This window comes from Billgrantia saliphila (assembly GCF_002930105.1).
Taxonomy (GTDB): domain Bacteria; phylum Pseudomonadota; class Gammaproteobacteria; order Pseudomonadales; family Halomonadaceae; genus Halomonas; species Halomonas saliphila.
In genome coordinates this window covers 1-50563 of record NZ_PJRN01000022.1, presented here as the reverse complement: position 1 = coordinate 50563, position 50563 = coordinate 1, and the positions used below count along the sequence as shown (strand labels likewise).

Genomic DNA, 50563 nt, shown 5'->3' with positions numbered 1-50563 from the left:
ATACTGGCCATCTACGTGCTGCTGGGCTGCGTGTTCGAGAGCATGTCGATGCTGCTGCTCACCGTGCCGGTATTCTTCCCGGTGGTGGCGGGGCTGGGCTACGACCTGGTGTGGTTCGGTATTCTGGTGGTGATCGTGATCGAGATCAGCCTGATCACCCCACCGGTGGGGATGAACGTGTTCGTGCTGCGTGCGGTACTGCCGGACGTTTCCACGGGCACGATCTTTCGCGGCGTGACGCCGTTCTGGGTGGCGGGCATGGTGCGCGCGTTGCTGGTGCTGCTGCTGCCGAGTATTGTGCTGTTCCTGCCACAACTGCTCTATTGAGCTAAGTGCAGGGCGGCTCGCACCGAAAGTCGTTCGCATAAATGATACGTAAATCAGAAAAATTATATTTTTCCTGTGTCTTGAATAGCCCCAATTTGATCACGGTCATATTGGGTTTTTATTGCTTCCGTTATCCTGAATGTAGGCATCTGTTTACTAATCGGGAGAGACATGATGGAAAGGCTATCGGATTACATCCAGGGTGAGCGTGTGGTGCGAGAACTTCGCCGCCACGCCCCCGAGGCGCTCGAAGAATTGGCATGTAACCTTCAGCAGCCGCTGAGTCCGCCGCTGGAGCGTGCCATAGCGCGCAGCCTCAAGGATCGCCGGGTGCCCGACTTCAGTGCCTCTGAGGTATTGATGCCGGTGATGATGAAGGCTTTTGAAGTGAGCCCGGCCGTGATGACACAGGAGGAACTGGCCGAGCTGGAGGCAAACTGCAATTGCTGCGAGGTGGTTGGCCGCTGCTGGCAGGCGATGCGCAGCCACACCGATGTCGAGGCGTGCTGTGACTTTTGCCCCAACGCTGAGGCTTTTATGGGCCATCGCGGCGAGTAGGCCCAGCAGGGGGGGATGCGCCCCCTCCCATCGCTACGGTGACGGATTACTTTTGCTTCGCCACCAGGGTCAAGATGTCATAGCTGGCCACCAGCTCGTCATCCTGGTTGGTCACGGCAACGTCCCACATCACGACGCCCTGCGGGTGCCCCTCCGGTGATGTTCGGCCTTGGTCGATCTTGCGCTTGCACGTCAGGCGGGCACGGATGGTGTCGCCGGGCGCGACCGGGGCGATAAAGCGTAGGGTGTCCAGGCCGTAATTGGCCAGAACTGGACCCTCGCCCGGGTAGACGAACAGGCCGGCAGCAGCCGACAGCACAAAGTAGCCGTGGGCGATGCGTTTCCCGAACTGGGTCTTGCGCGCGGCGATGTCGTCGAAGTGCATATAGAAGTGATCGCCGGAGAGGCAGCCGAAGTTGGTGATGTCGGCTTCAGTGACGGTACGGCGGTGAGTCAACAGGGATTCGCCTACTTGCAGATCGTCGAAGTGGCGACGGAACGGGTGAACATCGGTTTCGACCACCTTGGCGCCTCGGACATACTCCCTGGTAACAGCTGCCAACATGGTTGGAGAGCCCTGAATGGCCGTCCGTTGCAGATAATGGTGCACCGCACGGATCCCGCCGAGCTCCTCGCCCCCACCGGCACGTCCGGGGCCGCCATGCTTGAGCATGGGCAGCGGGGAACCGTGGCCGGTGGATTCCTTCGAGGCTTCCGCATCCAGGATTTGAAGGCGACCATGCTGGGCCGCCAGCACCGGAATCATTTCAGCAGCGATGGAAGGATCCTTGGTCGTCAGGGTGGTCACCAGGCTGCCCTTGCCCTTGGCGGCAATGGTCAAGGCATCGTTCATGCTATTGTAGGGCATCAACGTTGCGACCGGGCCGAAGGCTTCAATATCGTGGGGGCCTCCATCGTTCAACGGAGTGTGGTTGACCAGCAGGTGGGGAGCCATGAAGGCGCCGCTATCCACGTTCTTGCCCACAGGCCGAAGGCCTTCGTTCTTTCCGTACACACACTCGCTAGATTCCTGCAGGCGCCCGATGGCCTCTGTCACGTCCCGTAACTGATCATGCGAGGACAGTGCGCCCATGCGGACGCCTTCTTCTGTCGGATCACCGAAGGTGATCTTGCCCAGGCGTTCGATGATGCGTTCGGCCAGTGCGTCGAGGTGTTCGGCGGGCACCAGCACCCGGCGAATGGCGGTACACTTCTGGCCGGCCTTGGCGGTCATTTCCTTGACCACTTCCTTGGCGAAGATGTCGAATTCTTCATCATCAGGGGTGACGTCTGGTGCCAGGATGGCGCTGTTGAGGGAATCGGCTTCGGAGTTGAAGGGGATGCTCCGCGCCATGATGTTGGGGTGATTCTTCAGCTTCTGAGCGGTACTAGCCGAGCCTGTGAACGTAACGAAGTCCTGCTCTTCCAGACGATACAGTAGGTCGCCGGTACCTCCAATGATCAACTGCAGCGCGCCTTCCGGCAGCAGACCGGAGTCGTTGATGACCCGTACGGCAGCTTCCGTCAGATAGCTGGTCGCGGTGGCCGGTTTAAAGAGGCAGGGCATGCCTGCCAGGAAGGCTGGCGCGAACTTTTCCAACATGCCCCAGATTGGGAAATTGAAGGCATTGATATGCACTGAAACGCCACGGCGAGGGACCAGAATGTGGGTACCGTTGAAGTGGTTGCCCTTGCCCAGTTGGGTAACCGGGCCTTCATGTGCCACGTTACCGGAGGGAAGTTCCTTGCGGCCGGTGGAGGCATAGGTAAAGAGGGTGCCAAAGCCACCGTCTATGTCAATCCAGGAGTCCGCCTTGGTACAGCCGGTATGGTAGGAGATTTTATATAGCTCCTCCTTGCGGCCTTGAATATAAATAGCGAGTTCTTTGAGAATGGCGGCTCGCTGTTGGAAATCGAGTGCCAGCAGGTTTTTTACGCCGGTGTGGCGGGCATAATCGACTACTTCCCCGAAATTGATGGCTTCATCGTGGGTATAGGCCACGGCCTCGCCATTGATGGCGCTAGGCAGAGCCCGGGCTTCGGTCTTTCCGAACCACTGGCCTGCAATGTAACTCTGTAGGACTGACATTGAACGTTCTCCCGGGGATCTGATGTCACGATAAGCAAAGCCGGCGCTGAGGCCGGCTTCGGAGATAGTGTGAGCAGGCCTCAGACTTCGTCATAATCCAGCACAACCTTGTCGCTGATGGGGTAGCACTGACAGGACAGCACATAACCCGCCTCGACCTCGTAGTCTTCCAGGGCATAGTTGGCGTCCATCTCTACTTCACCTTCAACAACCTTGGCTTTGCAGGTGGAGCAGACCCCTGCCTTGCAAGAGAAAGGCAGATCGGCACCCATCTCGTTGCCGGCATCGAGGATGCTCTGGGTGTTGCGAGTCAGGTCAAAGGTGAGGGCACGGCCATCGGCGCGAACGGTCACTTCACTCACTGCCTTCGGATCCACTGTGGTTTCCGCCCGGTCCTTGCGGGGAGCCATGCCACCGCCGACCGGTGTGAACAGTTCGTAATGGATCTTGCTCTTGTCGAGACCATGGCGCTGGAGTGAGTCGCGGACGGTTTCGGTCATGATCTGGGGGCCGCAGATAAATGCAGCCGTAAGCTTTTCCGCATTCAGCCAGTGGTCGAACAGTGCGTCACACTTGTCGGCGTCGATACGGCCGTTGTACAGGTCGATATCCTGCTCTTCACGGCTGAACAAGAACACCAGGTTAAACCGGCCCATGAAGCGGTTTTTCAGGTCTTCCAAGGTCTCCCTAAACATGGTGCTAGCGGTGGAGCGGTTGCCGTAGAACAGGGTAACCTTGCTTTTCGGCTCCGTCTCCAAGGTGGTCTTGACAATAGAGAGTATCGGCGTGATACCGCTGCCCGCTGCTACCGCCAGGTAGTCACCTTCGCGCTCCGGATCCAGATCTATATAGAACTGGCCCTGTGGTGGCATGACTTCCAGCGTCTCACCCGGCCTGAGCTGCTCGTTGGCGAGGGTGGAGAAGCGGCCGCCGGAAATCTTCTTGACAGCGATGCGCAGCTCACGGTCATTGACACCGGTACAGATGGAGTAAGAGCGACGCACTTCCTCTCCATCGAGAGTAATACGCAAAACGAGATGCTGGCCCTGGCGGTAAGTGAACGCTTCCTGCAAGTTTTCCGGCAGCTCAAAGCACAGGGACACGGCGTCTCGAGTTTCAGGCCTGACTTCGCGAATGGTGAGAGGATAGAACTTGTTCATCATTGTTCGGCTCTAGAGGCATTTGAAGTAGTCGAAAGGCTCACGGCAATCGAGGCATCGGTACAGTGCCTTGCAGGCAGTTGAGCCGAATTCGCTGACTCTTTCGGTATGGTCACTACCGCAATGCGGGCAGCAAATGGTTTCCTCCACACCCTTTAGGGTCAGCTTGCTGGAGCTGCCTACCGGCGGCGCAATACCAAATTCCCGCAATTTCCGGCGCCCGGCCTCGGTGATCCAGTCGGTGGTCCAGGCTGGGGTCAGTACCCGGCGAACCTGGCCATTGTGAATGCCCGCCAAGCGTAGGGCTTCCTCGATGGATTCCTCTATCATCTCGGTTGCAGGGCATCCAGAGTAAGTGGGGGTCACATCCACCACCCAATTGCCGTCCTCCTGGGCAATACGTCGAACCATGCCCAGCTCAACAACGCTGACCGCCGGAACCTCCGGGTCTTTCACTTCGTCAAGAAGGGCCCAAAGTTCCGCTTCGGTAACCGGTTGGCTACGGTCACGAGCGGGAATACGGTCGCTGGCGATTACCGGCTGGTCGTCCAGCAGGGATCGGGGCGCGGGTTTACCAGGTTTTTGCATCCGGATAGGCCCTTGGCAGGAACTGCATCTCGGCCAGGATATAGCCCAGGTGTTCGGTGTGGTGGCCGACCTTGGCACCTCGATACATCCAGGCATCCTCCGGCGGCGGCGTCAGGGTGGCTTCGGTGAGTACTTCGTTCACCAGACCTTTCCAGTCCGCTGCCAACTGCTCCGGATCGGGGCCGATGCCGGCCTTGAACAAGCTCTGCTCAATCTCGTCGGCTTCAATCATTTCACCGGTGAAGCGCCACAGGTCATTCACTGCGGTCTGCATGCGCTGATGGCTTTCCTCGGTGCCATCGCCGAATCGCTTGACCCATTCCGAGGAGCGGCGCAGGTGGTACTGAACCTCCTTGGCGGCTTTGGCGGCGATACTGGCAATGCGCTCGTCCGGCGCTTTCGTCAAGGCAGCGATAGTGAAGTAATGCCAGGCGTCAAAGAAGAACTGACGGCCCATGGTAACGGCATAATCGCCGTTGGGTTGTTCCACCATCAGGGCATTGCGGAACTCGTGGGCGTCTCGCCGGAAGGCCAGATCGTCGGCGCTGCGGCCATCGTCGATCAGCTCGGCGGCGTATTCGTACCAATTGCGCGCCTGGCCTACCAGATCCAGAGCCACATTCATCAGCGCCATTTCTTCTTCCAGCGCCGGGGCCTTGCCGCACAGCTCGCATAGGCGCTGGCCCAGGATCATGTCGGAATCCGCCAGGCGCAGCAGATATTCGTGCAGTGCCGCTTGCTGTGTCATTGCCTTGCTCATGAATGTCTCCCTTACATATGGCCGACTTCGTCGGGCAGCTCGTAGAAGGAGGCGTGGCGATAAACCTTGTCATCGGACGGATCAAACAGCACCTCCTTCTCATCCGGGGAGGAGGCAGTGATGGCCGCGGACGGAACGACCCAGATGGATACCCCTTCGCTGCGACGAGTGTAGAGGTCGCGGGCATTTTCCATGGCCATTTCAGCATCTGCGGCGTGAACGCTTCCTACGTGCTTGTGGTTGAGGCCATGCTTGCTGCGAACGAAGACTTCGTATAGGGGCCAGTCAGCCATAATCTCTTTCCTCTCAGGCAACTTTCTGCTTCTTTTGCTGCTGCTTCTCGGCATAGGCTTTTGCAGCCTCGCGTACCCAGGCGCCACCGTCGATGGCGTTCTTGCGAGTTTCGACACGTTCCTTGTTGCAGGGGCCGTTACCCTTGAGCACGTCAAAGAATTCCTGCCAGTCGATCTCGCCGAAGTCGTAGTGACCACGCTCTTCGTTCCACTTCAGGTCCGGGTCCGGGGCGGTGCAGCCCAGGAATTCCAGCTGGGGCACGGTCTGGTCAATGAACATCTGACGCAGTTCATCGTTGCTCTTGCGCTTGATTTTCCAGGCCATGGATTGCTGGGAGTTCGGTGACTGGTCATCAGAGGGCCCGAACATCATCAGCGCTGGCCACCAGAAGCGATTGATGGAGTCCTGCACCATTTGCTTCTGCTCTTCCGTGCCCTCACGCATCAGGTCCAGAAGGATTTGGTAACCCTGACGCTGGTGAAAGCTCTCTTCTTTGCAGATGCGAATCATGGCCCGGGAATAAGGGCCATAGGAGGTGCGCTGCAGAACCACCTGGTTGACAATGGCCGCGCCATCAACCAGCCAGCCAACCGTACCCATGTCCGCCCAGCTTAGTGTCGGATAGTTGAATATGGAGGAGTACTTCGCCTTGCCCTCGTGAAGCTTGTCGATCTCCTCATCACGGTCAGCGCCAAGCGTTTCCATGGCGCTGTAGAGGTAAAGGCCATGACCGGCCTCGTCCTGGATCTTGGCCATCAGCTGAAGCTTGCGCTTGAGGGTCGGGGCGCGAGTCACCCAGTTGCCTTCCGGCAACATACCCACCACCTCAGAATGCGCATGCTGAGATATCTGGCGAATCAGTGTCTTGCGATACCCCTCCGGCATCCAGTTCTTGGCTTCGATCTTGGTTTCAGCATCAATCTTGAGCTGGAACCCACGTTCCTCAGGGGACATCTCTTCATAAGTTTTCAGGCGCTTGACGCCAGTTTCTACAAGCTGCGCGTACATGGTGACCTCCGCGGCGTCGGTATGTCAGGAAAATCCCCGCTACCGTGATCTTAGGAAGAGTATAGTGACACATAAAAAATTATCAAAGAAGATTATTACGTGTCGTTTCTATACTTTTGGGTAAGGCGTGCCGGTGGCGGGTCGTAGCCAGCTTGATTATCGTAAAATATCATAAAATCAATAAATTAAGACGATTAGTTCATCTTGTCTTAGCTAATGCAAACAGAAAAGGCCCCCGCTGGAGGCCTTTGGCATGAAGAATATTGCTGAGACATGATGCTTGATTCTTATGCATTATAACCCTTGAGTATCATCGTAGATCTTTGACGCGCTTGGCCTTGCCCACAGAGCGCATGACTTCTTCCACGCCGCAAACGTCCACATTGGTGCTGATGCCGATGTAGGTCTTGATGGCATGCTGCAGTTGCCTTGCCAGCTGTTCGCAAGTAACAGGGTCGCGGGCGACATCGTTACTGCAGGCTTCGACCCGCACGCAGACCATGTCCATATTGCCTTGGCGAGATACCTCGATTTCGTAGTGGGGCGAGAGCCGGTCGATCTTGAGCAGCTGCTCTTCGATCTGGGTGGGGAAGACGTTGACCCCGCGTATGATCAACATGTCGTCGCTGCGCCCGGTGATCTTGTCGATACGACGCATGGGGCGCGCGGTGCCCGGCAGCAGGCGGGTGAGGTCGCGGGTCCGGTAGCGGATGACCGGCAGCGCTTCCTTGGTCAGGGTTGTGAACACCAGCTCGCCATACTCGCCGTCCGGCAGCACCTCGCCCGTTACTGGGTCGATGATCTCGGGGTAGAAGTGGTCTTCCCATATGGTGGGGCCATCCTTTGTCTCCAGGCATTCCATGCCGACGCCGGGCCCCATCACCTCAGAGAGGCCGTAGATGTCGAGGGCATCGATCCCCAGGCGCTGTTCCAGAGCGGTACGCATGCTGTCGGTCCAGGGCTCGGCGCCGAAGATGCCGGCACGCAGCGGCAGCTGGTGCGGGTCGATGCCCTGACGCTCCATCTCATCTGCGATGTTTAGCATGTAGGAGGGCGTGACCATGATGATGTCCGGCTGGAAATCGCGGATCAACTGAACCTGTTTTTCGGTCTGTCCGCCGGACATGGGAATCACGGTGCAGCCCAGGCGCTCGGCACCGTAGTGGGCGCCCAGGCCGCCGGTGAAAAGGCCGTAGCCGTAGGCCACGTGCACCTTGTCGTTGCGGCTGCCGCCGGCGGCGCGAATGGAGCGCGCCACCACGTCAGCCCAGACGTCGATATCGTTCTGGGTGTAGCCGACTACGGTGGGCTGGCCGGTGGTGCCGCTGGAGGCGTGCACGCGAACCACATCGCTCATCGGCGTGGCAAACATGCCGAAGGGGTAGTTGTCGCGAAGGTCGGCCTTGGTCGTGAAAGGGAGCTTGCCGATGTCATCCAGGCTGTTTATGTCTTCGGGGTGGACGCCGGCATCGTCGAAGGAGTGGCGGTAGAAAGAGACGTTGTCGTAGGCGTGCTTGAGGCTCCACCTGAGCCGTTTGATCTGGGTGGCGCGCAGTTCATCGATGCTGGCGAGTTCCATCTGATCGAGAGCCGAGTTGTTGAGGCGTTCGACGGTCTGTGTCATCAGGCTTCTCCGGTCGGGAGGTTTGTTATAGACGCTTCGCGCTATTGGCGGCGTTCAATGATCAGAGCAATGCCTTGTCCTACGCCGATGCACATGGTGCATAGCGCGTAGCGCCCCTGGCGGCGCTCCAGTTCATGCAGAGCGGTAGTCACCAGGCGGGCCCCACTCATGCCCAGCGGGTGACCCAGGGCGATGGCACCTCCGTTGGGATTGACGTGCTCGGCGTCGTCGGGAAGGCCAAGGTCACGAGTTACGGCCAGCGCCTGGGCGGCGAAGGCCTCGTTGAGCTCGATCACGTCCATCTGCTCGAGGGTCAAGCCGGTCTGGGCGAGCACCTTGCGGCTGGCCGGGGAGGGGCCGAAGCCCATGATGCGTGGTGGCACACCGGCGGTTGCCATGCCCACAACCCGTGCGCGTGCCTTCAGACCGAACTTTTCGGCCTGTTCAGCCGAGGCCAGCAGCAGGGCGCAGGCGCCGTCGTTGACCCCCGAGGCGTTACCGGCGGTGACGCTGCCTCCCTCGCGAAATGGCGTCGGCAGCTTGGCGAGCTGCTCCAGGGTGGTCGACGCGCGAGGGTGCTCGTCGGTATCGACGATCAGCGCATCCTGCTTGCGGCGCGGTACTGCCACGGGAACGATCTCCTCGGCCAGGCGACCTGCCTCCATGGCGGCGGCGGTACGCTGCTGGCTGCGCAGGGCGAAGGCGTCCTGATCCTCGCGGGAGATATTGAACTGTTCGGCCACGTTCTCGGCGGTCTCCGGCATGGAGTCGATGCCGAACTGGGCCTTCATCTGGCGGTTGACGAAGCGCCAGCCGATGGTGGTGTCGTGGATCTCGGCGCTGCGCGAGAAGGCCTGCTCGGCCTTGCCCATCACGAAGGGAGCGCGGGACATGGACTCGACGCCACCGGCGATCATCAACCCCGCCTCGCCTGCCTTGATGGAGCGGGCGGCGATGCCGATGGCGTCCATGCCGGAGCCGCACAGTCGATTCAGGGTGGTGCCGGGAACTTCTACCGGCAGGCCGGCTAGCAGTGCCGACATGCGTGCCACATTGCGGTTATCTTCACCGGCCTGATTGGCACAACCGTAGAAGAGGTCATCCACCCAGGACCAGTCCACCGTGGGGTTGCGCTCCATCAAGGCGCGCAGGGGTACGGCGCCCAGGTCATCTGGGCGAACCGGGGCGAGAACGCCGCCGTAGCGGCCAATGGGGGTGCGGATGGCATCGATGATCAGAGCGTCTTTCATGCTTGGTTCTCTGCGGTAGTCTCTGACAGGCGGCGTACGGTACCGCGGATCTTGTAGGAGCGACCCCGAAACAGGGCGACCTCGTCGCCATGCTGGTTGCGCACGGTAATGTCGTAGATGCCGGTGCGGCCGCGTCGGCTGCGTTCCTCGGCGGTGGCGGTGAGCAAGTCACCCAGCTGGCCCGGGCCCAGGTAGTCGATGCTGCAACCCGAGGCCACAGTGGCCTCGTCATAGGTGTTGCAAGCGAAGGCGAAGGCGGAGTCGGCCAGGGCAAAGATGAAGCCGCCATGGCAGTTGCCGTGCCCCTGCACCATGTCCTCCCGCACGGTCATGGTGAGCACGGCCCGACCGGGGGCCACGCTCTCGATGCGCATACCCAGACCCTGGCTGGCGCCATCGCGGGAAAACATGGCGTCGGCGCAAGCCTCGGCCAGCTGCTGGGGGCTCAGTTCGGTGTCATTCATGAAAAGTTTCTCCGGCCAAGGCCTTACGGCGCAGCAGGAAGGAGGCGCGATAGCGCTCCTCGCCGTAGCTCTGGTGCAGGTGGGTCAGGGTACGGTGTACGTAGGCCAGCCCCAGGCCATCGGCCCAGGCCAGCGGGCCGCGGGGATAGTTGAGGCCGGCTTGCATGGCAAGATCGCCGTCCCCGGCGCTGCATACACCTTGCAATACGGCATCGGCGGCTTCGTTGGCGAGCATGGCCACGGTACGCAGCACGACAAGCCCAGGTGTGTCGGTGAGCCAGGCAACGTCCAGGCCCAGGCGCTGGAAGAGTGCTGTGGCCAAGTCGCGACTGGCGTCGTCGGTGTTGGCGCTGGCGGCCAAGGCGATAGCGCTGGCCTCACCGTAATCGAGGCAGAGGTCGAATAGCACCAGAGTCTCAAGGCCTTCGTCCAGGGCGCGTTCGGTGGCACAGCGACCGTCGCTCAAAGCCAGCGTCAGGCCGCCCAGGCGGAAGCGGGCCTGGCCGGAGATGCTCTCGTGACGTATTACCTCGAGGCCGGTCGCCTCAGCACGAGCCACCAGCGGGGAGAAGACGCCCGGCTGACCTTCGATGACCAGGGGCGGCAGCTCGGCCTTCACGGGCGAGGCGAAGTCAGCGGTAACGGGTGCAGCCTGTTTGCGATACTCATAAAAACCCTGCCCGCTCTTTCGGCCCAGACGTCCGGCTTCGACCAGCGCCAGCTGAACCAGGGAAGGCTCGAAGCGGGTATCACCGTAGTAGGCATCAAACACCGAGCGGGTCACCGCGTAGTTGACGTCGTGGCCGATCAGATCCATCAGCTCGAAGGGCCCCATGCGGAAGCCGCCTGCTCTGCGCAGCAGAGCGTCCAGCGTGGCGGGAGCGCCTGCTCCTTCCTGCAGCAGGCGAAGGCTCTCGGCATAAAAGGGCCGTGCCACGCGATTGACGATGAAGCCCGGGGTGGAGCTGGCGTGGACAGGTTTCTTACCCCAGGCCGCGGCAGTGGCATAAAGGGTGTCAGCGACTTCGGCCTCGGTGGCAAGTCCCGAGATGACCTCGACCAGCTTCATTACTGGCGCCGGATTGAAGAAATGCAGGCCGGCCACGCGCTCGGGACGGTCGAGGTTGGCGGCAATGGAGGTGATCGACAGCGAAGAGGTATTACTGGTCAGCAGGGTGTCGGGAGCGCACAGCGTCTCGAGCTTGGCGAAGACTCCACGCTTGACCTCTAGATTCTCGACGATAGCCTCCACCACCAGGCGGCTGTCGGCCAGCTCATCGAGGCTGTCTACTGGCGACATGCGCTCGATGATGGCATCGACTTCGTCCTGTCCCATCTTGCCTTTGGCCACGCGCTTTTCGAGCTGGCGGCGCACGCCGTCGATGCCGGCCTGGGCGGCGCCGTCACGGTTGTCGAAGAGGCGTACCGAGTGGCCCGCCTGAGCCGCCACTTGGGCGATGCCGGCGCCCATGGCGCCGGCGCCGACCACAGCGATGATGTCACTGGGTGCGAGAGCAGGCATCTCACTCCCCCTTGAAGCTGGGCTTGCGTTTTTCCATGAAGGCGGCCACTCCTTCGCGATAGTCGCTGGTGCGACCGGCCAAACGCTGCAGGTCCCGCTCCAGGTCGAGCTGGTCGTTGAAGCCGTTGTCGGCGCTGGCGTGAAGGGCACGCTTGATTAGCGCCAGGCCGCGGGTCGGCTGGGTAGCCAAGTGGCGAGCCAGGGTGAGCGCTTCATCCTGCAGGGACTCGTCGTCCACCACCTTCCAGATCATCCCCCACTGTTCGGCCTGCTCGGCGCTGAGCTTGTCTCCCAGCATGGCCAACCCCTTGGCGCGAGCCATGCCCACCAGGCGCGGTAACGTCCAGGTGCCGCCGGAATCCGGCACCAGGCCGATCTTGCAGAATGCCTGGACAAAACTGGCCGAACGGGCCGCCAGCACGATGTCACAGCCCATGGCGATATTGGCGCCTGCGCCGGCAGCCACACCATTAACCGCACAAATGGTGGGAAAGGGGAGATCGCGCAGGGTGCGCAGCATGGGGTTGTAGCGCTTTTCCAGCGACTCGCCCAGGTCAGGTGCCTCGGCGCCAGGGGCCACGTTACGGTCGGAGAGATCCTGGCCGGCGCAGAAGCCGCGGCCGCTGCCGGTCAGCAGCAGGGCGCGCACGCTCTTATCCTGGCGAACTGCCTTGAGCGCCTGTCGCATCTCGGCGTGCATCTCGGCGTTGAAACTGTTGAGACTATCGGGTCGATTCAACGTGAGGCGGGCGACGCCGTCTTCCACGGTAAAGAGCAGGGGCGGTTCACTCATGATCGTTTCCTGTGTCAGTGCCCGTTGAAGGTGGCGGGGCGTTTTTCCTGGAAGGCGCGGATGCCCTCCTCGCGATCCTCGGTACCGGCCAGAAGCGTGAAGGCATGACGCTCGAAGCGCAGGCCGGTTGCCAGGTCGGTGTCCTCGGCCTTGTGCAGGGCCTCGCGGGCGAGGCGAACGGCCAGTGGCGCCTTGGCGGAGATGGTCTCGGCCACGGCCAGGGCACGCTCGACGGCTAGCTCGGGCTGGGTCACCTCGCTGACAAGGCCGGCCTCCAAGGCGCGCCGGGCGGTGATCGGCTCGCCGGTGAGTACCATCTGGGTGGCAAGTGCCTTGCCCACGGCGCGCACCAGGCGCTGGGTGCCGCCGGCGCCGGGCATGATGCCGAGGTTGATCTCGGGCTGGCCGAAGCGGGCGTCCTCGCCAGCGATGAGGATGTCGGCGTGCAGCGCCAGCTCGCAGCCTCCGCCAAGACAGAAGCCGTTGACTGCCGCGATGATTGGCTTGTTGAAGCGTGCAATGTCGGCCCAGTGGCGCTGGCGGGGATCCTCGAGCATGCCGACGAGATCGCGAGTAGCCATCTCCTTGATATCGGCGCCGGCGGCAAACGCCCGCCGGCTGCCGATGATCACTACGGCGCGGACCGCGGCATCATCCTCGGCGGTGGCCAGAGTCTCGGCCAGCTCTGCCAGCAGGGCGGTATTAAGGGCGTTAAGCGCCTCCGGGCGATGCAGGGTGATGCGCAGCACTCCCTGTTGCGGCCCCTCGACGATCAGATGATTCGGCATGGTGTCCTCGTCTTTGCACGGGGGGTGGCGCGGCGCGGCAAGGCAAGGGCCCGCAGCCTGCCACGAGCGAGTATGAAAGCGAGTATAGGTTTTTTTTGATACGCATCAAATCTATTTGGACGAAACTATTGTATCGTATCTTGCCGCCTGGCATGGTTTTCTGTTGATTTGTCAGGGGGTTGTCTCGTGCCCTTGCGGCTTGCAGTTGACGAATTAGACCATGGTCGAAATCGGGCCATCTCTACCAGATTCTTTTCGTTAAGCAGTTAATAAAGAAGGAGTTTCAGACAGTATGTGATGCTGCGCGAGGCGTGTTCGAGGGCTGACGGTTTGATGTTTCGTTACGCTATAGATAGTCTTCTGTTCTATCTCGTATCGAATAATGGCAGGAGCCATCCATGTCCCAGCAAGCCCAGCAGATGCTCGACCGTCATCGCGAGACACTGGATCGCGCCGTCGAGGCCATCACCTCTCGCGATTACTGGAGTCCCTATCCGGAGAACATCAAGAATTATCCCGAGGAGGCAGTGAAGGGGGCAAAGCAGCGCTTCGAGGCGCTGCTCAAGCAGCCCTTTGCTCTCAAGGTGCCTGCGGTCGGTCGCCAGGTCGGTGCCGAGGTCTCTCCCTATGGGTTCGAGCTGGGCGTGACCTATGACCAGCCCGAGCAAGAGGCGCTGATCATGGCCATGCAGGCCGCGATGCCTGCTTGGCGTGACGCGGGTGCCGAGGCGCGAGTGGGCGTCTGTCTCGAGATCCTATCGCGCTTGAACGCCATGAGTCCGGATATTGCCCAGGCAGTGACCCACACCAGTGGCCAGGCGCCAATGATGGCGTTCCAGGCCGGCGGCCCCCATGCCCAGGATCGCGGTCTCGAGGCCTTGGCCTACGCCTGGCAGGCGATGTCCCAAGTGCCAGGAACGGCCAAGTGGGTGAAGCCCCAAGGCAAGCATGAGCCGTTGGTGCTCGACAAGCGCTACCATATCGTACCGCGCGGTATCTCTTTGGTAGTGGCCTGCTCCACCTTCCCCACATGGAACACCTTCCCGGGTCTGTTCGCCAGCCTGGCCACTGGCAATCCGGTGATCCTCAAGCCGCATCCGGCTGCCATACTTCCGGTGGCCATGACCGCTCGCGTTGCCCAGGAGGTTCTCGAGGAGGCCGGCTTCGATCCCTCTTTGGTGAGCCTGATGCCCGACACTGCCGAGGCACCGGTAACCAAGGAGCTGGCACTGGATCCGGCCGTTAAACTGATCGACTACACCGGCTCGAATGCCTTCGGCGAGTGGTTGGAAAGGAACGCCATCCAAGCCCAGGTGTTCACCGAGAAGGCCGGCATCAATACCGTGATCATCGACAGCGTCGATCAGATAAAACCGGTGGCACAGAATCTGGCCTTCAGCCTGAGTCTCTACTCCGGCCAGATGTGCACCACTCCTCAGGCAATCTATGTACCCAAGAATGGCATCAAGACCGCAGAGGGTCCGCTCTCCTTCGACCAGGTGGCCAGCGCCTTGGCCAAGGCCGTCGAGAAGTTTCTTTCCGACAACGACCGCGCCTGCGCCGTGCTGGGAGCCATCCAGTCGGTGGCAACCGTCGCACGCATCGATGAGTGCCGCGGCCTGGGGGAGGTGCTTCTCGATAGCGAATCCCGCGAGCACGCTGATTTTCCCAGGGCGCGCATCCATACCCCGCTGCTGATCAAGGTGGATGCCAACCAACGAGACGCCTATGGTGAGGAGCGCTTCGGCCCGATCAGCTTCGTTATTGCCACTGAAAGTACTGCGCACAGCATCGAGCTCGCTCGCGAGGTGATCGGCGAGAAAGGTGCCATCACCCTAGGCGCTTACACCAACGATGATGCTGTAGCCGAGCAGTTCGAGCAGCTGGCCATGGACGTAGCGGCTCCGCTGTCGCTCAACTTGGACAGAGGTGTCTTCGTCAACCAGTCAGCTGCCTTCAGCGATTTTCATGCTACCGGCGGCAACCCAGCGGCGAACGCCTCGCTAAGCGATCAGGCCTTCGTGGCGCGTCGCTTTGTAGTAGTGCAGAGCCGTCGCCACGGCCAACTGAACTGAGGAGATGCGTCATGCCTTGTTACCGACTCGAAGGAGTGACCCCGGTGGTTCATCCCACCGCCTATGTGCATCCCACTGCAGTACTGATAGGCGATGTGATTATCGGCCCGGGCTGCTATGTAGGGCCCAGCGCGGTGATGCGCGGCGATTTCGGCCAGCTGGTGCTGGAAGAGGGCGCCAACCTTCAGGACACCTGCGTCATGCACGGCTTCCCTGGCTGCGTCACCCGCGTGGAGAAGGATGGTCATATTGGCCATGGCGCCGTACTGCACGGTTGCGTGGTGGGCCAGGATGCCATGGTGGGGATGAACGCCGTGGTGATGGATAACGCCGTGATTGGTGCACGCTCGATCGTCGCCGCGGCAGCCTTCGTCAAGACCGGCTTTGAGTGCCCGCCCCAGTCGCTGGTGGTGGGTGCGCCAGCCACGGTCAAACGTGAGCTGAGCGACCAAGAAGTGGCCTGGAAGCAGCAGGGCACGCGCGAGTACCAGCGCTTGACCGAGCGCTGCCGGGACAGCCTGGAGCCCTGTGAGCCGTTAGCCGAGCTGGACGCCAATAGACCGCAGCTCAACGCGGGCGATACCCAGCCCAAGCAGCAGACCCTCGGCAAGGGGCAATAAAAGCATTTTCAACTTCGAAGGTCGGCACGAGGGCATGGCCAGCTGAACGAATACGCGCCTCGCTACGGCCGGGGGAATGTGATTTTCAATCTGGCCTGGAAGCCCAGCAGGTTAATACCTGCTGGGCTTCCTTTCTTTGCTAGGCCACTCTTGGGCTTGGCTCGGCAGTACGCCACGGCGAAGTGTCGCGAAGTGAAAAATATACTGTAGCAAGATGGAACACTTGCCAGGGAAGCAGCGAATCAAGCATGAATATCAACGGCCATTTTCTCGTTATCCATTTGAAAAATAATTACTTTTATTGTGATGGCATCAAGATTTCATAGTGTCTTGGAGAAGAGTGGCTTGCGTCTCATCGAATGAGACGGTGAGTGACAACAATAAACGACAAGGGAGTATACCTTGATGACTCGTTCCCTGAGACGAGGACTGTGCGTCATGGTCCTCACCGTGACACCCCTAGCATACGCCATCGCAAATTCTGGTCCCGAGTTGGTCGACCAGCACTGTTCGGGCTGTCACGTGGCCCGGGAGGGGGAGAACTCCTGGAGCCGTATCAGCCAGCAGCGCAAGACGCCGGAAGGCTGGGAGATGACCATCGCCCGTATGGGTATCATGCACGGCGTAGAGGTGCCTCCCGCCGACCGCCGCGCGTTGGTCAAGTACCTGGCCGATACGAGAGGGCTGGCGCCGGAAGAGAGCGCGGCCGAAAGAGCACTGATCGAGCGACGCCTGAACCGCGTCGAGGAGTTCGATCATCCCACCTTCCAGGAGATGTGTGCTCGCTGCCACACCGGTGGCCGCGCCATGCTGCAGCGTCGACCTGAAGCGGAGTGGGACAAGCTGGTGCACTTCCATGTGGGCCAGTTCCAGACGCTGGAGTTCCAGGCCATGGCTCGTGACCGCGATTGGTTCGGCCTGGCCCGTAGCGAGATCGTGCCATGGCTGGCGGAACAGCTGCCGCTAGAGTCCGAGGCCTGGAGTAACTGGCAGGAGGTGTCGCCGCGTCAGCCCGAGGGCACCTGGCAAATGTGGGGCAACTGGCCGGGACAAGGCCGCTTCGTTGCCGATGTAGCAGTCACTCCCGAGACGGGTAGGGATCGTTACCGCCTGGAGGTATCGGGCGAGTTTCTAGACGGGCGTCCGCTTCTCGGCGAGGGGCGAGCCGTTGTGTACACCGGTTATGAGTGGCGAGCGAGCCTGACGCTCAACGGCCACGAGTTCAAGCAGGTGCTGGACATGTCAGAAGAGACGGCCCACGGGCGTATCTTCGACGACGCTGATGAAGCCTACGGCATGCAGGTTACCATGCAGCCCGCCGATGCAGTGTCGGGTGTGGCGGCGACGTTGCCCACCGCGTTGAAGGCCGGCCAGTCACAGCGCCTAGTCGTGATGGGTAGCGGCCTGGAGAACGGCGAGATCACGCTGGGTGATGGTATCGAGGTAGAGGAGGTAGTGGAGCGCAGCGATACGCGTGTAACGCTTCAGGTAAACGTCGCTGACCATGTAGCCCCGGGCTGGTTGCCGCTTACCGTGGGTGAGCACCGGCAGGATGAGCTGCTGGTAGCTTATGACGAGGTAGATTACCTGCAGATCGAGCCCGAGCTTGCCGTGGCGCGGGTGGGAAGCCCCGAGACGCCAGCCGTTAGCGGTGTCTTCCAGGCGATCGGGTATCTCAAGTCGCCGGATGGCGGCGAGGACATTGCACTGGGCGACGTGCCGGTGACCTGGTCGGTTCAGCCCTGGGACGAAATCGCCGAGCACGATGGCGACGTTCAGTACGCCGGGGTCATGGACAAGGCGACGGGCATCTTCGCACCGTCGGGGGCGGGGCCCAATCCGGATCGCAAATATGACGCCAACAACGTGGGCAATCTGCGTGTTATCGCCGATGTGGAAGGGCAGGCGACGGCGGTGCAGGACGATGCCCACCTGATCGTTACCGTCCAACGCTGGAATAACCCGCCGCTGCGCTAGGAGATCGTCATGGGCATGCTGCAATCCATACCGCAGAACCTCCATCGGGTAACGGTGGAAGGAGATCCACTGTGGTTCCATATCCCCACAACCAGCCTATTTGCCCCGGACGCAGTGAGCGAGCAGCTGCTGGACTTGTTGAATAGCGAGGTGGGCGGCCTAGATGCGGCGACCTTGCATCACCGCTTCGTCGGCCAACTATCGCGCGATGACCTGCAGGAGCGAATCGACCAGCTAAAGGCCCTGAAACTGATCACCGAAGGGGAGGTACAGGCTTACAACCCTCGGGTCGAAGTCGAGCAGTTCCCGCTCTCCACCGTGGTGCTCAACGTCAATACCGGCTGCAACCTGAGCTGCAGCTACTGCTACAAGGAGGACCTCGACAATCCTCGCGACGGCAAGAAGATGAACCTTGCCACTGCCCAGGCCTCGGTCGAGATGATGCTAGCCGAAGCGCCGCAGCGAGATCGCTACAACATCGTTTTCTTCGGCGGCGAGCCGCTGAGCAACATGCCCTTGATCCGTGAGGTGGTGGCATGGGCCGAGGAGCGTATCCACGGGCTCGGCAAGCAGGTCGATTTCACCTTGACTACCAATGCCACCCTGCTCAGCGAGGACAAGATCGCCTATTTCCAGGCCCACCGGTTCGGTCTCACCGTGAGCATGGATGGCCCCAAGGCGGTGCATGACAAGAATCGCATAGCCGTCAACGGCCAGGGTACCTACGACCTGGTGGCACGACGTATTGCTCCGTTGCTGGCGAACTACACTGCACGGCCCGTAGGTAGCCGGGTGACGCTGACCCGTGGCGTTACCGACGTGGAAGGCATCCATCACCATCTCGTCAACGAGCTGGGCTTCGCCGAAGCCGGCTTTGCACCGGTGACGTCGGGAGATATGGCGGAGTACAACCTCACCGGCGATGAACTGAAGGCGGTCTTCAACGGCATGGTTCGCCTGGGCGAACGGGCCGTGGAGGCGGCTATCGAGGGTCGCGACATCGGTTTCGGTAACTTCAACCAGCTGCTCACCGACCTTTGGGAGGGCCGCAGCAAGGCGGTACCCTGCGGCGCGGGCCTGGGGCTGGTGTCCGTCGATCACGAGGGCGACGTGCATCTCTGCCATCGTTTTACCGGCTCCGACATGCCCACCTTCGGTAATGTCAACGACGGCCTGGACCATCAGGGGCTCAAACAGTTCGTTGAGGCGCGCTCGGACCGCACTGACAGAGGGTGCTCGGACTGTCGCATTCGCAACTTGTGCTCGGGCGGGTGCTATCACGAGAGCTATGCCCGCTATGGCGACCCGATGACACCGACATATCACTACTGTGACCTGATGCGTGACTGGGTGGACTTCGGCATCCAGGCCTATGCGCGCATCCTGCGCCACAACCCCGCGTATTTCGATGGTCCCCTGGCCGGGAGGCAGACCGCATGAACAAGAACAAACCCCTTCAGCAACTGGGGCTGACGCCCCTCAACCAGAAGGCCCGCCAGCTCGATCAGGCGCCTAGCCGGGAAGCCCGTGAAGAGGTCCAGGCCATGCAGACCGTGGCCGGTTGTACCTCGAGTTTCGACCCGGGCTGGGAGGTTGATCCCTTCGGGGGCGTGGCCTCGCTGTGCCAGCCGATGGAAGCCGACCTCTATGGCTGCGCCGACCCCTGCTGGTGGCCGGCACAGGTGCCCGACACCATGAACACCTATCCCGAATGGGGGAAGGGAGCCGATCGTGCCGAGCGCGACTGGCGCAAGCTGGACAGCGTCTATCCGGGGGAAGACGATGAATAAGAACGCCTTCAGAACTTCCGTGATGCTGGGCATGGGCGCGTTGATGGCGAGCGCCGTGTTGCCTGCCTGGTCACAGTCATCCAATACGGACGCTGCCGCTCCCCGGGAATACTTGGTGACATTGGCGCGACCCAACCAGCTCTACGTGATCGACACTGAAACCCGCGAGATCACACGGACCTGCGACCTGCCGGGGGATTCAGCGCCCGGCACCATTCAGTTGTCGCCCGACAATCGTATCGCCTATGTGTTGCACAATCGTTGGGAAGATGCGACCGGTGTCGACCTGACCAATTGCGACATCGTCTTTCGTGCCCAGCAATCGAGTGGCAACGAACGGGTCAAATCGATCGCTTCGATCGCCCTGAGCCCGGACGGTACGCACCTGTACACCGTACAGAACCCCGTCAAGATGTTCTTGGACCACTACGAGGTTCAGGAACCGCGAGTGGCGATCTTCGATACTGCGGATGGCCTCGACGCCCAGCCCATAAAGACCTACCCGGTGCCGCGCCAGATCGCGACCATAGCCACGGATGCGGATGGTTGGCTGTATCTGGGCGGGGCGGATATCTATCGCATGGATACACAAACCGGCGAATGGGAGACGGCCATCGCCAACCGCAACTGGGACCGCACTGGCTTCAGTCGTCCTGATTCTCTGGCGATGTGGTCCACCGGCGAGGTATCCCAGGAATTTCTACGGCCTTATAGCGTAGCCAAGCTTGAGAACGACGAACCGGTGTCATTTCACTGGGGGATCAGTCGTATCGACCTGGAGACCGGTGAGATCGAGAACAAGGAGATCGGTCCGTTCGAGTTCATCATTTTCTCGATGGTGTCCGACCCTAATAGCCCCGACGATTTCTATGGGGTCTATACCCAGCTGAGCCACTACGACGCCGAGACCCAGGAGTTGGTCAAGGTCATCGACCTGGATCATACCTATTACAACATCAACTCATCGTATGATGGCAAGACGCTCTATCTGGGCGGCGCATCCAGCGATATCGCAATCTACGATACCGAGTTCAACGACCTGGGCCGGATCGAGCTGCCGGGCGACATGGGCGCAGCCACTCTCAAAGTGGCGCGGTTCTGACACCCTAATAGCGTTATACGTTGCTTGGATGCCGGCCTCATGTCATCGGGGGCGGCATCTTTTTATGTGGGCGTTGCCTGGCCGGGAGGACGACATGCTGCATGACACAGACGCCGGCCACCACCCGGGTCGCCTGCCCTGGGGTTGGTTGTATCGACCGCTCCGGGCACGACGCCGAGCCCTGCTGGGGCTGCTGAGCTTGAGCCTGATGGCGACAGGGCTTGCCCTGCTACCGCCGCTATTGACCCAGCGGCTGATTGACCAGGGCCTTATGGAGGGTGATTTCGGCCGGGTCATAGTCTATGCCGCCGGGTTGGTGGCGGTGGGGCTCGGGGCGCTTACCTTGCAGGGCGTATTGCGTATTCGCCATGTGCGCCTATCGGCGATGCTGCTGCTGAGTCTGCGACGCTCCCTGTTGAGACGGCTGCTACGTATGCCCCGTGCGCGCTGGCAGGCCCGGGGGCGCGGCGATCTGATGAGTCGCCTCGATGGCGACCTGTCGATCCTGCAGGGCTTCGCCTTGGATGGGCTGCTCAGCGGTTTTTCCAACCTGCTGGGGCTGATCGGCGCGCTGGCGATGATAGGTGTCTTCAGCCCTGCCTTGATGGCATCGGTGGCGCTGCTGGTGCCGCTGCAGTGGGCCTGGCTGCGCTTCTGGCGATCGAGGCTGGTCGCCCGGCAACAGGCGCTGCGGGAGCACAGCGGTGATCTCTCCGGCTTCTGGCAGGACACACTCTCCCATGGCCAGTGGTTCCAGGGCCAGGCACTGGAGGCGCCGAGGCTCAACCGTCTCCAGGGGCTGGGCCACGAGCAGCTGCGACGACTCATTGCCCTGCGTCGAATCGGCTTCATCAGTGATGTGGGGCCGCAGATGATCCTCTCTCTGGCACGCGCTGGGCTGTTGCTATTGGGTGGGTATCTGGTGATCGAGGGCCGCCTTCAGTTGGGCGAACTCGTCGCGCTGCTGGCCTATCTAGGGATGGTAATGGCACCCATCGGAGGCTTGCTGGGGCTCTACGGGGGTTGGCAGCGCGCCCGAGTGAGCGCCGAGCGGATCGCCGAGCTTTTTGCCGAACCCGCCTTGCCGAGTCCCAACCAAGGGGAAATACCCAGCGGTGAAGGAAGGATTCGCCTGGAAGGGGTCGGGTTTCGCTATTCCGATCAGACCGACTGGCTGTTCGCCTCGCTGGATCTGTGCCTCGAGCCGGGCGCCAAGGTCATGGTAAGCGGCCCGTCGGGGGCGGGAAAGAGTACGCTGGCCAGCCTGTTGCTGGGTCTCGAGACCCCCCAGGGCGGTCGTATCCTGGTCGATGGCAAACCCTTGGCAAAGCTTTCGCGTCGCGCCTGGCTCAAGCGCGTGGCCTGGATCGAGCAGCACCCCAGCCTGCTGCGGGCCAGCGTCGCCGAGAACTTGCGCCTCGGTGCGCTGCCGGCGAGTGACGAGGCACTGCGCGAGGCACTTTGCCGGGTTGGACTCGGGGAGTGGCTGTCTGCCTTGCCTCATGGGCTGGACACAATGATCAGCGATCATGGGCAGAGCGTTTCAGGAGGGCAGCGTGCACGGCTTGCCCTGGCAAGGGCGCTACTCAAGCGCCCTTGCCTTGTCGTGCTGGATGAACCGACCGGCGCGCTCGATGCACGCTCTGCCGACGCCTTTGATGCAGTACTCGACGATGCCCTAGGTAACTCAACGCGTCTGATCATCAGTCATCAGGGGGAGCATTTCGGTAACCTCGATGCGCATTTCACGCTTGAACATGGCCAGCTAAAAGAGGCCGAACGATGTCACTGATTCGGTTGGCTATGATCGACAGCGGCATTGGACGCGACCAACCGATTGCCCTGCGTCGCTTCCATAGCCTGGTGGAGAGCCAGGATCCCTATGATCGCGTTGGCCATGGTACCGCTATCCTGCGCACCATCGGCTGGCATGTGGGGCTTGAGCGGTTGGAACTCGACTTGGTCAAGCTGTTCGATCGTCGGCTGACCGCCGGTAGCCGCCAGCTGGTTCAGGCCATGGAATGGCTCGCTCAGGCGCCGCCGGCGTGGGTCATCTGCAGCGTGGGGCTCACCGACCCCGACCCTGCGTTGCATACCTCAATCCGCCGGCTTCATGCCGCCGGCACGCGGATCGTGGCATCCAGTGCCCGCTTCGGTTCGAGCGTCTATCCCGCCGCCTGGCGGGAAGTGTTCGCCGTGACCGGTGATGCCCGTCGCCTGCCGAACGCCCCTGGCCTTGGCACCGACGGGCGTTGGCTCGCCTGCGCCTGGGCGGCCCAGCCCGACGGCCTGCAGCCGTGGCAAGTCGGCCCACCTCAGCAACAACATGCCGGCCGCCAGATCTTGGGCGGTGCCAGTTTCGCGGCGGCCCATGCGCTGGGCCGCTGGCTAGCCACGCAGCCCCCTCCCGACGAGGGCTAGGCTGGCGGCAGCACTGGCCAGTCCTGCTGCGCCTGCCACCAGTGACGAATGGCCTCGGCAGCGGTACCGGCCTGTCGCAGCAGATCCCGGGAGCGGATGAGGTCGCAGGCCTGCATCGCTGCGACCAGTGGCGCCAAGGGCTGGCCTGCCACGGCATAGATACCCAGCGGCTGAGCGGGGGTGATCACCAGAGAACGCGGCTCGAGGCGCCCCGCGACAATAGCGTGGCCCTGTCTTACCTGCACGCTGGCCCACGGCTCGCCGACGTGCAGGGGAGCGTGATCCGGCCAGTGGCAGCGGGACAGCCAGTAGGGCGCACCATCATGGGCGGCGGCCAGGCGATAGAAATCCCGCCCGGCACGGGCGAAGCGCCAGTACATGGTGTCCTGGCGACGCTGATGGAAGCGCTCCAGGGGCGCTATCGGCTCGCCTTCGAGCACACCGGTGATGAACGGTACCAAGCCATGAGCGGAGGAGAGGGCATTGAAGATGCCTTGACCGGAGAGCGGATCCACCGCCATGGCCGCATCGCCGAGTCGCCATACGCGGCCTTCACGCACACCGGTGCGGCCTATTTGTGTGGGGCGCAAGTAGGCCTGCTCGATACGTGCCGATTGCCAGATGTCGGCGAGGGTCGACTGGCGCGCAAGCCAGTCGGAGGGATAACGGCGGGCCACATCGAACTCGGCTCTCGGCAGCGCCAGCTGCAGGTACTCGGCGCCCGCCGCCCGGGCCCACCAGGCCCATCCTCCACCGTCGAGGGTACAGGCCTGGCTGGCAGGCGGACCCGATGCGTGGCCTCGCAGGATCAGTGCCGGACGGGCCCACGCCGGCGAATCCCGGTAGCGTCGCTGCCCCGCGGCACGGCCACGCGCTTCTATTCCCCAGCGTGCCCGCAGTGGTGCTGATGGCCACTCTGGAAGCGTGAGCGTAACGCTGTTGCCATTCTCCTCCTCCCACCGCCCGGCACGGGTGCGAACGACCTCGATACCGGTGGCCTCGAGGTCGTCGAGCAGCGCTTGATCGAAGCCGGGGCGGGGCAACAGCCACTCCTGGTTGGGCGCGCGGCTCTCGCCACCCCAAGTGACTCGCCTTGCCACGGGGCCCAGTCCACAGGCGGCAGCACGCGCAAGACCCAGGGAGCGGAGGGCCTGTAGGCTTCGTCGGCTGATTCCTTCGATGCCACGGTACTCACGACAGCGGCTGACCACCGTGACACGATATCCGGCCCGAGTCAGAAGCAGGGCCAGGGCGGCCCCGGCGGGGCCGGCTCCGGCAATCAGCATATCAACGGGGCGCGGCATATACCTTCCTCGCTGTTAGAAGAAAACACCGACCACAATCTGAGCGTACAGATTAGTGTCGTCGTCGCTCAGTTGTACGCCGCCCTCGCTGGCGCTGGCATCAGGCGTGTACCAGCCGATGAGCGGCGAGACATATAGCATCTCGGTGGGGAACCACTCTGCGTAGAGGTTGAATTCACGGCCGTCAAGGTTGGCCTGCGCGGCGGTATCGAGGCTCTCGAAGTCGAACGCCAAGGCGCCCAGGGTCAGGTTATCGGCCACCTGGGCGGAGACACCAAGATGCCAGACTTCGCTGTTGCTGTTGAAGGGGCCGGCATAGTTGCCCGCCACCTCGCCTTGGAACCAGGTGCCGTAGCCACGGGTGAAGCCATAGAAGAGGGGGTCCCATTGCTCAGAGAAACGCGAGTAGCGAAGCGAGACCGTCGGCTGCCAGGGCACGTCAGTAAAGGTCCAGGAAGGTTCCAGATACCAGGCATCTTCGTTGGTATCCTTGTGCTGCGTCGCGTATTCGCCGCGTAGAGAGAGCGCTTCTTCGATCATGGCCTGCTCAAAGCGAACGCTGTAGACATTCATGCCATCACGTTCGGCAAGGAAGGGGTCGGCCTGGTCCGCGTTTACCGCGAGCCCCCGAAGGTAGGTACCTTCCATCAGCCCCGAGCCATGGGTGTATTGGGCCGTCATTGCGCCCAGCTCGGTTTCGGCCTGGGCCGCGTTGTCGGAAGCGAGCCAGGCGAGCTGTAACTGCCACGTCTCGTTACCCGTCCTGACCAGGGCGGTATTGTCGAAGGCTCGGCGAGCCGCCAGATAATAGGCGCCGCCCCGGTCCAGCTCGTCACCGAGGAGATTGCCGAGGTTGAGGGCATCACCCGCCACCAGGAAGCCGTCGCCCAGAATAACGGACTGTCGACCGGTGGAGACGTCGAGTGTCCAAGGATCATCGCCGGCCGTCAGCGCGTCGTGACGGTAGCCGAGCAGGGCATCCTCGAGTTCGAGCTCGCGCTCTTCGCCGGAGGTGAAACCCGCAGCGTCGCCGTCGCCCCAGGTGGCGCTGCCTATGACGCTGACCTGACCATACAGACCGCCGGTCTGGTAATCGCGGCGTGCATAGGCGGCGCCGAGTTTTGCGTACCCTTCGCGCCAGTCGTATTCGCGCTGTTCGGCGCCTCCCATGGCATAGCCGTAGTCGCTGTGGAAGACTCCCAGCAGGGCCTCGATGTCGATGTTAACGCTGGCGTCGCCCAGGTCGACCATCTCGTAGGCCGTGGCCGGGGATGACAGGGCCAAGGAGACACAGAGGCACCCGCCAAGGTGGACGGAACGCGAAAGAGGGCACGTCTTGTTAGGCATTATGATTGTTCTCTCGTAAGTGAAAGTGATGCCTGCGGGGTCTCGTTCCAAAATGGGTCAGACCAGCATGACGACCGATTTCTGCTCGGTGTAGTGTTCGATAAGGGAATCGCCCATCTCGCGCCCGATTCCCGATTGCTTGAAGCCGCCGAAGGGCATGCTGGGATCGAGCAGGTTATGACCGTTGACCCAGACGCTGCCGGCGTCGATCTCGGGAATGAGGCGGTGAATGGCCGAAAGGTCGTTGGACCAGAGGCTGGCGGCGAGGCCGTAGGGGCTGTCGTTGGCCAAGGTGACGAGTTCGTCGAGATCGCGGAAGGTCTGCACCACCACTACCGGCCCGAAGATTTCCTCCTGCACGCAGCGGCTGTTCTGGGCCAATCCGGTAATCACCGTTGGCTCGACGAAGAAGCCGGTGTCGCGGCCTGCGCCCCCCCCTGTGGCGATCTGGCCGCCCTCCTCCCGTGCATAGCCGATGTAATCCAGCACGCGCTGCTGCTGCTTGGCGGAAACCAGCGGCCCCAAGGTGGCGCCTTCCTCCCAGCCGGGCGCCATGGTGAGCCCCTTGGCGTGTTCGGCGAGCTTCGCGACGAAGGCGTCGTGGGCCGCTTCATGCACATAGATACGCGACCCGGCGGTGCACACCTGACCCTGGTTGAAGAAGATGGCCTGCGCCGCGCCGGCAGCGGCGGCTTCGATGTCGGCATCAGCGAGGACCATGACCGGGGACTTGCCGCCGAGCTCAAGCGTAGTGCGGGTCATGTTCTCCATGGCCGCCTTGCCGATCATCTTGCCCACCGGAGTGGAGCCGGTGAAGGCGACCTTATTGATGCCGGGGTGCGCGGCCAGCGCAGCGCCCGCTTCGTGCCCCAGGCCGGTCACGACATTGAGGGTGCCTGCCGGAAAGCCCACGGACTCCACCAGCTCGGCCAGCAGCAGGGCGGTGAGCGGTGTGTCCTCGGCAGGCTTGAGGACCACGCTGCAGCCCGCCGCCAGCGCCGGGGCGATCTTCCAGCTGGCCATCAGCAGAGGGAAGTTCCAAGGGATGATCGCGCCCACCACGCCCACCGGTTCGCGGCGGGTATAGGCCACGATCTGCTTGTCGCTGGGGGCGTAGGGCATCGAGGGTGTCATGCTGCGACCCTCGATCTTTGTCGCCCAGCCCGCCGTGTAGCGCAGGAAGTCGATAGCCAGGGCGACGTCCATGTGACGAGAGAAGGTCAGCGGCTTGCCGTTGTCCAATGTTTCGAGCATGGCGAACTCATCGGCCCGTTCCTCCAGCGCATCCGCCAGATCCAGCAGCAGCTTCTCGCGCCGTGAGGGGCGGCTGTGCCGCCATTCGCGGAACGCCGTGCGGGCGCTGGTTACCGCCCTGTCGATATCGTCGGCATCGCCGGCCGGCACCTGGCAGATGACTTCCGCCGTGGCGGGGTTGAAGACCTCCAGGGTCTTGCCAGACCTGGCGGGCAGCCATTCCCCGCCAATGAACATTGCATGGGTCCTGTCCAGCCATTGTTGTATCGTCGTCGAAGGCAGCGGCATGGATAGTGCTCCTGTGGTTGGGTCTGCGTTATGGTTGACTCAAGCCCATTGAGATACGCCGGGCTACCCTGATCGATAGCAATCGCCATGCCAGCAATGAAAGAAAAAATATTCCTACAAAAAGCATTGGGTTACGGAGTTCCCTCGATGACGTTCCAGCGTTGTCGCGTTCTCGTACACGACAACTGTTGCAACTTGGGACACTGAGGCGAGGAGCGTGACCCAGCGGGAGTGCGACATGTATAACAAGGCTGCCCTGAGAACCCCCGGTGTGATGCGTCAGGCGCACCAACAGATCAGAGCGGGGACGCTGCCGGTAGATTTGCTGGACGCTTCAATTGGCCGCTCTTGGCAGCGCTGTCTGGAATACGGCCTGCTGGACGGCAAGATCGACTTCCCTCGAATAACGCGTGCGGAGCTACGCGAGCAATGTCTTGCGAATCGGCGCCTGGTGGAGTTGGCGGAACCGATGGTCAAGCGCGTGGCGGACGACTTGGGTAGTCAGCTGCTGCTGGCGTCGCCTGATGCCACTGTCCTCAAGACCTATGGCAAGCAGTTTTCGATCGATGGCCGGCTGCGTATCGAGCCGGGGATGAACCTGGACGAACGCTGGTTCGGTACCAATGCGCCAGCACTCGCGCTTATTGAGCGCGCCCCTGTGCTGGTCAATGCCAACGAGCACCTCCTTTTCCCCGACAATCCCGTTTCCTGTGTCGCAGCACCACTATATGGCCTGAATGAGGAGTGCCTGGGCCTGCTAGACCTGACCTTCGATGCCCGACATCCACGCCCCGAACTTTTCCTGCGTCGTGTAAAGCAGTTGACCTGCGCCATCGGGCAGCAACTGTTTCGACGCCAATATCAGCATCGCTGGGTACTGCAGGTTCATGCCTCCATGGCCGAGCTCGACAGCGAAACCTGTGGCTTGGTAGCCATCAACGATGAAGGGTTTATCCTGGCCGCCGACAAATCGGCCCGGCAGTGGTTGAACTATAACGGTGCGATGCAGGTGGGGGGCCATGTTGAGGAGCTGCTGGGCTGTCCATGGTCGGTGATGCGTCGACAATGCGAGCGCCAATCCGCCCTGCTGGGAATCGAGTTGGCGGAGTTACAGCTGGTGGGTCGGCTCAATGCTCCCGACGGCTGGCAACCGGCCGAAGTGGGAGTAGTGCCGCAGCGACGGGATGTGAACCGGCCGCAAATCGCAGTGCAGGTACCAACTCTCATGACGCTGACGCAGGGGTGGTGCCAAGAGCAGCAGCGCGAAGCCATTCGCGCCAGCCGCGCCCTCAAGGCTGGCCTTCCGGTGCTGCTTCAGGGTGAGACGGGCACGGGGAAGGAGCAGTTGGCAAGAGCCCTGCATCAGCAGGCTGAGACGCAAGGTGCCTTTGTAGCGCTCAATTGTGCGTCCATTCCTGAAAACCTCATCGAAGCCGAGCTGTTCGGATATGGTGAGGGAGCCTTCACCGGCGCTCGGAAGGGAGGCCATGCCGGACGTCTGGTGCAGGCCAGCGGAGGCACGTTATTGCTGGATGAAATCGGCGACATGCCACAGTCGCTTCAGGCGCGGCTGCTGCGTGTAATGCAAGAGCGTGTGGTGGTGCCACTGGGCGATCATCGCGAGATACCCATCGATATTCGCGTTATTGCCGCCACCCACCGTGACTTGGAAGAACTGGTGCGGAAAGGCGAGTTTCGCGAAGATCTGTACTTTCGCCTAGCGGGTGTGGTTGTGGAGCTGCCTGCCTTGAGCAAGCAAGCAGATGTAGCATCACGGATCGAGGAGCTTTGGTATCGGCTGTGCCTGCGCCATGAACGCCAGCTGCCACTCGATGATAGGCTCTTGTCGCATCTCGCCGCTTACCCTTGGCCCGGTAACTGGCGTGAACTCGAGTATTGCCTGCAGGCAGCTATTGTCGGAGCAGAGCCGGAGCTTGTATCGCTCACCTTGAGCGATCTTTCGCCACGCTGGCAGCGCAAGCTGACGCGAAGGGTACACGCCCCCGTCGACTCGCAACAGGGCGATGCTCGATCACTCGATGCCGTGGTAGCCGAAGACGAGGCGGCACCCCGTAGCCTGAAGGCACTGGAGCGAGAGCATATCGAGCGCACTTTGGAGGCTCACGACGGCAACTTCACTGCTGCTGCTCGAGCCTTGGGCGTCAGCCGCTCAACGCTGTACCGGCGGCTGGGATAGAGGTCAGTCCAACCCCCCGAAGCGCTGGTAGAAGCTGGGGCCCGGTGCCGGAAGCGGGCCCTCGGCCGTTTCGAGATGCTGGTCGAGCCAGCGCTCTGCGCGCTGATAGATCGTGCGATAGATATTGCGGCACAGCTGATAAGCGTTGCGCCCCTCCCAGGCGGTCGGCAGTAGCTCATCGGGTAGCTGGGGGTCGCGCAGTTGCACCTTGCGATATTCGTGGATCAGCAGTGTACGGGCAATGAAGCACTCCTCCTCGCCCAGGTGATTCTCTTCATCCAGCGCCTTCCAAAGTGGGCGGAACTGGGCCAGGAATCGCTGATAGTTCTCGGCCAGGCTTTCCAGGTTCCAGCTCTCCCTGACCTGTCGGCGTAACGGCCTGCTGGCAAGAGGCTCTACGGCTTCGGTCTGCATGATGATGGTATCATCGGCCGCGTCCATTTCCTGAAGAGCTGCCATCGCTTCGCTGCGGTTCAGGTTGGGGTGGGCCAGAAGCCCTTGGGCGAAATAGCCGAAGCCCAGCCATTCGAGCTCCTCGCGAACCTTTTGGCGGCGTGCGGCATCCAGCTGCGATAGCAGTACCAGTGACCACTGCCCGTTCCAGGGGGGATGCGCGCCGTGATAGACCCGTTTGAAGGCTTGTTCGAAGCGCCGCCGTCCTGGGCCACTGAGGCTGTAATAGCTGCGTCGTCCTACCTTCTCGCCCTGCAGCCAGCTCTCCTGAGTCAAGCGATAAACGGAAGTGCGTACCAACCTCTCGTTGATGCCGATGGGGGCGACAAGCTTCGACAGGCTGCCCAGCCAGACCGTGCCTCCTCGCGGGGCAATCGAGTCACCATAAATCGTGATGATCAACGAACCGGCGCGAATAGGGTGGCGCTTCTGGAAATTGTCGATAAGCGAGACAACGCAATCGTGAGCGGAGGACATGATGTGAGCCGGTTTCCCAAGTTGTGATACTGTTGCAGGCCGAGAACAGATCGAATCCAGGCGCAAATAGAGTACCACAGCCAAAGGCATTACTGCTGAGTCATGAGGCTGTAGAGGCTTGTTTCGCTACGTTAGGGGGCAGCTCTGTTTTAGTTGTGTATCGCTATTCGAGGCGAATGCAATTTGCAGCTGTTTCGCCCTCTATCACCGGCCGAAGGTAGAACTGCCCGCCATGTTGCAGCGGGTGCGGCCCTGGCCGCCGAAGTTAACGAAGCAGTCCTGCTGCGAGTGGCCGCCGGCGCTCACCTGGTTCCAGTACCAGCCCGAGGGCGAGCGTGAACACGACGAAAGCCGCATGCTTCACGCTTCCGCTACCTGCTCCTGTGAGGCTGGCATACGCCCACCGAGGCGGGTGGTGATCTCGGCCGCGGTCTCGTGAACCAGTTCGCCCAGCTCCTTCAGGCGCGACTCGGGGATGCGTGCCACCGGGCCGGAGACGGAAATCGCCGCCAGCGGTGTGCCGTGCTCGTCGTGCAAGCAGGCGGCTACGCAGTGCAGGCCGATGGCATGTTCCTCACGATCGCAGGCGTAGCCCAGTCGGCGTACCAGAGCGAGGTTGGCGCGCAGCGTCTCGGATGAGTGCAACGTGTTCTCGGTGACTCGCTCCAGGCCACGTTCGGCCAGCACCCGCTCGAACTCGTCGTCGGGCAGCCAGGCCATCAGTGCCTTGCCCACGCCCGAGGCGTGAAGCGGTGCGCGCGAGCCGAGCCGGGTGATCATGCGCATCATCTGGGGCGACTCGCTCTGGGCGAGGAAGACCGCCGTGGCGCCATCGCGGATGCCCAGGTTGGCGGTCTCGCCGGTCTGCGCGGTCAAGCGACGCAGGAAGGGGCGGCTGGCGGCGACGAAATCGCGCGCCTCGAGGAAGCTGTTGCCGATGCGAAAGGTCTTGACGTCGATCTTCCAGACGCCGAGATCGACATCCTGAGTAATGAAGCCCTGCCCCTGCAGCGCCTGCAGCAGGCGATGGGTGGTGGAAGGCGCTAGATCGACCATCTCGGCCAGTTCCGACAGGGAAAGGCCACCCGGCGTCGCCGCCAGCCGCTCCAGCAGGCTGAGTCCGCGCACCAACGACTGGCTGTGGCCGCTGGCGCTCTTGCCGGGGCCTGGCGGGCGTCCCGCCGTTCTGCGTTTGACTTCACTCACCTGCGTCACCCTTTGCTTTATCGATCTGGCCGGCCTCGCGTGGAAGGCCGTCGACAGGATACCCGTTCGAGGTCCGTTTGTCGCGGCTGCGGAAATGCGTTCCACGTAAGCCCGGCCGTGCTCAACGGTGCCGCCATTGAGGGTCCCGCTTCGCAATGAAGGCGTCGATGCCTTCGGCTACGTCCTCGGCCATCATGTTGCAGGCCATCGCCTCGCCGGCGAAATCGTAGGCCTCACTCAGCGGCATCTGCAGCTGGCGCTGGAACATCGCCTTGCCGGTGCGCACCGCCACGGCGCTCTTGGCACAGATGCTCGAGGTCAGCTCGCCCAACGTCTCGTCCAGCGCCGCGTCGTCGGCCACGCGATTGACCAGCCCCCACTCGAGCGCCTGGTCGGCATCGATGAATTCACCGGTGAACAGCATCTCCAGCGCACGCTTGCGTCCTATGCTGCGCGAAAGCGCCACTGCCGGGGTGGAGCAGAACAGCCCGACGTTGATCCCCGACACCGCGAAGCGCGCCGAGCGCGACGCCACGGCAAGATCGCAGCTGGCCACCAGCTGGCAGCCGGCGGCGGTGGCCAGCCCCTGCACGCGAGCAATCACCGGCACCGGCAGGTTGACGATGCGCTGCATGACCTCGCCGCAGCGGGCAAACAGGGTCTGGTAATAGGCCTTGGCGGGGTTGGCGCGCATCTGCTTCAGGTCGTGGCCGGCGCAGAAGGCACGCCCCTCCGCGGCGATGACGACGCAGCGCACCGCCTCGTCCTCGGCAAGCCGGTCTAGCTCGCCTGCCAGCGCCTCGAGCAACTCCTCCGACAGCGCGTTGAACTGGCGCGGCCGGTTCAGCGTCAGCGTGGCGGTGCCGCCCGCGTCGTGACGGAGGACCGCACGCTCATCGTCGATCGTGTTCATAATCGTATCCTGTAGCAACCTGCCCGCCCCCAGCCTAGCCCGTCGAGAACGCAAATCGGCAGCCATGCGACCAAAGGCGATGGGAAGGAGGCGGGTGCACCTGTCCTGCTTCTGGCCTAAGGGGTTGTCCAGGAACTGGCGGCACTTCTCCCATTATCCGGACGATGACTACGGGATCCGCTCGGGGTCGGCTGCCCGCTCGCGAATGGCCTTGAGCCGCGCCAGGCGATCACCAAACAGGTAAGCGCCGAGAGCCACCAGGATCAGAACCGCGCCGATAAGCATCGACGAGGAGGGCTGTTCCTGGTTGAACGTCATGCCCAGGCCCAGGGCGAGCACCGGGGTGATCAGCGTGACCAGCGCCACGGTGGCGGCGGGAAGCCGCGAAAGGATCAGGTAGTAGCAGAGAAAGCCGAGCAGCGAGCCGAATAGCGCCAGGTAGAGGACCGCCCACAGCCCGCGCGGGCTCAGAGGCACCGCCAGCGGTTCGCCGCTGGCCAGCCACAAGATGAAGAAGCACGGCAGGCTCAGGCCCAGCGCGCCCAGGGTCTGCTCCAACGGTCCGAGCCCGGCGGCGGCGCGCTGCACGGCAATGCCGCTGCCGCTGAACAGGGTCACGGCGAGTAGCATCATCAGCAGGGCGGGTAGCTGGTCGTTGCCCAGCACCAGGCTGTCTGCGAACACCACGGCCAGGCCCACCACTCCCAGCAGGCAACCGATCCAGTGCCAGCGCCTGAGCTTCACGGCACCTGGCATTAACTGCAGGATCAGTCCCGATATCAGCGGGGCCATGCCAAAAATCACCGACATCATGCCCGAAGGCAGCGTCAATGATGCTTGATAGCTCAGTGCCATGGCGCCGAATACCCCAGGAACCGCTGCTGCATAGCTTTTCAGCGCGCGGCCATCGCGGCGCAGGCGTCGGCGCAGCAGGAGCAACACTGCCAACCCCGCCAGAAAGGCGATTAGCATGCGCAACATCACGCTGCCCACCGGTGCGCCCGCCTCGGCGCTCCATTTGATGGCCAACGGCGTCGTGGCCCACACCAGTACCACGATCAGGTAGGCGGCAGCGGTCGGCATTTACGGTGTTCCTTGGCAGCGGGGCAGGAGAGCGGATCCTATCGTTAGGAGATTCATCATTAGCACAGCGGAGGGAAAGCGTCGAACAGCACGGCACGAATCGCTTCGCCAAGGTGCGAATAGGCGTGAATCGCCGCGCGTCATCTGGCATGTTGCCAGGACACGCTTGGCGTCTCATATCCCCTCCACAAGCCGATTCGGCATGACCGACGAGAGGTGTCGATGCAAAATGCACAGTGCCTGGGCATCCTGCTGCCCGAGGACGGACCGTCCGATTACGAATGGTACGAGCTCAACCAGCGACCCGGTATTGGCGAGTCGCTGCCCACCATCGAGGTAGGCAAGGTTCTTAGCGACGGCCATCACGAGCACACGGCGCTGATGTCGCTGGGTGCCACCGACCGCCTGGCGGCGGTAGGCGAAGGGTTGGTGAAGGAACACGGCGCCCAGGCGGTGGTCTGGGCCTGTACCAGCGGTAGCTTCATCGGTGGGCTCGAATGGGCCTTCGCCCAGTCACGTGAACTCTCGCAGTGGCTCGGTGTACCATCCACCAGCACCGCTCTGGCCTTTCGCGACGCACTGGCGGCCCTCGAATATCGCCGGGTCGATCTGCTCAGCCCCTATCCAACGGAGGTCACCGACCAACTGGTACGCTTCCTGGGCGACAGCGGCGTGACGGTCGATGGCCTGCAGGTGCTGGATTGCCCCTATGCGGCCGACTCCCATCGGCTCGATATCGTCGCATCCGTGCGCGACTTCGCCATGGCGCACGAGTCGGGCAATCCGATTCTGGTGCCTGACACTGCGATCAATACCCTCGAGCGGGTCGAAGCGATGAGTCGCGCGGCCGGACGCCAGGTGCTCACGGCCAATCAGGTGAGTCTATGGGCGGGGCTTCGGCTATTGAAGCGAAACGGCGGTCCAATCCGCTATCTACAGGCCCTGGCCGAGGTGTCGGCTCCCGGCGCCTGAGTCCTCTTCGCCTGGCGAGGCGAGCCTCGGTGCGTTGCGTTCGCTGTCATAACTTGCGTTAAGCCGGCAGTACGATGAGTTCTGATATGTTCCAAGCGGGGCGGGACATGTTTCCAAAGGGAGGATGAATGAGCGACGAACTGAGTGAGTTCGAACAGAGCGTCAAGCGCGAGATTGACGCTTTCATGAAGCCCGAGAAGGCCTCGCCGCCCTCGCGGGAATCGGTTGCCGGCAAGGCGAGCCCCGCCACCCAGGGGAAGAGCGCCAGGGGCAAGGAAACTAACGGCGAATCTGCCAAGGCCTACAAGACCGGCCATCTGGTGCGGCTGGCCGTACGCACCAAGCAATTGGAAACGGATACCGTCTTCGAGCATCGCTCAACCAGCATCTCCAAGTTGGAGGCTCAGTTGGAAGCGGAAAAGGCCGCCCGGCAAGCCGGCTACCCGATCATTGGCTACGTGATCGATATCCAGAGTCTCTAGTCGGTTCGAGCAGCTTCTTGTACGTCATACGCCGCGCGTCATCCTGTTGGCATGCGCCACACCCGACGTGCCCTGCACAGGTTACGGTGTTCGCTTCGCTTTAAAAGCCGCCGCACATGAGGTGCGGCGGCCTGGAGCGTGACGCCGTTGACGTCAGTCCTCGAAGTTGGTCTCGGAGTAGAGCACCCGCACGCGCAGGGTGTGCTCGACCTTGCGCAGCGCCTCGAGCGCCTGGGGGCCGTAGGCTTTGTCCACGTCGATGACCACGTAGCCGACCTTCTCGTTGGTCTGCAGGTACTGGCCAGAGATGTTGATGCCGTTCTCGGAGAGCACCCGGTTGATCTCGGAGAGCACTCCCGGAACGTTGTCGTGGATATGCAGCACGCGGTGCTTGTCGGGGTGCGCCGGCAGCGCCACTTCGGGGAAGTTGACCGCGGTGACGGTGGTGCCGTTGTCGGAATAGGTGACCATCTTCTCGGAGACCTCGATTCCGATGTTCTCCTGGGCCTCGAGAGTGGAGCCGCCGATGTGCGGCGTGAGGATCACATTGGGGATACCACGCAGCGGGCTGACGAACTCCTCCTCGTTGCCCTTGGGCTCGACCGGGAAGACATCGATGGCGGCACCGTAGAGGCGACCGGCCTCGAGCGCCTCGGCAAGATCCTCGATCACTACCACGCTGCCGCGTGAGGCGTTGATCAGGATGCCGCTGGGTTTCATCAGCGCCAGCTGGTCCTTGCCGATCATCCATTTGGTGGAAGGCAGCTCCGGCACGTGCAGGCTGACCACGTCGGCACGGGCCAGCAGCTCCTCGAGGCTTGCCACTTGGTTGGCGTTGCCCATGCCGAGCTTGGTCACCACATCATAGAAGATGACATTGAAGCCGAGCGACTCGGCCAGCACCGAGAGCTGGGCGCCGATGTTGCCGTAGCCGACGATGCCCAGCGTCTTGCCGCGCGCCTCGTGGGAGGCCTTGGCGCTCTTTAGCCAGCCGCCTTGGTGGGCGCGGGCGTTCTTCTCGGGAATGCCGCGCAGCAGCATGATCGCTTCGGCCAATACCAGCTCCGCCACCGAGCGGGTGTTGGAGTAGGGCGCGTTGAAGACCGGGATGCCGCGCGTAAGCGCCGCGCCAAGATCAACCTGATTGGTGCCGATGCAGAAGCAACCCACGGCGTTGAGTTTCTCGGCCGCGGCGAAGACGCGTTCGGTGAGCTGGGTGCGGGAACGAATGCCGAGGAAGTGTACGTCGCGAATCTTCTCGATCAGCGAGGCCTCGTCGAGCGAGGTGGGCAGGTGCTCGATGTTGGTGTAACCGGCATTCAGAAAATTGTCCACCGCGCTCTGGTGGATGCCCTCGAGTAGCAGGATCTTGATCTTGCTCTTGTCCAGGGACGTCTTGGCCATGGTCGAATCAACCCCTTCTTGGTGCGCCGCGTACGGGAAGACCGGAACGTACCGAAACGGTTCGGTGTCTCCGGTATCAGGCTGGAAACAGGGCGCCAATATTAGCACAGCGGGTCGACACGAGGATGAAAATGCTGCGCCGCGAAGATGAACGCGCTGCACGTTGCGCGCTCCGGCAGACGACCCCCGGGGCAGTGCGTGTATACTGGACATCCCGAAAACAGCGGCGACGAGCCAGAGGTGTCATGGCCGAACGTGACGAGCAAGCGGTGAGCGAAGCGGCGCCGAACGCAGACGCCGAGATCGACTTCGCCACCACCGTCGAGAGACTGGAACGGCTGGTGGAGCAACTGGAATCCGGCGAGCTGTCGCTGGAGGGGTCGCTTGCCGCCTTCGAACAGGGCGTGCGCCTGACGCGTGAAGCCCAACGTCGCCTCGACGAGGCCGAGCTGCGCGTACGTACTCTGATCGAACGCCCCGACGGCAGCACCGACTTCGCTTCCTTCGAGGCGCCCGACGGGGAGGACGAGAGTGAACACTGATGCGTTCGCGGCTCGCCTGGCCGCCGATCGTACCCGGGTCGACGCCTGCCTGGCACACCTGTTCGATGCGCGCCAGGCGTCGGCGGTACGACTCGAGTCCGCCATGCGTCACGGTCTGCTGGTGGGCGGCAAGCGGTTGCGTCCGGTGCTGGTCTACCTGGCCGGTCGCGCCCTGGGTGCCGCCGACGAGGCGCTCGATGCGCCGGCCGCTGCGGTCGAGCTGATCCATGCCTATTCGCTGGTGCACGACGATCTGCCGGCGATGGACGACGACGACCTGCGCCGCGGCCAGCCCACGGTCCATCGTGCCTATGACGAAGCCACGGCGATACTCGCCGGGGATGCGCTGCAGACGCTCGCCTTCGAGGTGCTGGCGCGCGCCGCCCACCCGCGCTTGCCTGCGCTGATGCTGACCCTGGCCGTGGCCGCCGGGCGCGACGGCATGGTGGGTGGCCAGGCACTGGACCTGGCGGCTGTTGGCGGCCACCCTGACGTCGAGGCCCTGGCCACCATGCATGCCCACAAGACCGGCGCCCTGATTCGTGCCGCGATCCGCATGGGAGCCCTGACGGCAGTGGACGAGCACGACCCCCGGGTGGTGGCGCTGGACCGCTACGCCGAGGCACTCGGCCTGGCCTTCCAGATACACGACGACGTTCTCGACGTGACCGGCGACACCCAGACCCTGGGTAAGATTTCCGGCGCCGACGCGGCCCGCGACAAGCCCACCTACCCGGCACTGTTAGGGCTGGACGGCGCGCGCGCCCGGGCCCATGAGCTGATCGAGGAGGCGCTGGCGGCGCTTGACCCACTGGGCGAGGCGGGGCTCCCGCTGGCCGAATTGGCCCGGTACATGATCGAGCGCGACCACTAGCAATGGCATGAAGCCAGGACAAACGAAAAGCATGAAGCTCTACGACGCAATTCCCGCTGAACGCCCGGTGACGCCGCTGCTGGACACGCTGGACACGCCGGCGGCACTACGGGCCATGACCACCTCCCAATTGCTGCAGGTGGCCGACGAGTTGCGCGCCTACCTGCTCTACAGCGTGGGCCATAGCGGCGGCCACTTCGGCGCCGGGCTGGGTGTGGTGGAACTCACCGTCGCCCTGCATCACGCGCTGGAAACCCCCCACGACCGGCTGGTGTGGGACGTCGGTCATCAGGCCTACCCGCACAAGATTCTCACCGGGCGCCGCGAGGCGATGCCCAGCATTCGCCAGTACGGCGGCCTCGCGGCGTTCCCGCGGCGTGCCGAATCGCCCTACGACACCTTTGGCGTGGGCCACTCCAGTACTTCGATCTCGGCGGCACTGGGCATGGCGCTGGCCAGCGCCACCCGCGGCGACAGGCGTCGGGTCTGCGCGGTGATCGGCGACGGTGCGTTGACCGCCGGCATGGCCTTCGAGGCGCTGGTGCACGCCGGACACCTGGACGCCAACATGCTGGTGGTGCTCAACGACAACGAGATGTCGATCTCCGAGAACGTCGGCGGCATCGCCAGCTACCTGGCGGGGATCCTCGCCAGCAAGCCCTATCTCACCTTCCGCGAGGAGGGCAAGCGTGTGCTCTCTCGCCTGCCCGGGGCGCTCGAGCTCGCCCGACGCACCGAAGAGCACATGAAGGGCATGGTCAGCCCTGCCACGCTATTCGAGGAGATGGGGTTTCATTACATCGGCCCGCTCGACGGCCACGACCTGCCTGCACTGATCCAGACCCTGCGTAACCTGCGCGACCTGGACGGACCGCAGTTCCTGCACGTGAAGACCCGCAAAGGGCGCGGCTTCCTGCCCGCCGAGGCCGACCCCATCGGCTACCACGCCATCACGAAGTTGGAAAAGAACGGCGACGCGCCGACCGGCAAGCCCATCGAACCGGCCAAGAAAAAACTCCCCAAGTATTGCAACGTCTTCGGCGAGTGGCTGTGCGACATGGCGGCGGTGGACGAGCGGTTGATCGGAATCACCCCGGCGATGCGCGAAGGCTCCGACCTGATCCGCTTCTCCAAGGAGTACCCGACACGCTACTACGATGTCGCCATCGCCGAGCAGCATGCGGTGACGCTGGCTGCGGGCATGGCCTGCGAGGCGATGAAGCCGGTGGTGGCGATCTACTCCACCTTCCTGCAGCGCGGCTACGACCAGCTGATACATGACGTGGCGGTACAGGGGCTCGACGTCACCTTCGCCATCGACCGCGCCGGCCTGGTCGGGGAGGACGGCCCCACCCACCACGGCAGCATGGATCTTTCCTACCTGCGCTGCATTCCCGGCATGGTGATCATGGCCCCGGCCGACGAGGCCGAGTGTCGCGCCATGCTCAGCGCTGCCTATCACTACCCCGGGCCCGCCGCGGTGCGCTATCCCCGCGGCAGCGGGCCGGGTGTCGAAGTGCCCGCGAACCTCGAACCGTTGGAGATCGGCAAGGCCGAGACGCGACGTCGGGGCAACGGGATCGCGCTGCTCGCCTTCGGCAGTCTCAACGGGCCGGCGACACAGGTGGCGGAATCCCTCGATGCCACTCACCTCAACATGCGCTCGGTGAAGCCGCTCGATAGAGAGGCGGTGCTGAAAGCCGCCGCCGAGCACGAATTGCTGGTCACACTGGAGGAGAACGTGGTGGCCGGTGGTGCGGGCAGCGGTATCAATGAACTGCTCGCCGCCGAAGGCGTGCAAGTGGCCGTGCTCAACCTCGGTCTGCCCGACGCCTTCGTCGAGCATGGTAAGCCCGCCGAACTGCTCACCGAATGCGGCCTCGACGCCGCCGGCATCGAGGCGGCCATTCGCGCTCGCCTCGGCTGATCCCGGCCGGGCAGGCTTGCCCGGCGGGTTTCATTTTCCCCCTTCCGCCTGATGCCGTGCTTGATTCCTAGGCATGAGCGATACGTCGTGCTCGTGTTGCGCCGAGGTAATCGCTGTATCCGTATGACCTATATTTCTCATATTGGTGTAGTCATTTTCCTACAACGGGTGTAAGCCAACTTCGCCTTTCCGTGTCGCCGTTTATCGCCACGGTAAGAGCGATCCGCACCGCGACGGTGCTGGGAGCGGAATCGTGTAAGCCAACATGAGCACACGTAACTGACACGTAATCGTCATGTACGGCAAATGCGCCATTTGGCACATGTCGCCCGCGTGATTACCCTCTCGCTCACAAGCAAGGGTGACAACGCTTCTCACTTGACTGACGCCGCATCCGTCCGCACATCGGGCCGGTGCGAGCGGGGCGTGGTGAGTTGTGACGCGAAAGGGTAATTCCAACACGGCGGTCCATCAGGGAGCTTCAGCATGGCGAAGGAAGGAACCGTTGCGCCGAAAGAGCGCATCAACATCAAGTACGTGCCGGCTACCGGCGATCAACAGGCCGAAACAGAGCTGCCGCTCAAGCTGCTGGTGGTGGGTGACTTCAAGGGCACCGCCGAAGCCACGCCGATCGAGGCACGCGACAAGGTCTCGGTGGACAAGAATAACTTCCATTCCGTCATGCGCGAAGCCGGCCTCGGCCTGACGGCGAGCGTGCCCAACCGCCTCGAGGAGGGTGAAGACGCCGGCGAGCTGGCGGTCAATCTCGAATTCAAGTCGCTCGATGACTTCACGCCCGACAGCGTGGCACGCCAGGTGCCGGAGTTGCGCAAACTGGTCGAGCTGCGTGAAGCCCTGGTCGCCCTCAAGGGACCGCTGGGTAATGTGCCGGCTTTCCGCGACCGGCTGCAGAAGCTGATGGAGAGCGAAGAGGCGCGTGCGCAACTGCTCGCCGAGCTCGACCTTCTCGATTCTCGAGACGACTCCAACGACTGACGACACTCCCCTGGCAACGGCCACATCGGGGCGGCACCGCGGCGTTGATGCTCCCCGGCCAGGCAACGGATTCGAGGCAATTTCAATGAGCGACATGGCACAAACGCAGGGTCAGGCAGCCGAGGCCCAGGCCGAATCGTCCCTTCTCGATCAGGTGATGGCGCAGACGCGCATGGCGCCGGCCGATGAAGGCTACGACATCGCCAAGCAGGGCGTGGCGGCGTTTATCGCCGAGCTGTTGCAGAGCGACGGCACCGCCCCTCAGGTCAACAAGGCGGTGGTCGACCGCATGATCGTCGAGCTCGACCGCAAGATCGGCGGTCAGGTCGACGAAATCCTGCACGACCGCGGCTTCCAGCAGCTCGAATCGGCCTGGCGCGGCCTGAAGCTGCTGGTCGACCGCACCGATTTCCGTCAGAACATCAAGCTCGACCTGCTGCACGCCACCAAGGAGGAGTTGCTCGAGGACTTCGAGTTCGCCCCCGAGCTCAGCCAGAGCGGGCTCTATCAGCACGTCTATGCCGCCGAGTACGGTCAGTTCGGCGGCGAGCCGGTGGGCGCCATCGTCGGCAATTATGATTTCACGCCCTCGACCCCCGACATCAAGCTGCTGCAGTTCACCGCGGCGGTGGGCGCCATGGCCCATGCGCCATTCCTCTCCTCGGTGGCGCCGAGCTTTTTCGGCATCGACAGCTTCCAGGAGCTGCCCAACATCAAGGACTTCAAGGCCATCTTCGAGGGGCCGAAGTACGCCCGCTGGCGCAGCCTGCGCGAGTCCGAGGATGCGCGTTACTTGGGGCTGACCGCGCCGCGTTTCTTGCTGCGCATGCCCTATGACCCGGTGGAAAATCCGGTCAAGACCTTCCACTACCGCGAGACGGTCAGCGAGAACCACGAGCACTATCTGTGGGGCAATACCGCCTACCTGCTAGCGGAGCGTCTCACCGACAGCTTCGCCAAGTACCGCTGGTGTCCCAACATCATCGGTCCGCAGAGCGGCGGCGCGGTGGAGAACCTGCCGGTGCATACCTACGAGGCACTGGGCCAACTGCAGGCCAAGATTCCCACCGAGGTGCTGGTCACCGATCGCCGCGAGTTCGAGATGGCCGAGGAGGGCTTCATCTCGCTGACCATGCGCAAGGGGAGCGACAACGCCGCCTTCTTCTCCGCCAATTCCGTGCAAAAGCCCAAGGTCTTCCCCAACACGCCCGAGGGCAAGGCCGCCGAGACCAACTATAAGCTCGGTACTCAACTGCCCTACATGTTCATCATCAATCGCCTGGCCCACTACATCAAGGTGCTGCAGCGCGAGCAGATCGGTTCCTGGAAGGAGCGCCAGGATCTCGAGCGCGAGCTCAACGTATGGATCCGTCAGTACGTCGCCGACCAGGAGAATCCGCCGGCCGAGGTGCGCAGCCGCCGGCCGCTGCGGGCCGCTTCTATCCAGGTCTCCGATGTCGAGGGCGATCCGGGCTGGTACCAGGTCTCTATGGCGGTACGGCCGCACTTCAAGTACATGGGCGCCAACTTCGAGCTATCGCTGGTGGGTCGTCTGGACAAGGAGTAAGGGGAGGCCGCTGCCATGCCGCTTCACCGTGGTGGCGTGCTCGGCAACCGGCTGTTCGAGCGCCTCGCGGCGCCCGACCAGCCGGACGCCGTCGCCGCCGAGGCGAGCCTCGCCGAGACCGTCGAATCGATCAAGCGTCACCTGGTCGATCTGCTCAACAGCCATCCGGGGCACAGCGAATGCGCACCCGAACTGGGGCTGCTCGACTTCAACGACGCAACCATCGGTGTGCTCGACCTGGAGCGCAATATCCAGCGTGCCATTCGCCAGTGCATCGAGCGCTTCGAGCCGCGCGTGAGGCGAGTGGAAGTGGAGTCGTTGCCGCGCAACGGCGACCCGCTGCAGTTGCGCTTTCAGGTGCATGCCACGGTGGAATTGGGGCACGACAACGCCCAGACCACCATCGACCTGTTGCTCAACGACAAACGCTACCAGTGCTTGAACTGAGCACCTAAGCATTCAAGTACTCAGGGAGTGAGACGCGCATGCTCAATCGTTATTACCGGGATGAGCTCGACTACCTGAAGCTGCAGGGTCGGGAGTTCGCCGAGGCCAATCCCGGCCTCAGCCGCTTCCTTTCGGAGCGCAGCACCGATCCGGACGTCGAGCGCCTGCTGGAGGGGTTCGCCTTTCTCACCGGCCGTATGCGGGAGAAAGTCGAGGACGAGTTTCCCGAGCTGACCCACTCGCTGATCGGCATGCTCTGGCCCAACTACCTGCGCCCGGTGCCGAGCATGACGGTAATGCAGTTCACGCCGAAAACGCATGCGCTGAGCGGACGTCAGGTCGTGGCTGCCGGTACCACGCTGGGCGCGAGGCCGATCGATGGTACCGCCTGCCGCTTCCGTACCTGCCACGACGTGACGCTCTATCCGCTGGTACACGCTGGTGTCGAAGCGCAGCACTCCCGCGAGGCGTCGGTCGTCGAGCTGGCGCTCGACGTGAGCAGCGACCAGCCTCTCGATGCCCTGGGTATCGACCACCTACGCTTGCACCTGGGGGGCGGCGGCTACACTGCGCGCAGCCTCTACTTGTGGCTTGGCCACTACTTGTCACGCCTGGAACTCGAGATCGACGGGGTCTGCCTGCCGTTGCCGCGCGACATGCTCGCACCGGTGGGCTTCGCTCGCGAGCATGCGCTGCTGCCTTATCCACGCAACGTCTATCAGGGCTATCGCATCCTGCAGGAGTACCTCTGCTTTCCCGAGGCGTTCCACTTCGTCGATCTGCTCGGGCTGGGCCGGCACTTGCCGAAAACGCACGCGTCGCGCATCACCCTGCGCTTCGTCTTCTCGCGCACCCTGCCGGTCGATGCTCGGGTACGCGATGAGCATCTGGCGCTCTACTGCGCGCCGGCGATCAATCTGTTCACCCATGACGCCGATCCCATCGACCTTAACGGCGAGCGTAGCGAGTACCGCATTCGTCCGAGCAGCCGATCACCGGCCCACTACGAGGTGTTCAGCGTGGACGCGGTACAGGGGTGGCTTGAAGGCGATGGCGGCAAGATTCGCGGCGAGCCGCGCCCGTACGTGCCGTTCGAGAGCTACCAGCACCAGATCGAGCGCGACCGGGGGCGCGAGGCCCGCTACTTTCGCGTGCGTGTGCGCGACAGCCTGCGCGGCGATGGCTTCGATCATGATATCGCCTTCGTCCGCGCTGACGAGCAGGCCTGCCTGGGGATGCGTGAAACCATCTCGCTGCGCTTGACCTGCAGCAATCGTGCGCTGCCCGAGCGGCTGACGGTGGGCGACATCTGCGCTTCCACTGACTCGAGCCCGGTGTTCGCCGACTTTCGCAACATCACCCGGCCCACGCCGGCACTGCGCCCGACCCTGGACGGCAGCCTGCTGTGGACGCTGATCTCCAACCTGTCGCTCAACTACCTGTCGCTGCTGGAACGCGACGCGCTGTGTTCGGTGCTGCGCGCCTATGACTTCCGTGCCCTGGTCGACCGACAGGCCGAGCGAATGTCGCAGAAACGACTTGCCGGGGTAATCGACATCGAGACCCGCTCCATCGACCGTCTCAAGCGTGGGCTGCCGGTACGCGGGCTGCGTTCGGTCATGACCCTCGACCAGGAAGCCTTCGGCGACGAGGGCGGCCTGTATCTGTTCGGCAGCGTGCTGGCGCGCTTTTTCTCGCTCTACGCCAGCATCAATTCGTTCCACGAGCTGCATGTCGTCAATCGACACAACCAAGAGCGCTACTCATGGACCTTGCAGTCGGGCCAGCAGCCCCTGATCTAGCCCCGGCTGCCCTGATAGAGGGCGCCCGACGCTACGATTTCTATCAGCTCGTCGAGCTGTTGCATCGTCATCACGACGATGATCTCGAGCGCACCGGCGGTCTTCGCCCCGGCAGCGAACGGGTGCGCTTCAGCGCCTCGGCGTCGCTCGGCTTCCCCGGCAGCGACGTCGTCGCTCTCGAGCCGCGCCCCACCGGCGGCTACGCGCTAGAGGTCAGCTTCTTCGGCCTGCAGGGCGCCCAGTCGCCGCTGCCGGGCTACTACCTGGAGTCGCTGGCCCATGAGGCGGCCCACCACGAGGGGGTGGCCCGCGATTTTCTCGACTTCTTCAATCATCGCCTGCTGACCCTGGTGCACCGCAGCTGGCGCAAGTATCGCCACTACGTACGCTATCAGGACGGCGCCAGCGATGGCTTCTCCGCGGCGGTATTCGCTCTGGTGGGGCTGGCCGACGGGGAGCTGCGCGGCGATACGCCGATCAACTGGAGCAAGATGCTCGCCTATGCCGGGTTGCTGGCGGGGCGCTCTCGCTCTCCCGAAGTGGTGTGCAGCGTGGTCGGTCACTGCTTCGATCTCGACGACGTCACCATCGAGCAGTGGGTGCATCGCTGGGTCGACATTCCCGACGATCAGCGCAGCCGGGCCGGCCAGTCGGCCATGACCCTGGGCGGCGACATGGTCGCCGGTACGCGGGTTGCCGACGTCGGCGGCAAGTTCGCTCTCTGCCTGCGTGGCCTCACCCTGACGCGCTTTCGCGACTTCCTGCCCGACGGCTGCGAGCACGCACCGCTGAAGACGCTGGTGAGCTTCGTGCTACGGGAGCCGCTGGCCTATGACCTGGAACTCGAGCTGTTGGAGAGCGCCGTGCAACCCATGCGGCTCGGCGAGTTCGGCAGCAGCCAGCTCGGCTGGACCACCTTCGTCAACCCAGAATCCGGCGATGCCTCGCGGCGCCGTCGGGTGCGCATCCAGATGACAGGGTAAACGCGATGTCTTTTCCCACACGCTCCGTCGCCGTCGCCACCGCCGTCACCCTGGTGGTGATCAACAGCGAACGGCTGGAGGGGCGCTCCACCAGCAGTCATGTCTTCACCGAAGCGGGCGGCTCGCTGGGCAGCGCCGCCGGCGACGACTGGCTGTTGCAGGACCATGCCGGACGCATTCGCCCGGGACACGCCCGGATCCTGCGTATCGACGGCCATTTCTGCCTGATCGACAGCAGCGGCCAGACCTTCATCAACCACGCCACGCTGCCGCTGGGGCGCGACCGGCGGGTCGCCCTGCGCGACGGCGACGAGCTGCGCCTGGGGGAGTACCTCGTCCGCGTGCACCTGGGCGACCGGCAGGCCAGGCAGCCCGGTGCCCAACCGCTCGCGACACTGGTGGACGAGGAGCAGGAGGAGCTGGCGGGCCACGGCGTAATGGCGTACCGCGGCGAGCCGGCGGCGGGCTTTGCGCCCCAGCGCCGCGACGACCCGCTCGAGGCGTTGGGCGAGGCCACACCGGGCGCCAGCCAGCGCGACCCGCTCACCGCGCTTTCCCATACGCGAGAGCTCGCATCCGACGACGATGCGCTGCTGGGTGCGCTGGCGGAGGAGAGCCGGGGCGAGGCGAGCTGGCACGAACCGCAGGAACGCCGCGAGGCGGCGCCGACGACACGACGTTACGAGGACACCACAGAGATGAATCGGGAAATGGACGAAGGGCTGTTGAACGATCTGGAGCGCTCGGTTGGCGAGCAGCTCGAGGAGCGCTGGCACGATCCGCTGCCGGCCAGCGGCGGACACGCCGGAACCGACCCGCTGCTGCGCGCCCTGGGGGCCGAGCTGCGCTTCGCCGACAGCGAGGCGCAACTGAACTTCCTCGCCGAGGCCGGGCAGACCCTGCGCGCCGCCATCGAAGGCCTGCAGGCGCTGCACCGTGCCCAGGATGACAGCCGCTACCCGCTGCGTGATCGCCGTCTGCAACCGATCGAGGACAATCCGCTGCGCCTGGGTCAGCCCTATCGCGAGACGGTAGAGACGCTGTTCTCGGCGAGCCGCAGCCCGGTGCACCTCTCGGCGCCCGCCGCGGTCGCCGAGTGCCTGGCGCATCAGGGCCAGCATCAGGCGGCGGTGGAGGAAGCCATCGGCCAGGCCCTGCAGGCGATCCTCGATGCCTTCGCTCCCGACTCACTGCTCAAGCGGTTCCACGCCTACCGCGGTGCCGGCAACCGGCTCGACGACGAGGGCAGCTGGGCCTGGGAGATGTATCGCCATTATTACCAAGAGCTCAACTCCGGCCGCCAGCAGGGTTTTTCCAAGCTGTTCTGGGAAGTCTTCGAGCAAGCCTACGACCAGTCGGTGCGTCGTCAGCAGCGCGAGACCAAGTGAGCACAACAAAAAGGAACGCAGGAAGCATGAGCACAAGATACTGGAGCCAAGGATACTCTGCGCACCCTCTCCTGGGCTGGCTGGCGGTGGTGGTGCTGTCGTTGGCGCTCAGCGGCTGCGCCTCGACGCGCGAGGCGGCCGGCAAGACCTGGCAGGTGATGCGCGACCCGTCGATCCCGGTGGGCTATCCCGAGGACCGGCCGAGCCGGGTCGATCTCGCCATGGTCGCCGAGCCGAACGCCAACCCCAACGTCGAGGGCGACGGCACGCCGCTGCGCTTCCAGATCCTGCAACTCAAGGATGACTCGATGCTGATGGCGGCCGACCACAACCAGCTTCGCGATGACCTCGAAGGGGCCCTCGGGACCAACTACCTGGCTCACGACGATTTCACCGTGCTGCCTGGACAATGGAAGTTCTACGAGCCGTTCGAGGTCGACGAGGAGACTCGCTACATCGGGCTGATCGCCTTCTACAGCGATCCCGATCAGGCGCAGTGGAAGAAGGTGGTGAAGGTGGCGTCCCGGGGCGCCGATTATCATCTGCTGGTTCACCTGCGCGATTTCGACGCCGAGCTGAGGAATGAAGACTGATGGCCAGCCGCAACCGAGTGGTCTGGAGCGAGGGCCTTTTCATCAAGCCGCAGCATTTCCAGCAGCAGCAGCGCAGCCTGGAGGGCCTGCTCGAAACGCGCCTGCGCGGCGTCAGCCACACCCTCTACGGCTTCCAGACGCTGGAACTCAATGCCGAATTCCTGAGCTTCGGACGCATCGCCATCAGCCGCGCCAGCGGCGTGATGCCCGACGGCACGGCATTCCAGCTGCCCGATGACGACATCGAGCCGCAGCCGCTGGAGGTCGACGATGCGGCCATTGCCAACCAGCGGGTCTACCTGGGTCTGCCCCTGGCCACCGATGCGGTGGGTGAGGTGCGCTGGCCCGACGACGACCTGCCGACGCGTTATCGGCTCGCCCAGCGCAGCGTGCGCGACCTGCACTCTCGCGATGGCGACACCGCCGAGCTCGATGTCGCCCGGGTCGCCCCTCGGCTACTGCTCGAACGCGACGATCGCAGCGCCTACGCTTGCCTGGCGGTGGCGCGCATCGTCGAGCGCCGCCCCGACGGCAGCCTGATGCTCGACGAGCAATTCATTCCCACCTTGCTCAATGTTCAGGCGGCGCCGGTGCTGCAGCGCTTCGTCGGCGAGATGGCCGGGCTGATGCGCGAACGTGCACGCAACATCGCCCATCGTCTCGCTACGCCGCACCAAACCGGCGTGGCCGACGTGGCCGACTTCATGCTGTTGCAGTTGCTCAACCGCGCCCAGCCGCGGTTCCAGCATCTGGCGCGCCTGGGCCATCTGCACCCGGAGCGGCTGTTCGCCACCATGCTGGAGACCGCCAGCGAGCTGGTCACCTTCACCGACGAGTCGCGCCTGCCGCCGGAGTACCCGGCCTACGATCACGACCACCCCGAGCGCGCCTTCCGCATGTTGATGCAGAGCCTGCGCCAGGCGCTCTCCACCGTGCTCGAGCCCCGGGCACTGGCGATCCAGTTGCAGTCCCGGCGCTATGGGCTGCTGGTGGCGCCGCTGTCGGACCCGGGCCTGCTCGACAGCGCCGACTTCATCCTCGCGGTGCGCGCAGACATGCCCCACGAGCGGCTGCGCAAGCTGTTCTTGCAACAGACCAAAGTGGCCAGCGTCGAGCGCATCCGCGACCTCATCAGCCTGCAACTGCCCGGCGTACCGCTGGAGCCGCTGCCGGTGGCCCCGCGCGAGCTGCCCTACCACGCGGGATACAGCTATTTCCGTCTCGATCGGCAGAGCCAGGCCTGGAGCATGCTCGACGGCGCCAGCGGCTTCGCCTTTCACGTGGCGGGAGAGTTTCCGGGATTGGAACTGCAGTTCTGGGCGATCAGGAGCTAAGCCATGCAAGAACTTGCCACACAATACGAGTCCGACGCCGGCGCCTTGGCGCGCTACGCCCCCACCCGTCATGAAGATCGCATCGACGAGCGTGGGCTCGAGCGACTGATTCACAGCCACGCCGAGCAGCTCGACGCCGACGAGGACTACTGGTTCCGCCTGCGCGGCTACAACCTCAACCCGCTGGTGGATGCCGCCAGCTCGCTGCTGGGCATGGTGGTGCGGGTACGTCAGCTCGACGGCATGAACGACATCGACCGGCTCTACCGCCAGGTGATTGACGAGATCGCGGCAATCGAGGTCGAGCTCACCGAACAGGGCTACGATCGGCCGACGCTGCTGGCCTTCCGCTATGTGCTCTGCTCGTTCATCGACGAGGCGGTGATGGGTACGCCCTGGGGCCAGCAGAGCAGCTGGGCAGAGCATTCGCTACTGACGCGTTTTCACAACGAGACCTGGGGCGGCGAGAAAGTCTTTTCCATCCTCGCGCGGCTGCAGCAGGAGCCGCAGCGTTACCGCGACATGCTGGCGTTCATCTACCTCTGCTTGTGCCTCGGCTTCGAAGGACGCTACCGGGTCATGTCCCATGGCCGCGAGGAGTACGAGCACGTGGTGCGCACCCTCGGCGACCAGCTGGCGGCACTCGGCGACACGCCCGAAGACAGCCTGACTCGGCCACTCGACAACGTGATGCCGGGGCATCGCCGGCGCGGACGCGGCCTGCCGGTGTGGGCGGTATTCGCCCTGTTCGCCGTCGCCATGGCCGGCACCTACCTGGGCTTCGCCTGGACGCTTGATCAGCAAGCGGCCCAGGTCGGCACCCTTCTCGACCAGATTTACCGTTAGGAGATCCCATGCTCAGGGTAGAGCTTCCCGCGCTGATCGGACGCCTCAATGCCGTTTCCCGCCAAGGCCTGGAACAGGCCGCGGTGCTGTGCGCCGAGCAGCAGGCTCCCGAGGTCACCGCCGGCCACCTGTTGCAGGCGTTGATCGACCAGCCGCTGTGCGACCTGCGCTGCCTGCTCGAAGGACAGGGCGTGGATATCGGTGAGCTGCGCGCGCGTCTGGCCGAGGAGACCCGTCCGCCGCGGGACCTCGCCGTGACCACGCCGAGCTTCTCGCCGCTGCTGGTCGAACTGCTGCAGGACGCCTGGCTGCTGGCCACTACCGAGTTCGCCTACGATAGCCTGCGCAGCGGCCTGATCTTCACCGCCCTGCTGCACAACGCCGGGCGCTACCTCGGGCCGAGAAGCGCCGCGCTACTGGCCGAGATCAACCGCGAGGGGTTGCGCCGTGGCTTCGAACGACTGGCCGCCGATTCCGCCGAGGCGGTGCGCGTCGAGCCGAACGGCGAAGGGCGGCGCCAGGCACAGGCCGCGCAGGGCGACAGCGCCCTGACGCGCTTCGCCACCTCGCTCACCGAGCAGGCCCGGCGCGGCGAGCTCGACCCGGTGCTGTGCCGCGACCCCGAGATCGACCAGATGCTCGATATCCTCGGCCGGCGGCGCAAGAACAACCCC

The 50563-nt window shown here is 63.3% G+C and carries 47 protein-coding genes; 26 read left to right on the top strand and 21 right to left on the bottom strand.

Annotation, left to right across the window (positions count from 1 at the left end):
• A partial coding sequence (locus tag CYJ07_RS18305) for a TRAP transporter large permease subunit (RefSeq protein ID WP_156085524.1) occupies positions 1-327 on the top strand: 327 nt, incomplete at its 5' end.
• 174 nt (positions 328-501) lie between these two features.
• Entirely contained in the window at positions 502-885 is a 384-nt protein-coding gene (locus CYJ07_RS18300; protein ID WP_104205154.1) for a hypothetical protein, read from the top strand.
• A 46-nt stretch (positions 886-931) separates the two neighbouring features.
• Here the strand turns inward: CYJ07_RS18300 and paaZ are convergent, their stop codons facing one another.
• The 12 genes from paaZ to paaF all read right to left on the bottom strand — a co-directional run bounded on the left by paaZ (position 932) and on the right by paaF (position 13225).
• Positions 932-2974 carry a phenylacetic acid degradation bifunctional protein PaaZ gene (gene paaZ, locus CYJ07_RS18295; RefSeq protein ID WP_104205153.1) on the bottom strand — a complete coding sequence of 681 codons (2043 nt, stop codon included), beginning with the start codon at positions 2972-2974 and terminating at the stop codon, positions 932-934.
• Between the two features lie 80 nt (positions 2975-3054).
• A complete protein-coding gene (paaE, locus tag CYJ07_RS18290) occupies positions 3055-4134 on the bottom strand; it encodes a 1,2-phenylacetyl-CoA epoxidase subunit PaaE (protein ID WP_104205159.1) in 1080 nt (359 codons plus the stop codon).
• A gap of 12 nt (positions 4135-4146) precedes the next feature.
• On the bottom strand, positions 4147-4722 hold the full coding sequence (paaD, locus tag CYJ07_RS18285) for a 1,2-phenylacetyl-CoA epoxidase subunit PaaD (protein ID WP_104205152.1): 576 nt from the start codon (positions 4720-4722) through the stop codon (positions 4147-4149).
• Positions 4706-5482: a 1,2-phenylacetyl-CoA epoxidase subunit PaaC gene (gene paaC / locus CYJ07_RS18280; protein ID WP_231489689.1), complete on the bottom strand. Its 777-nt coding sequence runs from the start codon at positions 5480-5482 to the stop codon at positions 4706-4708. Before paaC ends, paaD begins: the two co-directional genes overlap by 17 nt.
• A gap of 11 nt (positions 5483-5493) precedes the next feature.
• The gene (gene paaB / locus CYJ07_RS18275) at positions 5494-5775 is read right to left on the bottom strand and encodes a 1,2-phenylacetyl-CoA epoxidase subunit PaaB (RefSeq protein ID WP_104205151.1); all 282 of its coding nucleotides are present in this window, start codon (positions 5773-5775) and stop codon (positions 5494-5496) included.
• A gap of 13 nt (positions 5776-5788) precedes the next feature.
• The gene (gene paaA, locus CYJ07_RS18270) at positions 5789-6784 is read right to left on the bottom strand and encodes a 1,2-phenylacetyl-CoA epoxidase subunit PaaA (protein WP_104205150.1); all 996 of its coding nucleotides are present in this window, start codon (positions 6782-6784) and stop codon (positions 5789-5791) included.
• 310 nt (positions 6785-7094) lie between these two features.
• Complete coding sequence (gene paaK / locus CYJ07_RS18265) at positions 7095-8408, bottom strand: phenylacetate--CoA ligase PaaK (protein WP_104205149.1); 1314 nt, start codon at positions 8406-8408, stop codon at positions 7095-7097.
• 41 nt (positions 8409-8449) lie between these two features.
• A complete protein-coding gene (gene pcaF / locus CYJ07_RS18260; protein ID WP_104205148.1) occupies positions 8450-9658 on the bottom strand; it encodes a 3-oxoadipyl-CoA thiolase in 1209 nt (402 codons plus the stop codon).
• On the bottom strand, positions 9655-10122 hold the full coding sequence (gene paaI, locus CYJ07_RS18255) for a hydroxyphenylacetyl-CoA thioesterase PaaI (RefSeq protein ID WP_104205147.1): 468 nt from the start codon (positions 10120-10122) through the stop codon (positions 9655-9657). Before paaI ends, pcaF begins: the two co-directional genes overlap by 4 nt.
• Positions 10115-11644, bottom strand: a complete 1530-nt coding sequence (paaH, locus tag CYJ07_RS18250) for a 3-hydroxyacyl-CoA dehydrogenase PaaH (RefSeq protein ID WP_104205146.1) — start codon at positions 11642-11644, stop codon at positions 10115-10117. The genes paaI and paaH overlap by 8 nt, the downstream gene beginning before the upstream one ends.
• A gap of 1 nt (position 11645) precedes the next feature.
• Positions 11646-12437 (bottom strand): 2-(1,2-epoxy-1,2-dihydrophenyl)acetyl-CoA isomerase PaaG, encoded by a 792-nt coding sequence (gene paaG / locus CYJ07_RS18245; RefSeq protein ID WP_104205145.1) that lies wholly within the window; start codon positions 12435-12437, stop codon positions 11646-11648.
• A 14-nt stretch (positions 12438-12451) separates the two neighbouring features.
• The gene (gene paaF / locus CYJ07_RS18240) at positions 12452-13225 is read right to left on the bottom strand and encodes a 2,3-dehydroadipyl-CoA hydratase PaaF (protein ID WP_104205144.1); all 774 of its coding nucleotides are present in this window, start codon (positions 13223-13225) and stop codon (positions 12452-12454) included.
• Positions 13226-13623: 398 nt separating this feature from the next.
• Between paaF and paaN the strand changes: the two genes are divergently transcribed.
• The 8 genes from paaN to CYJ07_RS18200 all read left to right on the top strand — a co-directional run bounded on the left by paaN (position 13624) and on the right by CYJ07_RS18200 (position 23210).
• Positions 13624-15300: a phenylacetic acid degradation protein PaaN gene (gene paaN, locus CYJ07_RS18235; protein WP_104205143.1), complete on the top strand. Its 1677-nt coding sequence runs from the start codon at positions 13624-13626 to the stop codon at positions 15298-15300.
• Positions 15301-15311: 11 nt separating this feature from the next.
• A complete protein-coding gene (paaY, locus tag CYJ07_RS18230; RefSeq protein ID WP_104205142.1) occupies positions 15312-15920 on the top strand; it encodes a phenylacetic acid degradation protein PaaY in 609 nt (202 codons plus the stop codon).
• A 450-nt stretch (positions 15921-16370) separates the two neighbouring features.
• Positions 16371-17897 (top strand): quinohemoprotein amine dehydrogenase subunit alpha, encoded by a 1527-nt coding sequence (gene peaA / locus CYJ07_RS18225; protein ID WP_197038427.1) that lies wholly within the window; start codon positions 16371-16373, stop codon positions 17895-17897.
• A 9-nt stretch (positions 17898-17906) separates the two neighbouring features.
• Positions 17907-19337: a quinohemoprotein amine dehydrogenase maturation protein gene (gene peaB / locus CYJ07_RS18220; protein ID WP_104205140.1), complete on the top strand. Its 1431-nt coding sequence runs from the start codon at positions 17907-17909 to the stop codon at positions 19335-19337.
• The gene (gene qhpC, locus CYJ07_RS18215) at positions 19334-19687 is read left to right on the top strand and encodes a quinohemoprotein amine dehydrogenase subunit gamma (RefSeq protein ID WP_104205139.1); all 354 of its coding nucleotides are present in this window, start codon (positions 19334-19336) and stop codon (positions 19685-19687) included. The genes peaB and qhpC overlap by 4 nt, the downstream gene beginning before the upstream one ends.
• Entirely contained in the window at positions 19680-20789 is a 1110-nt protein-coding gene (gene peaD / locus CYJ07_RS18210; RefSeq protein WP_231489688.1) for a quinohemoprotein amine dehydrogenase subunit beta, read from the top strand. Before qhpC ends, peaD begins: the two co-directional genes overlap by 8 nt.
• Positions 20790-20883: 94 nt before the next feature.
• On the top strand, positions 20884-22581 hold the full coding sequence (locus CYJ07_RS18205; protein WP_197038426.1) for an ABC transporter ATP-binding protein: 1698 nt from the start codon (positions 20884-20886) through the stop codon (positions 22579-22581).
• Positions 22572-23210 (top strand): S8/S53 family peptidase, encoded by a 639-nt coding sequence (locus tag CYJ07_RS18200; RefSeq protein ID WP_104205137.1) that lies wholly within the window; start codon positions 22572-22574, stop codon positions 23208-23210. Before CYJ07_RS18205 ends, CYJ07_RS18200 begins: the two co-directional genes overlap by 10 nt.
• On the opposite strand, the gene qhpG is transcribed toward CYJ07_RS18200, so the two are convergent.
• The 3 genes from qhpG to CYJ07_RS18185 all read right to left on the bottom strand — a co-directional run bounded on the left by qhpG (position 23207) and on the right by CYJ07_RS18185 (position 27403).
• The gene (gene qhpG, locus CYJ07_RS18195; protein WP_104205136.1) at positions 23207-24514 is read right to left on the bottom strand and encodes a flavin-dependent monooxygenase QhpG; all 1308 of its coding nucleotides are present in this window, start codon (positions 24512-24514) and stop codon (positions 23207-23209) included. The genes CYJ07_RS18200 and qhpG overlap by 4 nt on opposite strands.
• Before the next feature lie 15 nt (positions 24515-24529).
• Positions 24530-25798, bottom strand: coding sequence for a hypothetical protein (locus CYJ07_RS18190; protein WP_231489687.1), 1269 nt, complete (start codon positions 25796-25798; stop codon positions 24530-24532).
• A gap of 120 nt (positions 25799-25918) precedes the next feature.
• Positions 25919-27403 carry an aldehyde dehydrogenase family protein gene (locus CYJ07_RS18185; protein WP_104205134.1) on the bottom strand — a complete coding sequence of 495 codons (1485 nt, stop codon included), beginning with the start codon at positions 27401-27403 and terminating at the stop codon, positions 25919-25921.
• A 238-nt stretch (positions 27404-27641) separates the two neighbouring features.
• Between CYJ07_RS18185 and CYJ07_RS18180 the strand changes: the two genes are divergently transcribed.
• Entirely contained in the window at positions 27642-29600 is a 1959-nt protein-coding gene (locus tag CYJ07_RS18180) for a sigma-54-dependent Fis family transcriptional regulator (RefSeq protein WP_104205133.1), read from the top strand.
• 3 nt (positions 29601-29603) lie between these two features.
• Here CYJ07_RS18180 and paaX read toward each other — a convergent pair whose 3' ends face one another.
• From paaX to CYJ07_RS18160, 5 genes are all read right to left on the bottom strand, one after another.
• The gene (paaX, locus tag CYJ07_RS18175) at positions 29604-30530 is read right to left on the bottom strand and encodes a phenylacetic acid degradation operon negative regulatory protein PaaX (protein ID WP_104205132.1); all 927 of its coding nucleotides are present in this window, start codon (positions 30528-30530) and stop codon (positions 29604-29606) included.
• Between the two features lie 204 nt (positions 30531-30734).
• Complete coding sequence (locus CYJ07_RS20375; RefSeq protein WP_156085523.1) at positions 30735-30887, bottom strand: hypothetical protein; 153 nt, start codon at positions 30885-30887, stop codon at positions 30735-30737.
• A gap of 3 nt (positions 30888-30890) precedes the next feature.
• A complete protein-coding gene (locus CYJ07_RS18170) occupies positions 30891-31736 on the bottom strand; it encodes an IclR family transcriptional regulator (protein ID WP_104205156.1) in 846 nt (281 codons plus the stop codon).
• 121 nt (positions 31737-31857) lie between these two features.
• Positions 31858-32649 (bottom strand): enoyl-CoA hydratase, encoded by a 792-nt coding sequence (locus tag CYJ07_RS18165; protein ID WP_104205131.1) that lies wholly within the window; start codon positions 32647-32649, stop codon positions 31858-31860.
• Positions 32650-32817: 168 nt separating this feature from the next.
• Positions 32818-33732 (bottom strand): DMT family transporter, encoded by a 915-nt coding sequence (locus tag CYJ07_RS18160; RefSeq protein WP_104205130.1) that lies wholly within the window; start codon positions 33730-33732, stop codon positions 32818-32820.
• Positions 33733-33954: 222 nt separating this feature from the next.
• Between CYJ07_RS18160 and CYJ07_RS18155 the strand changes: the two genes are divergently transcribed.
• Together CYJ07_RS18155 and CYJ07_RS18150 are read left to right on the top strand one after the other, a co-directional pair.
• Positions 33955-34704 carry an aspartate racemase/maleate isomerase family protein gene (locus tag CYJ07_RS18155; protein ID WP_104205129.1) on the top strand — a complete coding sequence of 250 codons (750 nt, stop codon included), beginning with the start codon at positions 33955-33957 and terminating at the stop codon, positions 34702-34704.
• Positions 34705-34832: 128 nt separating this feature from the next.
• A complete protein-coding gene (locus tag CYJ07_RS18150) occupies positions 34833-35186 on the top strand; it encodes a hypothetical protein (RefSeq protein WP_104205128.1) in 354 nt (117 codons plus the stop codon).
• A 153-nt stretch (positions 35187-35339) separates the two neighbouring features.
• Here the strand turns inward: CYJ07_RS18150 and serA are convergent, their stop codons facing one another.
• A complete protein-coding gene (serA, locus tag CYJ07_RS18145; protein WP_104205127.1) occupies positions 35340-36590 on the bottom strand; it encodes a phosphoglycerate dehydrogenase in 1251 nt (416 codons plus the stop codon).
• Positions 36591-36835: 245 nt separating this feature from the next.
• On the opposite strand from serA, the gene CYJ07_RS18140 reads away from it, so the two are divergent.
• From CYJ07_RS18140 to CYJ07_RS18080, 13 genes are all read left to right on the top strand, one after another.
• The gene (locus tag CYJ07_RS18140) at positions 36836-37132 is read left to right on the top strand and encodes an exodeoxyribonuclease VII small subunit (RefSeq protein ID WP_104205126.1); all 297 of its coding nucleotides are present in this window, start codon (positions 36836-36838) and stop codon (positions 37130-37132) included.
• Positions 37122-38006, top strand: a complete 885-nt coding sequence (gene ispA, locus CYJ07_RS18135; protein WP_104205125.1) for a (2E,6E)-farnesyl diphosphate synthase — start codon at positions 37122-37124, stop codon at positions 38004-38006. Before CYJ07_RS18140 ends, ispA begins: the two co-directional genes overlap by 11 nt.
• A gap of 31 nt (positions 38007-38037) precedes the next feature.
• On the top strand, positions 38038-39933 hold the full coding sequence (dxs, locus tag CYJ07_RS18130; protein WP_104205124.1) for a 1-deoxy-D-xylulose-5-phosphate synthase: 1896 nt from the start codon (positions 38038-38040) through the stop codon (positions 39931-39933).
• 486 nt (positions 39934-40419) lie between these two features.
• The gene (gene tssB / locus CYJ07_RS18125) at positions 40420-40929 is read left to right on the top strand and encodes a type VI secretion system contractile sheath small subunit (RefSeq protein WP_104205123.1); all 510 of its coding nucleotides are present in this window, start codon (positions 40420-40422) and stop codon (positions 40927-40929) included.
• An 85-nt stretch (positions 40930-41014) separates the two neighbouring features.
• Positions 41015-42496, top strand: a complete 1482-nt coding sequence (tssC, locus tag CYJ07_RS18120; protein ID WP_104205122.1) for a type VI secretion system contractile sheath large subunit — start codon at positions 41015-41017, stop codon at positions 42494-42496.
• A gap of 15 nt (positions 42497-42511) precedes the next feature.
• Positions 42512-42943 (top strand): type VI secretion system baseplate subunit TssE, encoded by a 432-nt coding sequence (gene tssE, locus CYJ07_RS18115; RefSeq protein WP_104205121.1) that lies wholly within the window; start codon positions 42512-42514, stop codon positions 42941-42943.
• 38 nt (positions 42944-42981) lie between these two features.
• Entirely contained in the window at positions 42982-44745 is a 1764-nt protein-coding gene (gene tssF, locus CYJ07_RS18110; RefSeq protein WP_104205120.1) for a type VI secretion system baseplate subunit TssF, read from the top strand.
• Positions 44709-45728: a type VI secretion system baseplate subunit TssG gene (tssG, locus tag CYJ07_RS18105; protein WP_104205119.1), complete on the top strand. Its 1020-nt coding sequence runs from the start codon at positions 44709-44711 to the stop codon at positions 45726-45728. The genes tssF and tssG overlap by 37 nt, the downstream gene beginning before the upstream one ends.
• Positions 45729-45733: 5 nt before the next feature.
• On the top strand, positions 45734-47116 hold the full coding sequence (gene tagH, locus CYJ07_RS18100) for a type VI secretion system-associated FHA domain protein TagH (protein ID WP_104205118.1): 1383 nt from the start codon (positions 45734-45736) through the stop codon (positions 47114-47116).
• A gap of 26 nt (positions 47117-47142) precedes the next feature.
• Positions 47143-47709: a type VI secretion system lipoprotein TssJ gene (gene tssJ / locus CYJ07_RS18095; protein ID WP_104205117.1), complete on the top strand. Its 567-nt coding sequence runs from the start codon at positions 47143-47145 to the stop codon at positions 47707-47709.
• Positions 47709-49043, top strand: a complete 1335-nt coding sequence (gene tssK / locus CYJ07_RS18090; RefSeq protein ID WP_104205116.1) for a type VI secretion system baseplate subunit TssK — start codon at positions 47709-47711, stop codon at positions 49041-49043. The genes tssJ and tssK overlap by 1 nt, the downstream gene beginning before the upstream one ends.
• Before the next feature lie 3 nt (positions 49044-49046).
• Entirely contained in the window at positions 49047-49889 is an 843-nt protein-coding gene (icmH, locus tag CYJ07_RS18085; protein ID WP_231489686.1) for a type IVB secretion system protein IcmH/DotU, read from the top strand.
• Between the two features lie 8 nt (positions 49890-49897).
• On the top strand, positions 49898-50563 hold a 666-nt coding region (locus CYJ07_RS18080; protein ID WP_331280940.1), incomplete at its 3' end, for a Clp protease N-terminal domain-containing protein.

What these genes read in the sequence shown, in the direction of transcription:
- tssB (WP_104205123.1), top strand. Translation starts at nt 40,420, where the DNA reads ATGGCGAAGGAAGGAACCGTTGCGCCGAAAGAGCGCATCAACATCAAG.
- CYJ07_RS18150 (WP_104205128.1), top strand. Translation starts at nt 34,833, where the DNA reads ATGAGCGACGAACTGAGTGAGTTCGAACAGAGCGTCAAGCGCGAGATT.
- CYJ07_RS18205 (WP_197038426.1), top strand. Translation starts at nt 20,884, where the DNA reads ATGCTGCATGACACAGACGCCGGCCACCACCCGGGTCGCCTGCCCTGG.
- CYJ07_RS18160 (WP_104205130.1), bottom strand. Translation starts at nt 33,732, where the DNA reads ATGCCGACCGCTGCCGCCTACCTGATCGTGGTACTGGTGTGGGCCACG.
- CYJ07_RS18165 (WP_104205131.1), bottom strand. Translation starts at nt 32,649, where the DNA reads ATGAACACGATCGACGATGAGCGTGCGGTCCTCCGTCACGACGCGGGC.
- qhpC (WP_104205139.1), top strand. Translation starts at nt 19,334, where the DNA reads ATGAACAAGAACAAACCCCTTCAGCAACTGGGGCTGACGCCCCTCAAC.
- paaX (WP_104205132.1), bottom strand. Translation starts at nt 30,530, where the DNA reads ATGTCCTCCGCTCACGATTGCGTTGTCTCGCTTATCGACAATTTCCAG.
- CYJ07_RS18185 (WP_104205134.1), bottom strand. Translation starts at nt 27,403, where the DNA reads ATGCCGCTGCCTTCGACGACGATACAACAATGGCTGGACAGGACCCAT.
- paaK (WP_104205149.1), bottom strand. Translation starts at nt 8,408, where the DNA reads ATGACACAGACCGTCGAACGCCTCAACAACTCGGCTCTCGATCAGATG.
- paaA (WP_104205150.1), bottom strand. Translation starts at nt 6,784, where the DNA reads ATGTACGCGCAGCTTGTAGAAACTGGCGTCAAGCGCCTGAAAACTTAT.
- paaN (WP_104205143.1), top strand. Translation starts at nt 13,624, where the DNA reads ATGTCCCAGCAAGCCCAGCAGATGCTCGACCGTCATCGCGAGACACTG.
- paaF (WP_104205144.1), bottom strand. Translation starts at nt 13,225, where the DNA reads ATGCCGAATCATCTGATCGTCGAGGGGCCGCAACAGGGAGTGCTGCGC.
- tssC (WP_104205122.1), top strand. Translation starts at nt 41,015, where the DNA reads ATGAGCGACATGGCACAAACGCAGGGTCAGGCAGCCGAGGCCCAGGCC.
- paaE (WP_104205159.1), bottom strand. Translation starts at nt 4,134, where the DNA reads ATGAACAAGTTCTATCCTCTCACCATTCGCGAAGTCAGGCCTGAAACT.
- peaB (WP_104205140.1), top strand. Translation starts at nt 17,907, where the DNA reads ATGGGCATGCTGCAATCCATACCGCAGAACCTCCATCGGGTAACGGTG.
- tssJ (WP_104205117.1), top strand. Translation starts at nt 47,143, where the DNA reads ATGAGCACAAGATACTGGAGCCAAGGATACTCTGCGCACCCTCTCCTG.
- tagH (WP_104205118.1), top strand. Translation starts at nt 45,734, where the DNA reads ATGTCTTTTCCCACACGCTCCGTCGCCGTCGCCACCGCCGTCACCCTG.
- tssK (WP_104205116.1), top strand. Translation starts at nt 47,709, where the DNA reads ATGGCCAGCCGCAACCGAGTGGTCTGGAGCGAGGGCCTTTTCATCAAG.
- CYJ07_RS18140 (WP_104205126.1), top strand. Translation starts at nt 36,836, where the DNA reads ATGGCCGAACGTGACGAGCAAGCGGTGAGCGAAGCGGCGCCGAACGCA.
- paaI (WP_104205147.1), bottom strand. Translation starts at nt 10,122, where the DNA reads ATGAATGACACCGAACTGAGCCCCCAGCAGCTGGCCGAGGCTTGCGCC.
- tssE (WP_104205121.1), top strand. Translation starts at nt 42,512, where the DNA reads ATGCCGCTTCACCGTGGTGGCGTGCTCGGCAACCGGCTGTTCGAGCGC.
- tssF (WP_104205120.1), top strand. Translation starts at nt 42,982, where the DNA reads ATGCTCAATCGTTATTACCGGGATGAGCTCGACTACCTGAAGCTGCAG.
- paaD (WP_104205152.1), bottom strand. Translation starts at nt 4,722, where the DNA reads ATGCAAAAACCTGGTAAACCCGCGCCCCGATCCCTGCTGGACGACCAG.
- CYJ07_RS18155 (WP_104205129.1), top strand. Translation starts at nt 33,955, where the DNA reads ATGCAAAATGCACAGTGCCTGGGCATCCTGCTGCCCGAGGACGGACCG.
- icmH (WP_231489686.1), top strand. Translation starts at nt 49,047, where the DNA reads ATGCAAGAACTTGCCACACAATACGAGTCCGACGCCGGCGCCTTGGCG.
- CYJ07_RS20375 (WP_156085523.1), bottom strand. Translation starts at nt 30,887, where the DNA reads ATGCGGCTTTCGTCGTGTTCACGCTCGCCCTCGGGCTGGTACTGGAAC.
- dxs (WP_104205124.1), top strand. Translation starts at nt 38,038, where the DNA reads ATGAAGCTCTACGACGCAATTCCCGCTGAACGCCCGGTGACGCCGCTG.
- pcaF (WP_104205148.1), bottom strand. Translation starts at nt 9,658, where the DNA reads ATGAAAGACGCTCTGATCATCGATGCCATCCGCACCCCCATTGGCCGC.
- CYJ07_RS18180 (WP_104205133.1), top strand. Translation starts at nt 27,642, where the DNA reads ATGTATAACAAGGCTGCCCTGAGAACCCCCGGTGTGATGCGTCAGGCG.
- tssG (WP_104205119.1), top strand. Translation starts at nt 44,709, where the DNA reads ATGGACCTTGCAGTCGGGCCAGCAGCCCCTGATCTAGCCCCGGCTGCC.
- CYJ07_RS18300 (WP_104205154.1), top strand. Translation starts at nt 502, where the DNA reads ATGGAAAGGCTATCGGATTACATCCAGGGTGAGCGTGTGGTGCGAGAA.
- paaH (WP_104205146.1), bottom strand. Translation starts at nt 11,644, where the DNA reads ATGCCTGCTCTCGCACCCAGTGACATCATCGCTGTGGTCGGCGCCGGC.
- paaY (WP_104205142.1), top strand. Translation starts at nt 15,312, where the DNA reads ATGCCTTGTTACCGACTCGAAGGAGTGACCCCGGTGGTTCATCCCACC.
- paaC (WP_231489689.1), bottom strand. Translation starts at nt 5,482, where the DNA reads ATGAGCAAGGCAATGACACAGCAAGCGGCACTGCACGAATATCTGCTG.
- qhpG (WP_104205136.1), bottom strand. Translation starts at nt 24,514, where the DNA reads ATGCCGCGCCCCGTTGATATGCTGATTGCCGGAGCCGGCCCCGCCGGG.
- CYJ07_RS18200 (WP_104205137.1), top strand. Translation starts at nt 22,572, where the DNA reads ATGTCACTGATTCGGTTGGCTATGATCGACAGCGGCATTGGACGCGAC.
- paaG (WP_104205145.1), bottom strand. Translation starts at nt 12,437, where the DNA reads ATGAGTGAACCGCCCCTGCTCTTTACCGTGGAAGACGGCGTCGCCCGC.
- serA (WP_104205127.1), bottom strand. Translation starts at nt 36,590, where the DNA reads ATGGCCAAGACGTCCCTGGACAAGAGCAAGATCAAGATCCTGCTACTC.
- paaZ (WP_104205153.1), bottom strand. Translation starts at nt 2,974, where the DNA reads ATGTCAGTCCTACAGAGTTACATTGCAGGCCAGTGGTTCGGAAAGACC.
- peaD (WP_231489688.1), top strand. Translation starts at nt 19,680, where the DNA reads ATGAATAAGAACGCCTTCAGAACTTCCGTGATGCTGGGCATGGGCGCG.
- paaB (WP_104205151.1), bottom strand. Translation starts at nt 5,775, where the DNA reads ATGGCTGACTGGCCCCTATACGAAGTCTTCGTTCGCAGCAAGCATGGC.